The 57,671-nt window shown below is 55.5% G+C and carries 54 protein-coding genes and 1 tRNA gene (1 of these 55 only partly in view); 34 read left to right on the forward strand and 21 right to left on the reverse strand.

Going from position 1 to position 57,671, the window contains the following annotated elements; all coding sequences use genetic code 11:
- The 6 genes from secY to rplQ all read left to right on the forward strand — a co-directional run.
- Nucleotides 1-582: the end of a preprotein translocase subunit SecY gene (secY, locus tag ACR0CZ_RS03945; RefSeq protein ID WP_170392890.1), read on the forward strand. The gene continues 783 nt to the left of window position 1, outside the view; only the last 582 of its 1,365 coding nucleotides appear in the window; its start codon lies beyond the left edge, outside the window; its stop codon occupies nt 580-582.
- Nucleotides 579-1,223 (forward strand): adenylate kinase, encoded by a 645-nt coding sequence (locus ACR0CZ_RS03950; protein ID WP_170392889.1) that lies wholly within the window; start codon nt 579-581, stop codon nt 1,221-1,223. Before secY ends, ACR0CZ_RS03950 begins: the two co-directional genes overlap by 4 nt.
- 200 nt (nt 1,224-1,423) lie before the next feature.
- Nucleotides 1,424-1,792, forward strand: coding sequence for a 30S ribosomal protein S13 (gene rpsM, locus ACR0CZ_RS03955; RefSeq protein ID WP_008757392.1), 369 nt, complete (start codon nt 1,424-1,426; stop codon nt 1,790-1,792).
- Between the two features lie 15 nt (nt 1,793-1,807).
- Nucleotides 1,808-2,197 carry a 30S ribosomal protein S11 gene (gene rpsK, locus ACR0CZ_RS03960; RefSeq protein ID WP_008757289.1) on the forward strand — a complete coding sequence of 130 codons (390 nt, stop codon included), beginning with the start codon at nt 1,808-1,810 and terminating at the stop codon, nt 2,195-2,197.
- A 114-nt stretch (nt 2,198-2,311) separates the two neighbouring features.
- Entirely contained in the window at nt 2,312-3,328 is a 1,017-nt protein-coding gene (locus ACR0CZ_RS03965; RefSeq protein WP_010437127.1) for a DNA-directed RNA polymerase subunit alpha, read from the forward strand.
- Nucleotides 3,329-3,446: 118 nt separating this feature from the next.
- Complete coding sequence (gene rplQ, locus ACR0CZ_RS03970; protein ID WP_170392888.1) at nt 3,447-3,869, forward strand: 50S ribosomal protein L17; 423 nt, start codon at nt 3,447-3,449, stop codon at nt 3,867-3,869.
- 87 nt (nt 3,870-3,956) lie between these two features.
- Here the strand turns inward: rplQ and budA are convergent, their stop codons facing one another.
- Nucleotides 3,957-4,745 carry an acetolactate decarboxylase gene (gene budA / locus ACR0CZ_RS03975; RefSeq protein WP_170392887.1) on the reverse strand — a complete coding sequence of 263 codons (789 nt, stop codon included), beginning with the start codon at nt 4,743-4,745 and terminating at the stop codon, nt 3,957-3,959.
- A 229-nt stretch (nt 4,746-4,974) separates the two neighbouring features.
- Here budA and ACR0CZ_RS03980 point away from each other — a divergent pair, with 229 nt between their 5' ends.
- The 9 genes from ACR0CZ_RS03980 (at nt 4,975) to ACR0CZ_RS04020 (ending at nt 14,985) form a co-directional block, all read left to right on the forward strand.
- Nucleotides 4,975-6,360 carry a trypsin-like peptidase domain-containing protein gene (locus ACR0CZ_RS03980; RefSeq protein ID WP_170392951.1) on the forward strand — a complete coding sequence of 462 codons (1,386 nt, stop codon included), beginning with the start codon at nt 4,975-4,977 and terminating at the stop codon, nt 6,358-6,360.
- A 3-nt stretch (nt 6,361-6,363) separates the two neighbouring features.
- Nucleotides 6,364-7,677 carry a replication-associated recombination protein A gene (locus ACR0CZ_RS03985; RefSeq protein ID WP_170392886.1) on the forward strand — a complete coding sequence of 438 codons (1,314 nt, stop codon included), beginning with the start codon at nt 6,364-6,366 and terminating at the stop codon, nt 7,675-7,677.
- Between the two features lie 104 nt (nt 7,678-7,781).
- Complete coding sequence (locus ACR0CZ_RS03990; RefSeq protein WP_170465255.1) at nt 7,782-8,825, forward strand: RluA family pseudouridine synthase; 1,044 nt, start codon at nt 7,782-7,784, stop codon at nt 8,823-8,825.
- Entirely contained in the window at nt 8,822-9,493 is a 672-nt protein-coding gene (locus ACR0CZ_RS03995) for an HAD-IA family hydrolase (protein WP_170465253.1), read from the forward strand. The genes ACR0CZ_RS03990 and ACR0CZ_RS03995 overlap by 4 nt, the downstream gene beginning before the upstream one ends.
- A 4-nt stretch (nt 9,494-9,497) precedes the next feature.
- A complete protein-coding gene (locus ACR0CZ_RS04000) occupies nt 9,498-10,205 on the forward strand; it encodes an ATP12 family protein (protein ID WP_170567416.1) in 708 nt (235 codons plus the stop codon).
- Nucleotides 10,206-10,411: 206 nt separating this feature from the next.
- Nucleotides 10,412-11,431, forward strand: a complete 1,020-nt coding sequence (locus ACR0CZ_RS04005; RefSeq protein WP_170392882.1) for an amino acid ABC transporter substrate-binding protein — start codon at nt 10,412-10,414, stop codon at nt 11,429-11,431.
- Between the two features lie 124 nt (nt 11,432-11,555).
- Complete coding sequence (locus ACR0CZ_RS04010; RefSeq protein ID WP_170392881.1) at nt 11,556-12,824, forward strand: ABC transporter permease subunit; 1,269 nt, start codon at nt 11,556-11,558, stop codon at nt 12,822-12,824.
- 1 nt (nt 12,825) lies between these two features.
- Entirely contained in the window at nt 12,826-14,181 is a 1,356-nt protein-coding gene (locus tag ACR0CZ_RS04015; protein WP_170392880.1) for an amino acid ABC transporter permease, read from the forward strand.
- A 12-nt stretch (nt 14,182-14,193) separates the two neighbouring features.
- Nucleotides 14,194-14,985, forward strand: a complete 792-nt coding sequence (locus tag ACR0CZ_RS04020; protein ID WP_304621965.1) for an amino acid ABC transporter ATP-binding protein — start codon at nt 14,194-14,196, stop codon at nt 14,983-14,985.
- Between the two features lie 47 nt (nt 14,986-15,032).
- Here ACR0CZ_RS04020 and ACR0CZ_RS04025 read toward each other — a convergent pair whose 3' ends face one another.
- The 12 genes from ACR0CZ_RS04025 to rpmH form a co-directional block, all read right to left on the reverse strand.
- A complete protein-coding gene (locus ACR0CZ_RS04025; RefSeq protein WP_170392879.1) occupies nt 15,033-15,530 on the reverse strand; it encodes a histidine phosphatase family protein in 498 nt (165 codons plus the stop codon).
- Entirely contained in the window at nt 15,527-16,180 is a 654-nt protein-coding gene (locus tag ACR0CZ_RS04030; RefSeq protein ID WP_170392878.1) for a ferredoxin, read from the reverse strand. Before ACR0CZ_RS04030 ends, ACR0CZ_RS04025 begins: the two co-directional genes overlap by 4 nt.
- On the reverse strand, nt 16,180-16,971 hold the full coding sequence (locus ACR0CZ_RS04035; RefSeq protein WP_480537072.1) for a sterol desaturase family protein: 792 nt from the start codon (nt 16,969-16,971) through the stop codon (nt 16,180-16,182). The genes ACR0CZ_RS04030 and ACR0CZ_RS04035 overlap by 1 nt, the downstream gene beginning before the upstream one ends.
- 57 nt (nt 16,972-17,028) lie before the next feature.
- The gene (argB, locus tag ACR0CZ_RS04040; RefSeq protein WP_170392876.1) at nt 17,029-17,892 is read right to left on the reverse strand and encodes an acetylglutamate kinase; all 864 of its coding nucleotides are present in this window, start codon (nt 17,890-17,892) and stop codon (nt 17,029-17,031) included.
- A 147-nt stretch (nt 17,893-18,039) separates the two neighbouring features.
- On the reverse strand, nt 18,040-18,693 hold the full coding sequence (yihA, locus tag ACR0CZ_RS04045; RefSeq protein WP_170392875.1) for a ribosome biogenesis GTP-binding protein YihA/YsxC: 654 nt from the start codon (nt 18,691-18,693) through the stop codon (nt 18,040-18,042).
- Complete coding sequence (locus tag ACR0CZ_RS04050) at nt 18,690-19,427, reverse strand: MOSC domain-containing protein (RefSeq protein ID WP_170392874.1); 738 nt, start codon at nt 19,425-19,427, stop codon at nt 18,690-18,692. Before ACR0CZ_RS04050 ends, yihA begins: the two co-directional genes overlap by 4 nt.
- Nucleotides 19,424-21,247: a membrane protein insertase YidC gene (gene yidC, locus ACR0CZ_RS04055; protein ID WP_170392873.1), complete on the reverse strand. Its 1,824-nt coding sequence runs from the start codon at nt 21,245-21,247 to the stop codon at nt 19,424-19,426. The genes ACR0CZ_RS04050 and yidC overlap by 4 nt, the downstream gene beginning before the upstream one ends.
- A 126-nt stretch (nt 21,248-21,373) precedes the next feature.
- Nucleotides 21,374-22,915: a GGDEF domain-containing phosphodiesterase gene (locus ACR0CZ_RS04060; protein WP_170392872.1), complete on the reverse strand. Its 1,542-nt coding sequence runs from the start codon at nt 22,913-22,915 to the stop codon at nt 21,374-21,376.
- Between the two features lie 70 nt (nt 22,916-22,985).
- On the reverse strand, nt 22,986-23,870 hold the full coding sequence (gene ttcA, locus ACR0CZ_RS04065) for a tRNA 2-thiocytidine(32) synthetase TtcA (RefSeq protein ID WP_170392871.1): 885 nt from the start codon (nt 23,868-23,870) through the stop codon (nt 22,986-22,988).
- 38 nt (nt 23,871-23,908) lie between these two features.
- On the reverse strand, nt 23,909-24,142 hold the full coding sequence (yidD, locus tag ACR0CZ_RS04070; protein ID WP_170392870.1) for a membrane protein insertion efficiency factor YidD: 234 nt from the start codon (nt 24,140-24,142) through the stop codon (nt 23,909-23,911).
- Complete coding sequence (gene rnpA / locus ACR0CZ_RS04075; protein ID WP_170392869.1) at nt 24,139-24,564, reverse strand: ribonuclease P protein component; 426 nt, start codon at nt 24,562-24,564, stop codon at nt 24,139-24,141. Before rnpA ends, yidD begins: the two co-directional genes overlap by 4 nt.
- Nucleotides 24,565-24,590: 26 nt before the next feature.
- Entirely contained in the window at nt 24,591-24,725 is a 135-nt protein-coding gene (gene rpmH, locus ACR0CZ_RS04080; RefSeq protein WP_005980833.1) for a 50S ribosomal protein L34, read from the reverse strand.
- A 268-nt stretch (nt 24,726-24,993) separates the two neighbouring features.
- Here rpmH and ACR0CZ_RS04085 point away from each other — a divergent pair, with 268 nt between their 5' ends.
- From ACR0CZ_RS04085 to ACR0CZ_RS04100, 4 genes are all read left to right on the forward strand, one after another.
- Nucleotides 24,994-25,752 carry a TVP38/TMEM64 family protein gene (locus ACR0CZ_RS04085; RefSeq protein WP_480503723.1) on the forward strand — a complete coding sequence of 253 codons (759 nt, stop codon included), beginning with the start codon at nt 24,994-24,996 and terminating at the stop codon, nt 25,750-25,752.
- Nucleotides 25,753-25,755: 3 nt separating this feature from the next.
- Nucleotides 25,756-27,174 carry an FAD-dependent oxidoreductase gene (locus ACR0CZ_RS04090; RefSeq protein ID WP_170465249.1) on the forward strand — a complete coding sequence of 473 codons (1,419 nt, stop codon included), beginning with the start codon at nt 25,756-25,758 and terminating at the stop codon, nt 27,172-27,174.
- Between the two features lie 18 nt (nt 27,175-27,192).
- Nucleotides 27,193-28,575 carry a sensor histidine kinase gene (locus ACR0CZ_RS04095; protein ID WP_480503721.1) on the forward strand — a complete coding sequence of 461 codons (1,383 nt, stop codon included), beginning with the start codon at nt 27,193-27,195 and terminating at the stop codon, nt 28,573-28,575.
- A 65-nt stretch (nt 28,576-28,640) separates the two neighbouring features.
- Nucleotides 28,641-28,717, forward strand: a tRNA-Arg gene (locus tag ACR0CZ_RS04100).
- Nucleotides 28,718-29,060: 343 nt separating this feature from the next.
- Here the strand turns inward: ACR0CZ_RS04100 and ACR0CZ_RS04105 are convergent.
- The 6 genes from ACR0CZ_RS04105 to ACR0CZ_RS04130 form a co-directional block, all read right to left on the reverse strand.
- Complete coding sequence (locus ACR0CZ_RS04105) at nt 29,061-29,309, reverse strand: hypothetical protein (protein ID WP_480537071.1); 249 nt, start codon at nt 29,307-29,309, stop codon at nt 29,061-29,063.
- Nucleotides 29,310-29,386: 77 nt separating this feature from the next.
- The gene (locus ACR0CZ_RS04110) at nt 29,387-29,932 is read right to left on the reverse strand and encodes a hypothetical protein (protein WP_480537070.1); all 546 of its coding nucleotides are present in this window, start codon (nt 29,930-29,932) and stop codon (nt 29,387-29,389) included.
- A 51-nt stretch (nt 29,933-29,983) separates the two neighbouring features.
- Nucleotides 29,984-31,324: an MmgE/PrpD family protein gene (locus tag ACR0CZ_RS04115; RefSeq protein ID WP_480537069.1), complete on the reverse strand. Its 1,341-nt coding sequence runs from the start codon at nt 31,322-31,324 to the stop codon at nt 29,984-29,986.
- On the reverse strand, nt 31,325-31,675 hold the full coding sequence (locus ACR0CZ_RS04120; protein ID WP_170597086.1) for a cupin domain-containing protein: 351 nt from the start codon (nt 31,673-31,675) through the stop codon (nt 31,325-31,327).
- A 13-nt stretch (nt 31,676-31,688) separates the two neighbouring features.
- A complete protein-coding gene (locus ACR0CZ_RS04125; protein WP_480537068.1) occupies nt 31,689-33,335 on the reverse strand; it encodes a choline dehydrogenase in 1,647 nt (548 codons plus the stop codon).
- Nucleotides 33,332-34,525, reverse strand: coding sequence for a M24 family metallopeptidase (locus ACR0CZ_RS04130; protein WP_480537067.1), 1,194 nt, complete (start codon nt 34,523-34,525; stop codon nt 33,332-33,334). Before ACR0CZ_RS04130 ends, ACR0CZ_RS04125 begins: the two co-directional genes overlap by 4 nt.
- 346 nt (nt 34,526-34,871) lie before the next feature.
- On the opposite strand from ACR0CZ_RS04130, the gene ACR0CZ_RS04135 reads away from it, so the two are divergent.
- Nucleotides 34,872-35,813: a LysR family transcriptional regulator gene (locus ACR0CZ_RS04135; protein WP_480537066.1), complete on the forward strand. Its 942-nt coding sequence runs from the start codon at nt 34,872-34,874 to the stop codon at nt 35,811-35,813.
- Between the two features lie 96 nt (nt 35,814-35,909).
- On the opposite strand, the gene ACR0CZ_RS04140 is transcribed toward ACR0CZ_RS04135, so the two are convergent.
- The gene (locus tag ACR0CZ_RS04140; RefSeq protein ID WP_480537065.1) at nt 35,910-36,425 is read right to left on the reverse strand and encodes a hypothetical protein; all 516 of its coding nucleotides are present in this window, start codon (nt 36,423-36,425) and stop codon (nt 35,910-35,912) included.
- A gap of 211 nt (nt 36,426-36,636) precedes the next feature.
- Here ACR0CZ_RS04140 and ACR0CZ_RS04145 point away from each other — a divergent pair, with 211 nt between their 5' ends.
- From ACR0CZ_RS04145 to ACR0CZ_RS04200, 12 genes are all read left to right on the forward strand, one after another.
- Nucleotides 36,637-36,861, forward strand: a complete 225-nt coding sequence (locus ACR0CZ_RS04145; RefSeq protein WP_171181575.1) for a helix-turn-helix domain-containing protein — start codon at nt 36,637-36,639, stop codon at nt 36,859-36,861.
- 368 nt (nt 36,862-37,229) lie between these two features.
- Complete coding sequence (locus ACR0CZ_RS04150; RefSeq protein WP_480537064.1) at nt 37,230-37,817, forward strand: Tn7 transposase TnsA N-terminal domain-containing protein; 588 nt, start codon at nt 37,230-37,232, stop codon at nt 37,815-37,817.
- Nucleotides 37,814-39,952, forward strand: a complete 2,139-nt coding sequence (locus ACR0CZ_RS04155; RefSeq protein WP_480537063.1) for a transposase — start codon at nt 37,814-37,816, stop codon at nt 39,950-39,952. The genes ACR0CZ_RS04150 and ACR0CZ_RS04155 overlap by 4 nt, the downstream gene beginning before the upstream one ends.
- Nucleotides 39,945-40,937, forward strand: a complete 993-nt coding sequence (locus tag ACR0CZ_RS04160) for an ATP-binding protein (RefSeq protein ID WP_480537062.1) — start codon at nt 39,945-39,947, stop codon at nt 40,935-40,937. The genes ACR0CZ_RS04155 and ACR0CZ_RS04160 overlap by 8 nt, the downstream gene beginning before the upstream one ends.
- 35 nt (nt 40,938-40,972) lie before the next feature.
- Entirely contained in the window at nt 40,973-42,814 is a 1,842-nt protein-coding gene (locus tag ACR0CZ_RS04165) for a TniQ family protein (protein WP_480537082.1), read from the forward strand.
- A gap of 88 nt (nt 42,815-42,902) precedes the next feature.
- The gene (locus ACR0CZ_RS04170) at nt 42,903-43,253 is read left to right on the forward strand and encodes a hypothetical protein (RefSeq protein WP_170465216.1); all 351 of its coding nucleotides are present in this window, start codon (nt 42,903-42,905) and stop codon (nt 43,251-43,253) included.
- Nucleotides 43,254-43,491: 238 nt separating this feature from the next.
- The gene (locus tag ACR0CZ_RS04175; RefSeq protein ID WP_480537061.1) at nt 43,492-44,265 is read left to right on the forward strand and encodes a class I SAM-dependent methyltransferase; all 774 of its coding nucleotides are present in this window, start codon (nt 43,492-43,494) and stop codon (nt 44,263-44,265) included.
- Nucleotides 44,266-44,635: 370 nt separating this feature from the next.
- A complete protein-coding gene (locus tag ACR0CZ_RS04180; protein WP_170392857.1) occupies nt 44,636-46,072 on the forward strand; it encodes an HlyD family secretion protein in 1,437 nt (478 codons plus the stop codon).
- A 94-nt stretch (nt 46,073-46,166) separates the two neighbouring features.
- Nucleotides 46,167-47,642, forward strand: a complete 1,476-nt coding sequence (locus ACR0CZ_RS04185) for a glycosyltransferase (protein ID WP_480544520.1) — start codon at nt 46,167-46,169, stop codon at nt 47,640-47,642.
- Between the two features lie 99 nt (nt 47,643-47,741).
- Nucleotides 47,742-49,160 carry a mannose-1-phosphate guanylyltransferase/mannose-6-phosphate isomerase gene (locus tag ACR0CZ_RS04190; RefSeq protein WP_170392855.1) on the forward strand — a complete coding sequence of 473 codons (1,419 nt, stop codon included), beginning with the start codon at nt 47,742-47,744 and terminating at the stop codon, nt 49,158-49,160.
- A gap of 182 nt (nt 49,161-49,342) precedes the next feature.
- Nucleotides 49,343-50,737: a UDP-glucose dehydrogenase family protein gene (locus ACR0CZ_RS04195; protein ID WP_170392854.1), complete on the forward strand. Its 1,395-nt coding sequence runs from the start codon at nt 49,343-49,345 to the stop codon at nt 50,735-50,737.
- Nucleotides 50,738-50,814: 77 nt separating this feature from the next.
- Nucleotides 50,815-53,394, forward strand: coding sequence for a calcium-binding protein (locus ACR0CZ_RS04200; RefSeq protein WP_480503710.1), 2,580 nt, complete (start codon nt 50,815-50,817; stop codon nt 53,392-53,394).
- Nucleotides 53,395-53,416: 22 nt separating this feature from the next.
- Here ACR0CZ_RS04200 and ACR0CZ_RS04205 read toward each other — a convergent pair whose 3' ends face one another.
- Nucleotides 53,417-54,031 carry a response regulator transcription factor gene (locus tag ACR0CZ_RS04205; RefSeq protein WP_170392852.1) on the reverse strand — a complete coding sequence of 205 codons (615 nt, stop codon included), beginning with the start codon at nt 54,029-54,031 and terminating at the stop codon, nt 53,417-53,419.
- A 346-nt stretch (nt 54,032-54,377) separates the two neighbouring features.
- Here ACR0CZ_RS04205 and ACR0CZ_RS04210 point away from each other — a divergent pair, with 346 nt between their 5' ends.
- Together ACR0CZ_RS04210 and ACR0CZ_RS04215 are read left to right on the forward strand one after the other, a co-directional pair.
- Nucleotides 54,378-54,869, forward strand: coding sequence for a molybdopterin-binding protein (locus ACR0CZ_RS04210; RefSeq protein WP_170392851.1), 492 nt, complete (start codon nt 54,378-54,380; stop codon nt 54,867-54,869).
- Nucleotides 54,833-57,376: a hybrid sensor histidine kinase/response regulator gene (locus ACR0CZ_RS04215; RefSeq protein WP_480503707.1), complete on the forward strand. Its 2,544-nt coding sequence runs from the start codon at nt 54,833-54,835 to the stop codon at nt 57,374-57,376. Before ACR0CZ_RS04210 ends, ACR0CZ_RS04215 begins: the two co-directional genes overlap by 37 nt.
- Nucleotides 57,377-57,671: the final 295 nt, after the last annotated feature.

A 57,671-nucleotide genomic window follows, 5' to 3' on the forward strand; every position in this document is an offset into this window, starting at 1 on the left:
TCCAGCCACCTGCCGGTCAAAGTGAACCCGGCGGGTGTGATCCCTGCGATCTTTGCAAGCTCGCTGCTGTTGCTGCCGGTAACGATCTCGACCTTCTCGTCGGGCGCCACAAATGGCCCGGTGATGTCGTGGCTGCTGGCCAACTTCGGCCCCGGACAGCCGCTTTATCTGCTGTTCTTTGCTTCGATGATCGTGTTCTTCGCCTATTTCTACACGTTCAACGTGTCGTTCAAGCCGGACGATGTGGCGGACAACCTGAAAAAGCAGAACGGTTTTGTACCGGGTATCCGTCCGGGCAAGAAAACCGCCGAGTATCTGGAATACGTCGTCAACCGCGTGCTGGTTCTGGGTTCGGCCTATCTGGCGGCCGTTTGTCTGCTGCCTGAAATCCTGCGGGGCCAGTTTGCTATCCCGTTCTATTTCGGCGGCACCTCGGTTCTGATTATCGTCTCTGTGACCATGGACACGATCCAACAAGTCCAGAGCCACCTGCTGGCGCATCAATACGAAGGGCTGATTGAAAAGTCCCAGCTGCGCGGCAAAGGCAAGAAACGCGGCAGAAAGGGAGCTGCTCGTCGATGAACATCATTCTTCTCGGCCCCCCGGGGGCAGGCAAAGGAACGCAGGCGCGTCACCTGGTTGAAACCCGCGGTATGGTGCAACTCAGCACCGGAGACATGCTGCGCGAGGCCAAAACCTCGGGCACGGAGATGGGCCAGAAGGTTGCTGCGATAATGGACGCGGGTAAGCTGGTCACCGATGAGATCGTGATCGGCCTAATCGAAGAGAAACTGACCACCGAAAAAGGCGCCGGTTTCATCTTTGACGGCTTCCCCCGGACGTTGGCACAGGCCGACGCGCTGTCGGCTCTGCTGACCAAGCTGGGCCAGTCGCTGCATACGGTGATCGAGATGCGTGTGGATGATGACGCGCTGGTGGACCGGATTACGGCGCGGTCAACCTGCGGCGGATGTGGGGAGGTCTATAACGACAACACCAAACCGATTCCCGCGGATCGCAAATGCACCAATTGCGGTAAGGAAAATGACTTCGTCCGTCGTGCCGACGACAACGAAGACAGCCTGCGTACGCGCTTGATGGAATACTACAAGAAGACCTCTCCGCTGATTGGTTACTACTACGCCAAAGGCGATCTGCGTCCGGTGAACGGGCTGGCGGATATCAAGGAAGTCACCGCGTCGATTGAGGCGGTTCTTGGCTGATATCAATATGGGCTTGACGGCACCGCCAAAAGCCCATATCGACCCCCATCCCTAAAGGGAATCAAAACCGCATGCGGGATTCGTCCCAATTGCCCCGACCACCTCGAATAATACTGGACCCTCTGGCGTCACTGCCACGGTCAAGTGTTGTGAAAAAAGGTTCCGGAGTTACGGAACCGCAACAAAAAGGAAAGTGACACGTGGCACGTATTGCCGGCGTAAACATCCCGACTGCAAAGCGGGTACCAATCGCCCTCACATATATCACCGGTATCGGAAACACCTCGGCCAAAGCAATCTGCGAAGCCGTAGGCATCGAAGCGCACCGTCGCGTCAACGAACTGTCCGACGCCGAAGTTCTGGCCATCCGCGAGCACATCGATGCAAACTTCACCGTCGAAGGTGACCTGCGTCGTGAAGTTCAGATGAACGTCAAGCGCCTGATGGACCTGGGCTGCTATCGCGGTCTGCGTCACCGCCGCAACCTGCCGGTTCGCGGTCAGCGTACCCACACCAATGCTCGTACCCGCAAAGGCCCCGCAAAGGCCATTGCCGGTAAGAAGAAATAAGGGAGGGTCTGACTGATGGCACGTGACAAGACTCGCGTTAAGCGCAAAGAGCGTAAGAACATCGCATCGGGCGTTGCCCATGTGAACTCGACCTTCAACAACACCAAGATCCTGATCTCGGACGTACAGGGCAACGCCATCTCGTGGTCGTCTGCCGGTACCATGGGCTTCAAGGGATCGCGGAAATCGACCCCCTACGCCGCTCAGATGGCTGCAGAAGATGCAGGCAAAAAGGCGCAGGAACATGGCGTCAAGACGCTGGAAGTCGAAGTTCAGGGCCCCGGTTCGGGTCGTGAATCGGCTCTGCGTGCGCTGGCTGCAGTGGGCTTCAACATCACGTCGATCCGCGACGTGACCCCGATCGCTCACAACGGCTGCCGTCCGCCGAAGCGTCGTCGCGTCTAAGCGATTTTGAATTAAGCTGGGGCTGTGTTTTTGCACGGCCCCAGCACGTCATTTTGAACCTCGGGCGTCTGCACCTTGTTGGTCATGGGGCGCGGACAGGAATGGAGGGATTACATGATCCATAAGAATTGGGCAGAATTGATCAAGCCGACCCAGCTTGACGGCAAGCCGGGCAATGATCCCGCACGTCAGGCAACCCTGGTTGCAGAACCGCTGGAACGTGGCTTTGGTCTGACCCTGGGCAACGCGCTGCGCCGTGTTCTGATGAGCTCGCTGCAAGGCGCGGCCATCACCAGCGTTCAGATCGACAACGTCCTGCACGAGTTCAGCTCGGTTGCCGGTGTACGTGAAGACGTCACCGACATCATCCTGAACCTCAAAGGCGTGTCGCTGCGCATGGAAGTCGAAGGCCCCAAGCGCCTGTCGATCAATGCCAAAGGCCCCGCAGTAGTTACCGCTGGCGACATCAGCGAAAGCGCTGGCATCGAGGTTCTGAACCGCGATCACGTCATCTGCCACCTGGATGATGGCGCTGACCTGTTCATGGAACTGACCGTCAACACCGGCAAAGGTTACGTTTCGGCTGAGAAGAACAAGCCCGAAGACGCACCCATCGGCCTGATCCCGATCGACGCGATCTATTCGCCGGTCAAAAAGGTTGCCTATGACGTTCAGCCGACCCGTGAAGGTCAGGTTCTGGACTATGACAAGCTGACCCTGAAGATCGACACCGACGGTTCGATCACGCCGGAGGACGCGCTGGCATTTGCCGCACGCATCCTGCAGGATCAGCTGTCAATCTTCGTCAATTTCGACGAGCCGGAATCGGCTGGCCGCCAGGACGAGGACGATGGTCTGGAGTTCAACCCGCTGCTGCTGAAGAAAGTGGACGAGCTAGAACTGTCGGTCCGTTCGGCAAACTGCCTGAAGAACGACAACATCGTTTACATCGGCGATCTGATCCAGAAGACCGAAGCCGAGATGCTGCGCACTCCGAACTTCGGCCGCAAGTCGCTGAACGAGATCAAGGAAGTGCTATCCGGCATGGGTCTGCACCTCGGCATGGATGTCGAGGACTGGCCGCCTGATAACATCGAAGATCTGGCCAAGAAATTCGAAGACGCGTTCTAAGCGCGTCTTCACAAATGCCCGGGCTGCCGGGGACCATATGGGCACTTCCGCCCCAAGGAGAGCCGGTGACACGCATCGCCGGCCAGACAAAGCAAAACGCGAAAGAAGGAACTAGAAAATGCGTCACGCACGTGGTTATCGCCGCCTGAACCGTACTCATGAGCACCGCAAAGCTCTGTTTGCAAACATGGCTGGCTCGCTCATCGAGCATGAGCAAATCAAAACAACTCTGCCCAAGGCAAAAGAACTGCGCCCGATCGTTGAAAAACTGATCACTCTGGGCAAGCGCGGCGACCTGCACGCCCGCCGTCAGGCCGCAGCACAGCTGAAAGAAGACAAAGACGTCGCCAAGCTGTTCGAAGTTCTGGGCCCTCGTTACGCCGAGCGTCAGGGCGGTTATGTCCGTATCCTAAAAGCTGGCTTCCGCTATGGTGACATGGCACCGATGGCGATCATCGAATTCGTTGACCGCGACATCGACGCCAAAGGCGCGGCCGACAAAGCTCGTGTTGCCGCCGAAGAGGCCGCAGACGAAGAATAAGCCTTGGCTATATCTGAGTTTCAGCCCCCGCGTCGCAGACGCGGGGGTTTTCTTTTGCTCTGTGTGAAAATTCAAGTCGGCCAAAATTTAATTGCTTTCGGCTTTCAGAATACCATCCGCTGACGCTCCCGCGGACAAATTGGCGTCAGAGAAATCCTCTGTCTCTGGCAGTTCCAGATGAAGAGACGAGGTGTGATCGATTTCGATCTTTCCCCGGGTCAATGTATAATCAAGTACGTGCCCACCGGTGGTCCGGTCTTCAGAGATGAAATGCAAGTGGTAACCCGGCACGCCAATCCCGACTGCGTAGTCAGGGCAGCGGAACCCGAGAATAGTTCCCTCCACGTTTTCCAATTCAAACTCGGCCTGCGTTTTGACCACTTCCAGCAAAGGTTTGTATGGCCGTTCCTGTTTCAACACGTTTCGATACCTAATGTGTTTGATCAATCCGGTGAAACGAACCGCGTAAAACAGGTTCTTTGCATCGGCGATGTCATCCAAACCCTCCTCGAAATCGGATTTGTTAACCGGAGAATCCAACGCAAGCGAAATCGTCGGTTCAAAGTCAATGACGGCTGCGTATGGTGTCAGCGCGCCGTTATCCGCAATTGTCGCTTTGCCTTCCCCATCCAGGCGATAAGCGACACCATCCAGCACCACCATTTCTCCGTCCAGGGCGTTGAAAGTACCGAGACCGAAATCTCCGTGTTCCAGCAGCTGACTTATGGAAACAGTCCCGTCATAGACGCCCTGCATGACGGCGCTCAGTAGTGAGGCCTGGTAATACTCGTGGGCGTGCTCTTCCCGCACAAAGCTCTTATTTTGATGATGAGAGGCAAGGGCCGTTGCAAAGGTCAATTCCCGGTCTTTGTGCATGGTCGTTCCCTCTGATTGGATTCAGCGCCAAGTCCAACACATAGCACAATTCCCTGTGAAACTTTTTGCAACGCTTTGCGAAGCCATAATGTTGAAGCTGGGTATTCGTGCGAATAGCTCAAAAGAAAGCGGTAGGTCCTCGGCATTGTCGAAGGCAGCGGGTTATGTCGCTTGCAATCTTTGCATCGGCCCCGCATATCCGGTTGGCGATATTGCCGGAGGGCCGATGATGCTAAGACTATTGTGTTCCCTGGTATTGCTGATGGGCGCAATACCGGCAGCCGCAGAGACGCAGGTACCAAAAAACCAGACCGAAATCAGCCTCGGGTTCGCCCCTGTCGTAAAGCAGGCTGCCCCGGCGGTTGTGAACATCTACGCCAAGATTGTGCGCGAAGGGCGGGCAAATCCGCTGTTTTCTGACCCGTTCTTTCAGGACTTCTTTGGCCGTGGATTTGGGACGCCACGCCCCCGTGTGCAGAATTCGCTCGGCTCTGGCGTGATCCTCACTGGTGATGGGTATGTGGTGTCAAACTACCACGTTGTGGGGATGGCATCGGAAATTCAGGTCGTGACTACCGACCGTCGTGAATTCACTGCCGAAGTCGTTCTGGGTGACAAAGAAAGCGACATTGCAATCTTGCGGCTGAATGAGGCAAGCGATCTGCCGTTCCTGCAGATGCGCGATTCCGATCAGGTCGAGGTCGGAGAATTGACGCTGGCGATCGGCAATCCGTTCGGCGTCGGCCAAACTGTTTCGTCAGGTATTATTTCAGGTCTGGCGCGCACCGGAACTGCAACCGGAAACGCAAGAGGGTACTTCATTCAAACCGATGCGGCGATCAACCCGGGCAATTCCGGTGGCGCACTGATCGACGTGAATGGTGATCTGATTGGTATCAATACTTCAATCCTGACCCGCTCGGGCGGGTCGAACGGTATCGGCTTTGCCATTCCGGCCAATTTGGTGGCCGAATTCCTGCGGCAGGCGCAGTCTGGCAACGAAAGCTTCGTAAGTCCTTGGGCAGGAATGGCCGGTCAACACATGAGCGCGGATATAGCCGAGTCTCTGGGTATGGCCATCCCTCTCGGGGTGGTGATTTCTGACTTACATGAACTGAGTCCGCTGGCAGAAGCGGGTCTGCGGGTCGGGGACGTTGTCACTCATGTCGACGGGGACGAGGTGAATTCTCCGGCCGAGATGAAATTTCGCATGGCTGTTGCCGGGGTGGGTGGAAAGTCGGTCCTGACTCGGCTGCGGGGCGAAGACCGCTCGGATATTGAAGTGGCGCTGATCAAACCGCCTGAAACGCCTGCGGCGGATGAGACTACGCTGGACGAGGATACGGTCATGCCAGGTCTGATCGTTTCGGGCGTAAATCCGGCGGTGATCATAAAGCTTGGCTTGTCGCTGTCTCAGACCGGCGTCGTGGTGGTTGATCCGAGCCGCTATGGCGGCCGCGCAGGATTGCGTGTGGGCGATGTCGTAAAAGGTATCAACGGAACCAGAACCGAGACACCGGAGGATATCGTTCAGGCCCTGACCGATCCAGGTCGCCGGGTACAGATGGAGATTGAGCGGGGAAGCCGGTTAATCTCATTGCGGTTTCGGTTGTGATCCGTGAGTGACTTGTTCGATACCGGTTCTGCGGAACCAACCGCTTCGCCGCACAGGCCGCTTGCGGATCGCTTGCGCCCACAATCCCTGTCTGAGGTGATCGGGCAAGAGCAGGTTTTGGGACCAGATGCGCCATTGGGGGTGATGCTCGCGTCAGGTAGCCTGTCCAGCCTGATCTTCTGGGGCCCGCCGGGTGTAGGAAAGACAACCATCGCCCGGTTGCTGGCGCAGGAGACCGATCTGCATTTCGTACAGATCAGCGCGATTTTTACCGGTGTGCCGGATCTGAAGAAGGTATTTGAGGCGGCTAAAATCCGTCGTCAGAACGGGCAAGGCACCTTGTTATTTGTTGACGAAATCCATCGTTTCAACAAAGCGCAACAGGACGGGTTTCTGCCGCATATGGAGGACGGTACGATCCTCCTGGTTGGCGCGACGACCGAAAACCCTTCCTTCGAGTTGAACGCGGCGGTACTCAGCCGGTCTCAGGTGCTGGTTCTGGAACGCCTTAGCCTTGCTGATCTTGAGCGTTTGACACAACGCGCCGAGAAAGAGCTTGACCGCGCCTTGCCGCTAACGTCTGCCGCCCGCGAGGCGCTGCAGGAGATGGCGGATGGCGACGGTCGCGCACTACTGAACCTGATTGAACAGGTTGCTGCTTGGAAAGTGGACGCCGATCTGGACCCGGATGCATTGTCGACGCGCCTGATGCGGCGGGCCGCAAAATACGACAAATCGGGGGATGAGCATTATAATCTGATCTCGGCCCTGCACAAATCGGTGCGCGGATCGGACCCTGACGCGGCGCTGTATTGGTTTGCGCGGATGCTGACCGGCGGCGAAGACCCGCGCTATCTGGCGCGGAGGATCACGCGGATGGCGGTTGAAGATATCGGTTTGGCCGATCCTCAGGCGCAATCGATCTGCCTGCACAGTTGGGAAACCTATGAACGGCTGGGCTCGCCCGAGGGCGAGTTGGCACTGGCGCAGGCGTTGGTGTATTTGGCGCTCGCTCCGAAATCGAACGGGGCCTATGTGGGGTATAAGGCGGCGATGCGGCTGGCCAAGCAATCGGGCAGTGAACCGCCACCCAAACATATCCTGAACGCTCCGACATCGCTGATGAAGGATCAGGGATATGGTGCAGGGTATGCCTATGACCACGATGCCGAAGATGGGTTCTCGGGTCAGAACTATTTCCCGGATGATATGAAGCGCCCGGTTCTCTATCAGCCGGTAGAGCGTGGTTTTGAGCGCGAGCTGAAAAAACGGCTGGAATACTTCGCCAAGCTGAGAACGCAACGCAATCAGGGCTAGACTTGACTCTGCACCCGATGCGCGCGACAGACGCGCATGATTTCTAAGGCACTGAAACAAGCACAATCCGGGCGGATCAGCCGTGCGGAACAAGGGGCAATGGCATGAGCGGCGTACAGGTGATCACCGTAGCAGAGGGCGATGGCGACCAGAGGCTGGATCGTTGGCTGCGCCGCCTGTTTCCTCATGTCAGCCAGGGCCGGATCGAGAAGATGTGCCGCAAGGGTGAATTGCGCGTAGATGGCAGTCGGGTCAAAGCTTCGACGCGGCTAGAGGTCGGGCAGTCCGTGCGCGTGCCGCCGCTGCCAGACGCCGACCACAAGCCCGCTGTCGTAAAGCATCGTGTTTCGGACGCTGACGCAAAGATGATCCAGTCTTGCGTGATTTATGAAGACGATCACGTGCTGGCGCTGAACAAGCCGCATGGCTTGCCAGTTCAGGGTGGCAGCGGTCAAACCCGCCATGTGGACAGCCTGTCCGAAGCGTTGCGCTTTGGGTATGAAGAGAACCCGCGCCTTGTGCATCGTTTGGATAAGGACACATCTGGCGTTCTGCTGATGGCCCGTACGCGCGAGGCCGCCAAAGGGCTGACAGCAGCCTTCCGGCACCGAAACACCCAAAAGATCTATTGGGCGCTGGTAGCTGGTGTACCAACTCCGTACCTGGGCGAAATCAAGACCGGGCTGGTCAAGGCTCCGGGACATGGCAAACAGGGTGAAGGCGAGAAGATGATCGCTGTTCATCCGAGCGAGGTGAACGATACGCCCGGCGCGAAACGTGCGCATACGCTCTATGCAACGCTGTATCGCGTTGCAGGGCGGGCAGCCTGGGTCGCGATGGAGCCGGTGACGGGGCGGACCCATCAGCTGCGCGCACATATGGCGGCGATCGGCCACCCGATCATTGGCGATGGGAAATATGGCGGCTCGGGGCAGGAAAATCTCGGCGATGGCTGGGGCGCGCAGTTGGGAGGTATCATCAGCAAAAAGCTGCATCTCCACGCCCGCAGCCTTTCCTTTGAACACCCGATGACCCGCAAACCCATCTCGCTTACGGCGCCTTTACCGGATCATATGAAACACAGCTGGGATACGCTGGGCTGGACCGAAGACCTCGCTGCAGATGATCCGTTTGAGGAGTTGCGATGAACGCTCCATTGCGGCTGGTCCTGTTTGATGTGGATGGCACTCTGGTCGATAGTCAGGGTGCCATTGTTTCGGCAATGACTGCCTGTTTTCAGGCGCAGTCACTGCCGGTCCCGGATCGTGACGCCATCCTGTCCATCGTCGGTTTATCTCTGCCCCATGCAATGGCGCGTCTGGCAGCAGATCAGTCCGAGCGGATACAAAGCGCATTGGTTGACGGATATAAGCAGGCCTATCACGCGCAAAGGTTGGAGCAGGGCGCCGCAAGCTCGCCGCTTTATCCCGGTGCGCGCCAAGTGATTGAGGCTCTTCACGCTCAGCCCGAGGTTCTTTTGGGAGTGGCCACAGGCAAATCTCAGCGCGGGCTTGATGCGCTGCTTGAAGGGCATGGGTTGCAGCAGCATTTCATTACTCGTCAGGTTGCAGATCACCACCCGTCCAAGCCGCACCCGTCGATGATAGAAACAGCTTTGGCTGAAACGGGCGTGCCGGCTGCGCAAGCCGTCATGGTGGGCGACACCAGCTTTGACATGGATATGGCCGCAGCCGCGCAAGTTGCCGGGATCGGTGTCAGCTGGGGTTATCACGATCGTCGGGCACTGACGACCGCAACACATGTGATCGAAACATTCGAAGAATTGCCAGGCGCACTGGCCAAGATCTGGGGCTAAAGAGATGAGCGACTGGAAACCCAAACGCTTCTGGACGACAAGCACGGTCGTTGAGACCGACGGGGGCTATACGGTTGAACTGGATGGTCGGCGGGTCAAAACGCCCGCCAAGGCTGCGCTGGACCTGCCCACGCGCCCTATGGCCGAGGCCGTTGCCCGGGAATGGGATGCACAGGAAAAGGAAATTGATCCGACCACGATGCCATTCACCCGTTCGGCCAATGCGGCGATCGACAAGGTGCGGCACCAGCATGGTGAGGTTGCCGATATGCTGGCCGATTACGGCGACTCGGATCTGTTGTGTTATCGGGCGACCCATCCCGAAACGTTGCAGCAGCGGCAGTCCGAGGCCTGGGATCCTGCATTGGATTGGGCTGCGGACGTGCTGGGCGCGCGGTTGATCCCGCGTGCAGGGGTGGTGCATCAACCGCAAGCTGCCGAGGTGCTGCACGGCCTGCGTGACCGGGTGCATGGACTGAATGCGTTCCAGCTGGCGGCGTTTCATGACCTCGTCAGCCTGTCGGGATCATTGATTCTTGGTTTCGCGGCAGCCCAGAATTGGCGCAAACCGGACGAGATATGGCGCATTTCTCGACTGGACGAGCTTTGGCAGATCGAACAATGGGGCCACGACGATGAGGCACATGCCGCCGCCGAAGTGAAACGGGCCGCCTTTCTGCACGCAAAGCAGTTCTTTGACCTCTCGTTCTGAGACGGATTCTCGTCAAATCGTGAATTTGTGTCCGATTCTGCCCGAAAAGACCTATCGTTTTCCCTGATCCAGCCCTTGACGTTTGTTGATGAATACGCCCAAACTCGGGCCACTAAAGGGGAGACACCTTTTGGGTAACCTTTCTGGCGCCTATGCGCCGGATCGAACCGTTCCATTCAGGGATGGAAAATCAGGAAGAGGTAAAAATGAAAAAATCCGTAATTTTGGGCGTGGCAACCATTGCCGGCCTGGCTGCTGGCGCGGCTGCAGCGGGTACCGTTGACGACGTGAAAGCCCGCGGCAAGCTGAACTGCGGCGTTGCAACCGGCGTACCCGGCTTTGCCAGCCCCGATGCCAATGGTGAGTGGCAGGGTTTTGACGTGGCCGTATGCCGCGCGGTAGCCGCTGCCGTTCTGGACGACCCAAGCGCCGTTGAGTTCATCCCGACCACCGGTAAAACACGTTTTACCGCGCTGGCTTCGGGCGAGATTGACATGCTGGCCCGTAACACCACGTGGACCTTCAGCCGCGACGTCGACCTGAAGTTCGAATTCGTCGGCATCAACTACTACGATGGTCAGGGCTTCATGGTTCCCAAGGCACTGGGCGTCAGCTCGGCCAAGGAACTGGACGGTGCAACCGTTTGCATCCAGACCGGCACCACAACTGAGCTTAACCTGGCGGATTTCTTCCGCATCAACAACATGAGCTACGAGCCGGTTCCGATCGAAACCAACGCCGAAGCGCAGCAGCAGTATCTGGCTGGTGCCTGTGACGTTTACACCACCGACGCATCGGGTCTGGCTGCTACGCGCGCCACCTTTGAAAACGCAGGCGACCACGTGATCCTGCCCGAAATCATCTCGAAAGAGCCGCTGGGCCCGCTTGTCCGTCATGGCGATCACGAGTGGGGCGATGTGGTCCGCTGGACCCTGAACGCACTGATCGCAGCGGAAGAGCTGGGTGTAACCTCGGCGAACATCGACGAGATGTCCAGCGGTGCCACCGACAACCCAGAGGTAAACCGCCTGTTGGGTACCGAAGGTACGCTGGGTGAGATGCTGGGTCTGGACGCGAACTGGGCACAGCGCGCGATCAAAGTCGGCGGTAACTACGGCGAAGTGTTTGCCAAGAACATCGGCGAGGAAACCCCGATCGGTCTGGCACGCGGCCTGAACGCACAGTGGACCGATGGTGGCCTGCTGTACGCACCGCCCTTCCGCTAAGATCCACGGAAAAGGGCGCGGGGGAACCCGCGCCCTTTTTCCTTCCATAAGAAACACGCCCGGAACGATCTGAGCAGAGGCAAACTCTGCCAACATCCGGGATGCACGGGGATATACATAGGTCATGACGACACTCACTGACCCGCCGAAGGAGCACTTCCGGCTGTCCATGCTCCTTTATGATACGCGGTACCGATCTGCGACCATTCAGGTCATAGCGATGATCGGTTTCATGCTTCTGGCAGCCTGGATTATCAACAACACCATTCAGAACCTTGAAACGCTGGGCAGAACAGTCGGGTTCGACTTTTTTGCCGAACCGGCCAGCTATGACATCAACCAACGCCTGCTGGAATACGACTCGCGCGATACACATCTGCGCGCGGCGTTTATAGGCCTGCTAAACACTCTGGTTGTTGCAGTTCTGGGCTGTATCACAGCAACGATCATCGGTGTCATGGTCGGTGTTTTGCGCCTGTCGAATAACTGGCTGATCGCGCGGATCATGACAGTCTATGTCGAGATGTTCCGTAACGTTCCAGTGCTGCTTTGGATCGTGTTCGCCATGGCGATCCTGATTGAAAGCCTGCCAGCACCGCGCGCCTTCCGAGGTGAAAACCCAGAAGCCACGATGGATCTTTTTGGCACGGTCGCGGTCACAAATCGCGGTGTCTATATCCCCGAGTTTCTGTTCTCGCGCGGATTGGGCGATATCCACCTTTTCGGTACATCAAGCCTGCGCTTTGATGTTTCGCTTGACCTGATCGCCTTCCTGATCGTGTTTGGCGGCAGCATCTTTGCGATGCGCAAGGTTTCGGCCTGGGCCAATTCAACGCAAGAAAAGACTGGCGATCGCCCGACCATCTGGCACATCCAACTGGGCCTTTTGTTCGTGCCATCAGCCATCCTGCTGGGCGTTCTGGGTTTTCACCTGGGCTACCCTGAGCTGAAAGGCTTCAACTTCAGCGGCGGTACCCACCTTCGTAACTCGCTGATTGCCTTGTGGCTGGCCCTGTCGCTGTACACTGCGGCATTCATCGCCGAGATCGTGCGCGCTGGTATTCTGGCTATTTCCAAGGGTCAGACCGAGGCTGCATCCGCACTGGGCCTGCGCCCGGGCCGGACCATGCGTCTGGTGATCTTGCCGCAGGCGTTGCGGGTGATCATCCCGCCAATGATCTCGAACTATCTGAACCTGACCAAGAACTCGTCGCTGGCGATCGCGGTCGGATATATGGACATCACGGGTACGCTGGGTGGCATCACTATGAACCAGACCGGTCGCGAGCTGGAATGCGTTCTGCTGCTGATGCTGGTCTACCTGTCCATCTCGCTGAGCATTTCGGCGGTGATGAACTGGTACAACAACCGTGTCAAACTGGTGGAGCGGTAATATGAGTGATGTTTCATTTGTCCGCACGGAAATGTTGCCGGAACAGGCACCACCCGCCTCCGAGGTCGGTGTACTGGGCTGGATCAAGCATAACCTGTTTTCAAGCTGGCTGAACGCGATCCTGACGATCGTCTCGTTGGTCTTCATCTACTATGTGCTCTCCAACATCCTGTCCTGGACGTTCGAATCCGTTTGGAACGCCAATTCCCTGTCGGAATGTCGTGAGATCATGATGGCTACGTGGGGCGATACGCATGGTCATGCCTGCTGGGGTGTGATCAAGGATCGTTGGCTACAGCTGCTATATGGGTTCTATCCGCCGTATCCGGCGCATCCGGATGCCACATGGTCGAACCCGCCTGAAACAGGGGCATGGCCGGCCTATTTCCGTCCGAACCTGACCTTCATCCTGTTGTTGGTTGCTATTGCGCCAGTGTTGTTCACTAAGGTGCCGCGTAAGCTGTTGATTGTAACGGCGGCTTATCCGTTCCTGCTGCCTTGGCTGATGTGGGGTGGGTCGATCTGGGGGCCGCTCATGGTCGCCGCCGGATTTGCCATCGGGTATTTCGCGTACAAGTTTGCGCTTCCGGTTGCCGGGTCTCTTGCCGCGATTATCCTTGCGATTGCGCTGCCCATACTATGGTGGCTGTTTGCTGCCGGTTCCGTGGCTGACGCAATCAATGCAATCATTCCGATCGGTATCGCGCCGGTGGAAAGCCGCGACTTTGGTGGCTTTATGCTAGCGATCCTGTTGGGTGTTGTGGCCATTGGTGTTTCGCTGCCTATCGGTATCGTGCTGGCGCTGGGTCGTCAGTCCGATCTGATGATCGTCAAATACCTGTGCGTGGGCTTTATCGAGTTCATTCGGGGCGTGCCGCTGATTACCCTGCTGTTTGTGGCATCGCTGTTGCTGAACCTGTTCCTGCCGCCGGGCACTAATTTTGACATCATCCTGCGGGTGATGATCATGATGACCCTGTTCTCGGCCGCCTATATGGCCGAGGTGATCCGGGGTGGTCTGGCCGCCCTGCCGCGTGGTCAGTACGAAGGCGCAGACAGTCTGGGCCTGAACTACTGGCAGGCGCAGCGGCTGATCATCATGCCACAGGCGCTGAAAATCTCGATCCCGGGCATCGTGAGCACGTTCATCGGTATCTTCAAGGATACGACTTTGGTCTCGATCATCGGTCTGTTCGACGTGATTGGCCTGACCAACGGCATCCGCGCCGATACCGCCTGGAACGGCGTCTACTGGGAACTGTTTGCCTTTATCGGCGTTCTGTTCTTCGTGGTTTGCTTCTCCATGTCCCGTTATTCCATGTACCTGGAGCGCAAGCTTCAGACTGGCCACCGTTAAGGAGTTCAACACATGTCTGAACTTGCAATTGAACGCGAAATCGACCGCTCCAAAATGCAGGTGAGCGACGAAATCGCCATCGAAATCACCAATATGAACAAGTGGTACGGGGCCTTCCACGTGCTGCGCGATATCAATCTGACCGTCAATCAAGGCGAGCGGATCGTGATCGCGGGGCCGTCGGGGTCGGGCAAGTCTACCCTGATCCGCTGCCTGAACGCGCTGGAGGAACACCAGCAGGGCACGATCATTGTGGATGGGACCGAGCTGTCGAATGACCTGAAAAACATCGACAAGATCCGGTCCGAGGTTGGCATGGTGTTCCAGCACTTCAACCTGTTCCCGCACCTGACCATTCTGGAAAACTGCACGCTGGCCCCGATCTGGGTGCGCAAGACGCCCAAGAAAGAGGCCGAAGAGCGCGCGATGCATTTCCTGGAAAAGGTGAAGATCCCTGAGCAGGCCGACAAGTATCCCGGTCAGCTTTCGGGTGGCCAGCAGCAGCGTGTTGCGATTGCCCGCTCGCTCTGCATGATGCCGCGGATCATGTTGTTCGATGAGCCAACCTCGGCGCTGGACCCTGAGATGATCAAAGAGGTGCTCGACACCATGATCGAGCTGGCCGAGGAAGGCATGACCATGCTGTGTGTGACCCACGAGATGGGCTTTGCCCGCCAGGTCGCCAACCGCGTGATCTTTATGGATGCCGGTCAGATTGTGGAGCAGAACGAACCGGAAGAGTTCTTCAACAACCCGCAGAGCGAACGGACCAAGTTGTTCCTCAGCCAGATTCTGGGACACTAAATTCGGATCAGAAAACCAAGAAGGCGGGGTGTCGACCTCGCCTTTTTCTATTCCAGCAGCTCGCGTGGGATCGTGAAGCCCAGAACCTCACCCTGATGCCATTCGAGCGCATTCCAGTCGGGGATATCGAACCGGATCACAGTCGTTGCGCAAGTCGGATAGTCGTAGAATCTCGAATGATCGGGCTGGTTGCGTACCAGCCGATTTGCAAATGCAGCGATGCCGGGATTATGCCCCAGCATTAGTACGGTATTGCCGGTGGCTGTGGCCAATTCGGCGAACATCTCATCGGGGACGGTCAGATACAAGGCGGGGGTAAAGCGGATTTCCGGGGTGCTCAGCCCCAGCCTGTCCCACGTTTCCCGGGTGCGCTTGGCGCTTGAGCAGATAACGTCATCCGGCAGCCAGCCATTGCTTTGCAGCCACGCCCCAATTGCGGGGGCCGAGTTGCGTCCTCGATTGTTCAACGGGCGGTCGTGATCTTCGGCAAAGGGATCGCCCCAACTGGACTTGGCATGGCGCATTAGGATCAGTGTGCGGGTCATGATCGGTGAAACGCTTTCATGTGATGCGCAGATTGCTCTGGCTGGCGCTCTGCGCCGGCGCTGAGAGGGCAGGCGAGCCGGGCAAGGCAGCCTTTATTCATGCAGCTGTGTCCCGCCTTGGTATCGAGATGATCATGACAGGCTGCTACGTCATAGAAGCTGTGGGTGTTCAAAGCCCCAACCGGACAGGTTGTTGCACAAGGCGCGGGGCATTCTGTGCAGGGTGACGATTGAGACACGGATGGAATTGAAAACTCATCCGCAAAATGCAACGCACCACGGAATGATATCATCATCCCTACCGTATCGTGCACCAGGGCCCCGACTGGACTGCTGAAGGTGCGACCGGACTTAAGTGCCCAGTCAATGAAGGGTGCGTATGGTGGGCCGCCGAACGGATAGTAGGCGGTGCCCCTCATGTCCCGCGCAAGCTGGCCGATCACCCGTCTAGACCAGCGATCAACCGGGTCGGGTTGGCCATCCTGCCACTCAGCCGAGGCCTTTAGAGCAGGCCAGAATGCCCCCGCAGCCCCCAGAAGGATTAGGGTTCCGTCATCAAGTTGCTTTGCTTCACTGGGCCTTGGATGAAGTGCACCCATAACTATCAGCCCAACCTGAGTGGCTGCTCGTTCGACATTGGCGTAGGTCATCAGCGGCGGAAGGGCAGAGCCAGGCTCCAGCCCAGTTTTGTTGGTCGATCGTCCTGCCATTCCAATCCCACGCTCATTTGTTCGTGCCCGTCCCGAGGTTGTGCGATGTAAGTCCCCAGCATTCGGTCCCAGATAGACAGTGCAAAGCCATAATTGCTGTCATGCTCTGTTCGGAATACCGAATGATGTACGCGATGCATATCGGGTGTCACAAGAATCCTACGTACTACGGCGTCAACGGCAAGGGGGAGCTTCAAGTTTGAATGATTGAACAACGCTGTGCCATTAAGAAGGATCTCGAACAGGAACACAGCCAGGGCGCTGGCGCCGAGCAGATAGATTAGCCCGATTTTCAGGATCATGGACAACGCGATTTCAACCGGGTGAAAGCGGACTGCAGTAGTGACGTCCATGTCTCGGTCGGCGTGATGCACACGATGTAGCCGCCAAAGGATTGGCACCTTGTGGGTAATCAGATGCTGTAGCCAGATTGCAAAGTCCAGAATCAGCACACATAGAATAAGCTCAACCCACCCTGGCCAGGCGAGCCAATTAAAAACGCCCAATCCATTTTTCCCGGCATCAATGGCAGCGCCAACTGCCAATAAGGGCAACCCAATCGCCATAGTCCTGAGCATCAGTGTGTTCAAAACAGTGATTGATAGATTGGTTAGCCACCGATTTTTTCGCGGAAAGGTTCGTAAGCGTTTTGGCGCAATTGTCTCTGCCGCCGCAAACACAACAAACAGGATCAAAAACACGCTTAGGCGAAATAGGGGCTCGTTCTCCATACATTCACAATCGAGCATGTTAATGCCCGGTGCAAGATGTTGAAGATCACTATGGCGTTAATCAGGACGGATCAAGGATCCGGCACCGTGTTCCGTAAACAGTTCGAGCAACACCGCATTTGGCGCGCGCCCGTCCAGAATAACGACCGCCCGAACGCCATTATGCAGCGCGTCCAGCGCAGTTTCGGTTTTTGGAATCATCCCACCCGCAATAGTGCCTTCACGCGTCATCTCACGAATCTGGCCGGCTTTGAGCTCGGTCACGACATCGCCCGCTGCGTTCTTGACGCCCGCTACATCGGTCAGCAGCAGCAGGCGGTCTGCCTTAAGAGCTGAGGCGATCGCCCCGGCTGCAGTGTCGCCATTCACATTGAAGGTTTCGCCATTCCGACCTGCGCCCAGCGGCGCGATCACAGGGATAACATCATGCGCAAACAGGTCATGCAGGATTTTGGGGTTCATCTCGGACGGTGTGCCGACAAACCCGAGCGAGGCGTCGGTCTGTTCGCACATCATCAAATGGGCATCCTTGCCCGACAGACCCACAGCCATGCCACCCTGCGCATTGATCGCCTGCACGATCCGCTTGTTCACAAGGCCCGACAGGACCATTTCGACCACTTCGACTGTGGCTTTGTCCGTCACGCGTTTACCACCCACAAACTCGGACTGGATATCCAGTTTGTCGAGCATCGCATTGATCATTGGGCCACCGCCGTGCACGACGACCGGGTTTACGCCAACCTGACGCATAAGCACCACATCGCGCGCAAAGCTTTCCATGGCTTCGTCGCTGCCCATGGCGTGGCCACCTAGCTTGATGACGACAATCGCACCGTCGTATCGCTGCAGATAGGGCAGGGCGCTGTTCAATGTGGCGGCGGTGGCGATCCAATCCCGGTTCATATCTCGTGTCTTCATGGCTGAGTGTCCCTCTGGGAACCTGTGTTAGGGTGTTTGGAGGATGGTGCCAAGACCGGATCGCGGAAACAGCCAATCTGAACGGGCCGTACCCGATGGGCGCAGCCCGGCTTCCTTAGCTCATAACTTGGATATTGCTGAACAGCGTCACTCCAGATGCGCAATGATCGAACGCAGGGTCGGAATGCCGTCGCCCTTCTCGGATGAGGTCAACACGATCTCGGGGAAGGCCGCAGGATGTTTCGAAAGCGCGGCGCGTACCTGGTCCAGCACTTTTTCCCGGTCTTTTGCTTTGACCTTGTCGGCCTTTGTCAGAACGCACTGAAAGGTCACTGCGCTGGTATCCAGCAGCTTCATGATCTCGGCGTCCACAGGTTTCACCCCGTGGCGCGAGTCGATCAGGACGAAGGCACGGCGCAGGGTCTGACGTCCACTCAGATACTGTTTCAGCAGACGTTGCCATTTTTCCACGACCTTCACCGGCGCGTTCGCATACCCGTACCCAGGCAGGTCGACCAAATAGAGTTCAGGCCCTTGCGTGAAAAAGTTGATCTCTTGTGTACGCCCCGGCGTGTTCGAGGCACGTGCTAACCCCTTGGTGCCCGTTAGCGCGTTGATCAAGCTGGATTTACCGACATTCGAACGCCCGGCGAAACATACCTCCAGCCGATCGGGGGCAGGCAGGCCATCCATGGCAACGACGCCTTTGACGAATTCGGATGGCCCGGCAAACAGCTTTCGACCGGTTTCCGTTGCGAATTCATCTGGAGTTTCAGCTAGTGGAAAGGGAAGTGTGGTCATAGAACCTGAACCTCGTCACCGGTGTGAATGGTGCCGCCTTCCAGAACTTCGGCATAAACGCCAAAATCCTGATGATCCCAGCTGCTCAGCGCACCCAGTGTGTCGGCATCCCGCTCACCCGTTTCAGGGTTGGCGGTTGTCGCCAAACACCGCGTGATGCGTTCGCGCACATGAAAAACGGCCTTGCCGATCCGGATGTCGCGGCCAATCCAGTCGAGCTCATTCCACAGCGGCAGGCCATCGAACCAGATATTTCCACGCCAGCGAGCGATAGAAAGATCCCTGCCTAGCTTCTGCTCGACCGCCCGATGCGACGACATGTTGCACAAACTGATCGAAGGAAAATCGCTGTCCGTCATGCCGCGATTAGCGGCGCGGACAATGCGGGCAGACGCAGCGCGATCTGCAGGCATCAGTGGTTTGACCCAGTCCAGAAAGGTGTCCTGATGCGCGTCGGGCTCAAAGCTTAGATCGGGGCGATCGGGATGGCTCAGCGTGACCGAGTCGCCTTGCAGCTGCGCCGAGATTGCCATCAACTGAGGGGCCTTCGCGCCTCGGCTGAAATTGGCGCAGGGTGCCCATTCCGATCCATCCGCTTTCGACGCCTCATGTGCAACCGCCCAAACACGATCCCCGGGCATGGTATGCCCGGGGATCATGGTAACGTGATCAAGGCGTTCACGCCCGTGACTTTTGATCGGGTGCCGCCAAATGCTGGTGACCGAACCGCTCATTTGTCGTCCGTCTTTGGCGTTCGTTTGAAGCCTGATTTGATGTTGCCGAATACATCGGGCGTATAGCCCTGGCTCCGCATGATCAGGTATTGCTGGGTAAATGTGATCGTGTTGTTCGCGATCCAGTAGACCACCAAACCGCTGGCAAATCCGCCCAGCATGAACATGAAAACCCATGGCATCCAGGCAAAGATCATCGCCTGTGTTGCATCGGTCGGTGCCGGGTTCAGTTTCTGCTGCAGCCACATCGAGATACCCAGCAGCAGTGGCAGGATACCGATAAAGATCAGCGCCATGAAGCTTTCAGGCTGCGGTGCCGCCCAAGGCAGCCAACCAAAGAAGTTGAAGATTGAGGTCGGATCCGGAGCGCTGAGGTCCTGGAACGGGCCAAACCATGGGGCTTGACGCAGTTCGATGGTGACAAAAATCACCTTGTACAGCGAGAAGAAGATGGGGATCTGCATCAGGATCGGCAAACAGCCTGCGGCCGGGTTAACCTTTTCCTTCTTGTACAGCTCCATCATGCCTTGCTGCATCTTCTGGCGGTCATCCCCTGCGGCCTCTTTCAAGGCCTCCATCTGGGGCTGCAATTCCTTCATCTTGGCCATCGAAACGTAGGATTTGAACGCCAGCGGGAACAGGATCGCCTTGATGATCAGGGTCAGGCCGATGATGGACCAGCCCATGTTGCCGATCAGCAGGTTGATGTTGTGCAGCAGCCAGAAGATCGGCTTGGTCAGGAAGAAGAACCAGCCCCAGTCGATGCTGTCGATGAACTTCTGCACACCTTCGGCCTGGTATTCCCGAATGGCTTCCCATTCCTTGGCACCAGCGAACAGGCGTGTGGTCACTTTAGCAGTCTCACCCGGCGCTACGGTCAGCGTCGGCAGCACCGTTTCGGTTTGATAGATTTTGCGGCGCGAGTCATATTTTGCGGCTGCTTTGAAGGTCGAGCCCGGCTCTGGGATCAGCGTGGTCATCCAGTAGTGATCCGTGAAGCCGATCCAGCCATCTTCCTTGACCTGATAGACCTCGGCCTGCGCCCGTTCGTTCGGGTCGATGTCAAAATCGCGGACATCACCATAGTCAACTTCTGACAGCGTGCCGTCCGCCATGCCGATCACACCCTCATGCAGGATGAAGAAGTTTTTCAGGCCCGGAAGGTCGCCATCTTCACCAATACCGTGGCGTGCAAGAATGCCATAGGGGGCCATGCCCACCTCGGATTGGGTCGCGTTTTCAACCGATTGGGTAACTGTGAACATGTAGTCCTGGTCGACCGCGATGGTGCGGCGGAAAGTCAGGCCATTGCCATTGTCCCAGGCCAGCGTGATGGGGTTGTCTACGCCAAGCGTCTCACCCTCTTCCAATGTCCAGAGCGTGTTGGGGCCCGGGACATCCGCACCTGCAACTCCTGTACCCGGTGCCCAGCCGTAAAGGGCATAATAAGCCGATTCCGAACCAACCGGAGACAGCAGCTCAACAATAGGCGCGCCTTCTTCGATCGAGACTTTATAATCTTTCAGAAACAGCTCATCGATCCGCCCGCCGGACAGGGACAGGCTGCCTTTCAGACGGGGGGTGTCGATGTTGACGCGAGGGGCTTGTTCCTCTGGCAGTGTTTCCTCGGCGGTCGCTGTGGCTTCACCCACGGTGCTGGTCGCGCTGGGTGTTTGCACCTCGTCGCCTTCCAGAGCAGCAATTTCTGCAGCGTCCTGCGTCGTGGTTGATTCCGGCGGTGGGAACAGCACGAACCAGACAAGGATCACCAGAAAGCTGAGCGCGGTTGCAAGGATGAGATTTTTGTTCTGATCGTCCATCGGGGACAGCCACCTTGAGCAGTGAAACACACCCGGTGGGTTCAACAGAGTGCAGCCCCAAAGGTCAAGCGGAATCGCCCATCAAATCGCTCCGGCGCTGGATTTGGCGCACCGTAATTGCAGATTTCATCCCATTTTGCGACCGATCTTGGATGCACCCCTGATCTTGGCACGATGCGCCGCGATCCAATCCAGGGTCTGCTCAAATGGCATTGGCTTTGCAATTCCGAACCCCTGAACGTGGTTACTGCCCAATTGCGCCATCAGCGCGTGCTCGCCGGGCGTTTCCACGCCTTCGGCGAGCGTCTCGAGGTTCAGACGTTCAGCCATGGTCAGAATGGCGCTGACCAGTTGCTGCTGGCTGGGATCTTGATCCGATTTGGTGACAAATGTCCGATCAATCTTGATCCTCGAGACGTCAAACCGCTTGATCGAGGCGATCGAGGCATGGCCGGTTCCAAAGTCATCCAGGTCGATACAGCATCCAAGCGCAGCCATGCCGGTTACATTCCGCGTGATCACGTCATCCGGCCTGCGCGAGAACACGGTTTCCAGAATCTCAACCGCCAGCCGATCCGGTGTCAAATCAAACTGATCCAACTCCCATTTCAGGCGGTCGATCAAGCCGGGATTGCGCAACTCATCGGATGAGAAATTGATACCGATCCGGGGCACAACGCATGCTGCACGATCCCAAGCTTGCATCGCTTTAAAAGCATGGTGACGCATGATTTGGCCTAGCCGCTCCATCAGTTCGGCTTGCTCGGCGAAGGGCAGGAATACCTGCGGGCTGAGAACACCTTTTATTGGATGCTCCCACCTTGCCAAAGCCTCGAACCCTGTGATGTTCCCATTATCCGTTGAAACCTGAGGCTGAAACCAGGGCCGAATCTCTCCATTGTCCAATGCCGCCTCGAACTCTTTTCTCAAATTGGCTCGGACCAGGGATCGCCGACGGGTCGCGGTTGAATAGGCGCGTATGGTGGAGGGACCGCTTCTTTGCGCCTCGGACAGTGCAGCGGTGGCAGCGCCAATCCACTCATCAGCCTCGGCCTGTCGCAGGTCTGAATGCAGGCAGAACCCGATCGAGCAGGATTGGTAAACTCCTGTGCCATTCAACAGAAGCGGCTCTTCGACTGCGCTTTGGATGCGGCCAGACATTTGAATGCAGGCTTCCAGATCAAGATGTGGGGAGGGATGCAGGCCAATGAGAAACCGGTTCTGATCGATCTGCGAAAAGATGTCCTGATTTCGGATGATCGACAGGATACGATCACTGAATTGCTGCTTTACATGAGTGGCGGCAGCCTGACCGTGCAGATCTTGAAGCTCGGCATAGCCGTCCAAAGCAATTGCGATACAGGCGGCATTCTCACCTGATTTGCTGACCGATTCACTCAACGCCTCCAACTCTGATTGGAATACGTCATATGGAACCAGGCCGCTGGGGCGCATACCTGAACTGCGGGCTGTATAAGAACGGCTTCCCCAATTTCCGATGACGGCAAAAGCAAGGGGCAAACCCAACGCCGTGGTAACAAGCGCACGTTCACCGCCCAACCAGAAGGCGGCTAAACACGCCGCGGGAATAAATGCCAGAACCTGCGGTCCGGTGAGAAATATCTGCAGCGTTTCGGAACAACGGTCGACAAAGAGGAATTTCCGCATAGGTTTTACGGCCTTCAGCTTGGGCTAGGATCGCGCAAGCCAACCGTAGAAAATCAATCTGAGTCAGGCGTTAACGTAACTGGGGAATATCGTCTGAATTTTCGTCTTTTTGAATCGGATCGATCGAAAGATTTGCGAAATCAAACAGTTTTGGGTCCAGAAGATGCGAAGGCCGCGCATTGGTCAATGCCCGAAACATCACTTGCCGCCGACCGGGGCTGTTCTTTTCCCACTGATCGAGGATCTGCTTGACCTGCTGACGCTGCAGCCCGTCCTGACTGCCACACAGATCGCAGGGTATGATGGGATAGTTCATCGCCTTGGCGAATTTCTCGCAATCCGCCTCGGCCACATGGGCCAGCGGGCGATAGACGAACAGATCACCTTCTTCATTCACCAGTTTTGGTGGCATGGTTGCAAGACGACCGCCATGGAACAGGTTCATGAAAAAGGTTTCAAGGATGTCATCGCGGTGATGGCCAAGCACAACTGCGGAACAACCTTCCTCGCGCGCGATACGATAGAGGTTGCCCCGACGCAGGCGTGAACACAGCGCACAATAGGTGCGGCCCTGCGGAACTTTGTCCATCACAACGGAATAGGTGTCCTGATACTCAATCCGATGTGGCACCCCCATACGGTCTAGGAATTCTGGCAGGACTGTTGCCGGGAACCCCGGTTGCCCCTGATCCAGATTGCAGGCCAGAAGATCCACGGGCAGCAGACCGCGCCATTTCAGTTCGTAGAGCACCGCCAGAAGGGTATAGCTGTCCTTACCGCCCGATAGGCAGACCAACCAGCGGGGTGTTTTACCTTCGGCGGTGCGGTCCACCATGCCGTACTGCTCAATGGCCTCGCGCGTCTGGCGCACGATGCGCTTGCGCAGCTTCTTGAACTCGGTGGTTGAAGGCGCACCGGTAAAAAGCGGATGGATATCGTCGGCTTCATCAAACATGGGCGGGGCCTATCGCAGTTGGGTGAACCGGGCAAGGGTCAGGGTCGTTCGTCGTCGGGCACAGGGTCATAGCCATCGCCACCCCACGGATGGCAGCGCCCGATCCGGCGCGCCGCCAGCCATGCGCCCTTGATGGCGCCGTGTTTTTCAAGCGCTTCCAGTGCATAGGCGGAACAAGTCGGCTGATAGCGGCAGTTAAATCCAACCCAGGGGCTGAAGATCAACCGGTAGGCCCGGACGGGCAGGGCGAGGAGATGGGCAAATATGTTCACTTGCCACCCCCATGAATTTTGCGCAGGGCATAGCGCAGATCGTCTTTCAGCGCATCAAACGGCCGTGCAGCGGTAACCTCGGCGCGGCCGATCAACACGTAGTCCCAGCCCGCATGCCCATGAATAGGTAATACGGCCCGCGCGGCTTCACGCAGGCGGCGTTTGGCGCGGTTGCGGGCGACGGCATTGCCGACCTTCTTTGAGCAGGTGAACCCGATGCGAATGCCCGCAGCCTCATCAGCGCCACGTTTACGCGCCTGCACCATCATCGATGCAGTGCCTTGCCGTTTGGCCCGCGCGGCTTTCAGAAAGTCCGAGCGATTCTGCAGTACGGTCAATGATTCAGATGCGCAAACGGACGCCGCCGGGGGCATCACCCTCGGCTGGTTGTTACCATCCTCAGGGGCCTCCGGCGGCGTCATGTTCATAACCTGAAAGGTCGAGCGGCTTATGCGCTCAGCGACTTGCGGCCGCGTGCGCGACGTGCGTTCAGGATTTTGCGGCCGGCTTTGGTAGCCATGCGCGCGCGGAAACCGTGGCGGCGTTTGCGAACCAGGTTCGAAGGCTGATAGGTGCGTTTCATCGCTCCGTCTCCAATCTATAGCGGTGGGTGCGGCGCGGATTCGCCTAGCCCTAGTGTTCGAAGCCCGTCCTCTACTGGGTAGCGGGGGGTAAGTCAAACCCCTAGGTGGGGGTTTTGGTGCGTTTTGCAACAAATCTGTAATCTGCCCGGGCAAAAGATTTCAAAAACCGGGTTCAGAGCGCGTATCCCTCACATTAAGTGCCATAAACATCAAGGCCCCGTGAGGCCTCTGTTGCAGCGCGCGCGGGCGGCGCATGTTGTGGGTAAGATGAATGAACAAGAACCTGCTACCCAGATGAACGAAACCACCAAGATCCCGCGCAACGGGCTGGCACGTCATATCCCTTTGGCGGTGATTCTCGCCGTTGCCGCCGTGGGGTTCTTTGCGCTGGGCGACTATCTGACCTTTGAAACCCTGCGCGACAATCGCGAGGCTTTGCTGGCCTGGCGCGATTCAAACTACTGGGCGATGGCTGCGGCTTTCGTAGGGATTTACATCATTATTGTTGCTTTCTCGCTGCCTGGCGCTGCGGTCGCTTCGATGACCGGTGGGTTCCTGTTCGGGTTGCTTGCAGGAACGGCTTTCAATGTTTTTGCCGCCACCATAGGCGCTTCGACGATCTTTCTGGCCGCACGCTGGGGTTTGGGTGAATCTCTGACCGCCAAGCTTGAAGCCTCGGAAGGGACGGTCAAGAAACTGAAGGACGGGCTGCGTGAGAATGAAATCTCGGTTTTGTTCCTGCTGCGTCTTGTTCCTGTGGTGCCCTTCTTCGTTGCCAATCTGGTGCCGGCATTGGTTGGGGTAAAGTTCCGAAACTTCCTGATTACGACGGCGCTGGGCATCATCCCTGGTGGGATTGTCTATACCTGGATCGGTGTTGGGCTGGGTGGTGTCTTTGATCGCGGCGAAACTCCGGATGTCTCGCTGTTATGGGAACCCTTCGTGATCGGGCCAATTATTGGCTTGTGCGCGCTGGCAGCGCTGCCGATTGTCATCAAATCCCTCCGTGGTCGAAAGGGCTCCTGATCCATGCAAGAGTTGAAAACCGATATCCTGGTGATCGGGGCCGGGTCAGGCGGGTTGTCTGTAGCCGCAGGGGCCAGCCAGATGGGTGCGGATGTCATCCTGCTGGAAGGCCACAAGATGGGTGGGGATTGCCTGAACTTCGGCTGTGTCCCATCCAAAGCTCTGATCGCCAGCGGCAAGGCTGCATATGCTCAGGCCCACGCGTCGGCTTTTGGCGTCGCGGATGCGATGCCACAAGTGGATTACGCAGCTGCCAAGGATCATGTGCAGAGTGTTATCGCCCAGATCGAACCCATGGACAGTCAGGAGCGTTTTGAAGGCTTTGGCGTCAAGGTAATCCGGGAGTACGGCCGATTCATCTCACCCACGCAGGTACAGGCCGGAGATCATCTGATCACCGCCCGTCGCGTCGTGGTGGCCACAGGTTCATCGCCCTTGGTGCCGCCGCTGCCCGGGCTGGATCAAGTGCCGTATTACACCAACGAGACCATATTCGACCTGCGCGATAAGCCCGAGCACCTGCTGATCATTGGCGGAGGTCCCATCGGCATGGAAATGGCGCAGGCGCATAACCGGCTGGGCTGCAAAGTGGCCGTGATCGAGGGCCTTAGTGCGCTGGGCAAAGACGACCCTGAAGCTGCAGCCGTCGTGCTGGACAGCCTTCGGACTGAAGGTGTCGAAATCCATGAAAACGCCATGGTGTCCCAGATCCGAGAAAATGCAGGCACCATTGAGGTGGTCACTGAGAATGATGAGGTCTACGCGGGCTCTCATCTGTTGCTGGCCGTCGGACGCAAGGCCAATATCGACCGTCTGAACCTCGACACTGCCGGGATCGACAGCACGCGGGCAGGCATCAAGGTGGACGACTCTTTACGCACGAGCAATCGCAAGGTCTATGCCATTGGTGATGTTGCAGGTGGGCTGCAATTCACCCATGTCGCCGGATATCATGCGGGGATCATCATCCGCTCTGCCTTATTTGGGCTTCCGTCGAAAGCGAAGACCGCTCATATCCCATGGGCCACCTATACAGATCCCGAACTGGCACAGGTCGGCCTGACCGAGGCACAAGCCCGTGAACAGCATGGCGACGCGGTGGAGGTTGCCCGGTTCGACTATCACCACAATGACCGCGCAGTTTCCGAGCGCAAGACCAAGGGGTTCATCAAGGTGATGGTCGTAAAGGGCCGACCTGTGGGCGTGACAATCGTCGGATATCAGGCCGGAGAATTGATCAACTTGTGGTCGCTTGCGCTGGCCAATAATCTCAAGATGGGTCAGATCGCAGCGATGGTTTCGCCTTACCCAACGGTCGGAGAGCTTAACAAACGTGTGGCAGGAGCCTATTTCTCTCCAAGGCTGTTTGAGAATCAAATGGTTAAACGAGTGGTCAGGTTCGTCCAGCGCTGGATTCCCTGACCCAAGGAGGAGCGTAAAGTGAACTCGCTGTCGGGCCGATTTCTGATCCTGACGACGGTCTTCGTCATGTTGGCCGAAGTGCTGATCTTTGTGCCCTCGATCGCGCGTTTCCGTGAAGATTTTCTGCTGAACCGGCTGGAACGCGCCCAGATCGCCTCGCTTGCTTTGTTGGCCGACGATATGCTGGCTGAAGAGCTTGAAGCGGAATTGCTGTCAAATGCGGGGGTCTATAACGTCGTATTGCGCCGCGACGAGGTGCGTCAGCTAATGCTGTCTTCACCGATCCCGACCCAGATCACCAAGACCTTTGATTTGCGTAATGCCAGCGCTTGGGTGCTGATCCGTGATGCTGTCTCGAGGCTGTTTACCCCCGAAAACGAGGTCATTCGTGTGATCGGCGCGCCGGTCAAAGACGCAGGACTGTTGATCGAGGTGACAATGGACAGTGAGCCCTTGCGCATGGCCATGACGGATTATGGGCTCCGCATCCTTGGGCTGTCCTTTGTGATCTCAATCATAACGGCCTCGTTCCTGTTTCTGGCTGTGCGCGTGGTACTGGTGCGTCCGATCAAAAGCGTTGTTGGCTACATGCAGCGCTATGCCAGCGCACCTGAGGATGCGCGCGGCATCATCTCCCCCAATTCCAAGGTGACCGAACTGCGCGAGGCCGAAGAGGCCCTGCAGATGCTTCAAACCGATCTGACCCAGGCCCTGAAACAACGTGAACGTCTGGCCCAGTTGGGCGGGGCGGTGGCTAAGGTCAGCCACGATCTGCGCAACATTCTGACCTCTGCTCAGCTGTTTACCGATCGAATTGAGGCCAGCAATGACCCCCTGGTGGCGCGAATGGCACCCAAACTTGTCAATTCGATCACGCGGGCGGTTTCTTTGTGCGAAAGCACCTTGGCGTTCGGACGCGCCGAAGAACCAGCCCCAACCCTGACCATGGTTCGCTTGCGGGACGTTACCGCAGATGTTGTCGCCAGCGAGCAACTCGCCATTGCCGATGCCTGCGTTGAGATTGTGAACGACGTACCCGAAGATCTTGTTATCCGTGCCGACCCGGAACAGATTTTCAGGGTTGTCATGAATCTTGTGCGCAATGCCCGGCAAGCACTTCTGGTCTCGGGTAAGGCGGGGCGCGTAACGGTGTCTGCATCTGAGCTTGAAGCCGACTGGTGCATCGAAATCAGCGATACGGGTCCAGGCCTGCCTCCTAAGGCCCGAGAGAATCTGTTTACACCATTTCAGGGTGGTGTTCGCAAAGGCGGCTCGGGACTTGGGCTCGCGATTTCGCAAGAATTGGTGCGGGGTCACGGCGGAGACCTGTTTCTGAAAGACACAGGGCCTGATGGAACCACCTTTGAAATAAGGCTTCCACGCGGCGATATGACTTTTTGAAGTTTTTTTTGAAGAATCGACTTGCGCGCCCTTGGCCTCGGGTCTACATACCGCCTCACCAACGCGGACCGATAGCTCAGCTGGATAGAGTACTTGACTACGAATCAAGGGGTCGGGGGTTCGAATCCTCCTCGGTCCGCCACTGGTTTTCTTGTCAGGCGACACATAATTCTGCCACCAGCGACAGAACCTTGCCATTTTCGCCTCACTTCCATCATCCAGCACCTAGACCGATTTCAATGATCCTGACTTCCCTTTTGGGAAAATCAGGGCTGATTTGCAGATCAGACGCTGAAGGCGCCTGTTCCTGCTGATCTGCCACGTGGCGAACGCGGATGGGGGCGAGGCAATGCTATTCGACAATAGTGGTGCGGCCCGCAGGCGTAGCCGAGGACACGGTTTTGTCTAATAGGGTTGCCCGAGGGGGAAGGCAGCGCCTTACCCCTGATGGCCAGGGGCGTTTGGCTTGTCCAAATCCCGCTGTCTCATAAAAACAAGTGCGACGGTGCAGGCCGCGCCGGTACTTTTTGCGCCAGAACGCGTTGTTTTTCTAATGAATCAGGCGGAAAGCGGTCATTCGCCGCGCTTCTCACCAACGTCCGCAATGCAGAGCTGCTGTTCGAAGTAATTCGACGGCAGAATGCTCCGAGATTTAACACACGGCGGGTCCCGGCCTCACCATCACCAAAAATGCCTTTATCGTTGTGAATGCGGCGGACAAGCGGATTGGGCATTCAAACGCGGGTCTCTGGCATCAAGGGATGGACGTCGACCGAGGTGATCTTCGTGGTGCCACTTCTGGCTACCAGGGTTATTTGAACTCTGTCATATCGACCTTGCGACGGGCCATGGCATGGAAATTCTCCATAGTGAACTCCACCTCCTCACCCGTGGTCCAGTCAAAAAGAGAGCGTTGGACCTGCGTCAATGGGCCCTCGTAAACATGGATGGCCAGGCTTTGCTCATCCTCTGCCGTGATCGCGTGGATCGCATCGGGACCAAGGCGCACGACATCACCCGCCCTGACCAGGCTGTTGCCGCCATGGCGCAGCTTGCCGGGCTCGCGCTTATACAGTACCTCGACCTCGGCCCCACGATAAACGGCGATGTGCACCCCCATGCAATGTTCGTGAGGGGCGAAGACCACATCCGAATTGTAGCGACACATCCAGATCGAACAGGTTTCATCCTCGAATACCATCACCTCGTCTTCGTCCAATTTGGCGATGGCATCGGCCAGATCTTCCTTGTGCGACTGGCTGTCTTGTAGCACTGCACGAACGGCCGCTGTGCGGTCTGGAGACGCGGCAGCCTCACGGATGGTCCCGGCAAGTTCTTCCAATGTTTGCTTTTCCATATGACTACTCCCCATCAACCATTTGTCTGTTGCTACCATCCAAAACTAACTTCAGTCGCCGGGCTTGCCTGATCGCGACCGCTGCAACAGCTTCATCAGGTTTAATGGTGAAGTGGCTTCGCTGGGATTGGACAGAATGTTTGAAATACTCTCGCGTGCTTCAGCATCAAGAACAGGTCCTGCAAAATGCTCCAGTTTTTCAGTCAGTTCCTGATCGGTGAGAGGTGCGTCATAGTTCCCCCGTGCGGCCTTGAAGTCGGATCTCAATTGGCTGCCATCTTTTAACGTCAGCGTCACGCGTGCATAGCGCTCGGCCGGAAAGGCTGAATTGCATTTGTCGTCCTCTTCTAAGCTCACCTTGTCTACGAGACGCCAGATTTCCGGCTGATCATAGTGGTCGGGCAACAAGTGATCAGGTTGGATCGTGCCAAATCGTATGGCAAGCGCCACCGCAAGCGGCAGGCTGTACTGAGCAGCATCGCTGTCTTCAGGGCGACGTGTCACCAGTTTTGTTGCTTCTTGGAATGTTGACGCCGTGATCTTTGTGATCTCGTCTTGCGGAATGCCATGGTCGCGCAGGACGGATAGGATCGCCTCGACCGGCGGATGTGCCCACCGGCAAACCGGGTAGGCTTTGAAATTGCTTTCAAGGATCCGCCAGCTTGCGCCGAGGTCGCTCCAGATGGCGTCGACTTCGGCGGCCTCAACGGTCACGGCAGGTGCCCCCGTAAACCCGTCTTCAGCCAGATCTGCGGCGGAAAGGCCGGTCAGAGCCCCCCAGGAACTGCTGTCCTTGACCATTGTGGGGTGCTCAATACAACGCATCATTGGGGCACGGGGGGCATAGTATTCGGCAATGCCCAGGGCCTGCCGGGTCTGCTCTTGGGGCAGCCTCCGCAGACGGCCGGCAATGGCGGCGCATCCGAGCGCGTTCCAGGCCCCGGATGAGTGATAGTCAGGCGCGGTTGCGTGCAGGGAAAGCCCGGCACGAATGGCGATTTCCTGACCCACGACGAGATGGCAGAGCAACTCGTCCATGGTGCACGTGGCATTGCTCAATTCGGCAAAAAGCGCGGGGACCAGTGCAACGCTTGCATGCCCTTTGCAAAGCTGGTGGCCGTCATGGGCATCCAGCGCATCCACCGTCGCCGCCCCGGAAAAGGCATAGCCCACAGGGTTCACCGGGCGACCGTCGAAGGGCATCGGCAATGTGCCGGGATAACGTTTGGCTGCGTGGTTCCGTGCGATCCGGCTGGCCTCGGTTATCGTCCCAGCGGCCCAGACCGCCAGCGTGTCGACCAGACAACGGCGGGCCATATGAAGCACCTCCGGGGGGATCTGCGCCGGAGTCAGGCCGTGGATGAAGCCGGTGATTTTGATGGGCGATGTCACTTAGCGATCCTGCCAACGAACCTGCTCGGCCCGCTTCGTGGCGGACATGAAGGTGTCGTGATACAAGTAGCTGTTGCAGATAGGTTCTGAAATCACCCATGAGGCACTTGCCCCGGCCTGAACCGTCAAGGTATCGCCTGCCTGAATATCAACCGCTTCACCATCCGCGAAGGTTAGGACAGCGGCACCTTTGTGCACATACATGGTTACTGTCCGATCATAGTCATAGCTGAAGGCCGGATCGGCGCATTCCCAGATCTCCCAGCCATCAATCTTGCGCTTGGTGTCTTCGGTCGCCTTTCGGCGTTTGAAATGGGTTGAATCCAGCAGACGCTCGGTCAGTCGTGTCATGTTCGGTCTCCAGTCAGACGGCGCGGTGATAGGGCACCGTTTCGGGGGGCAAAGGTTGTCGGCCAAGGATCATGTCAGCCGCTTTTTCAGCGATCATGAACGTGGCAGCGTTGATATTGGCGCTTGGCACGGCCGGGATGACAGAGGCATCAACGATGCGCAGCCCATCGATACCGCGGAACTTGAGCTCAAGGTCAACCACGGCGCGCGGGTCGCCATCGGGTCCCATCCGCGCAGTGCCACAAGGGTGATAGGCGGACGACGCATCCTCCCGGATGAACTCATCCCAGTCTGCATCGGTCTTGACGTGGTTACCCGGCAGATCCTCGCGCAGATGGAATTCTTTGAACGCGTCCTGTGCCAACACTTCGCGGCCCAGTTTCAGACCTTTGCGCATGACGAACCAGTCGTGGCCCGTCGCCAGATAGTTGGGGTCAATCAGCGGAGCGTCATTGGGGTTTTTTGTCGCCAATCGAACAGTGCCCCGGCTTTCTGGCCGCATGGGGCCAGCACCAAGGCGATAACCGTTCTTGGCCGGATCTGGAATCCAGTTCGGCCCGAACAGGATCGGGAAGAAGTGGAACTGGATATCTGGGTGTGTCGTTTCAGGTGTGGAGCGCAAAAAGGCCCCAACATGGCATTGGTTCACCGCTGCCACGCCGCCTTTCCAGCCAAACCATTGGATACCGGCCCAAAGCATAAGATGCGGTTTGAGATATTTGTTCAGCGAAACGGGTTTGTCGGTTTCGACCTGTACATGGGCTTCAAGGTGGTCATGCAGGTTCTCGCCCACCATCGGCGCGTTGAAGACAACGGGCACATTGCGGTCGCGCAGATGCGCCTCGGGGCCTATGCCGGACAGCATCAGGATTTGCGGCGTGCCAAAGGCACCAGCAGAAAGGATGACTTCTCTATTGGCGCGCACGGTCTGGTTCTTTCGCCCCTTTGAGAACTCCACCCCTACCGCGCGGCCTTTTTCTACCACCACCCTCAGCACCTTGGCACCGGTTGTGACCGTCAGGTTTTCGCGCTTAGCCTGAGAATGCAGATAGGCGCGGGCCGAGGTGCTGCGATACCCCCCTTCGACGGACATTTCAAACCGGCTGACGCCTTCCTGGGAATAGCCATTCACATCTTTGGTAAGCGCATGACCAGCCTGCTGCCCAGCCTCGAGAAAGGCGGTGTTCAGCGGATTCAGATCTTCCATGGGCTGCGCTTTGACCCCGACCATGCCAGCATTGTTACGGTATTCGTTGGCCGAACCGTCGCGGCGCTCGGATTTCTTGAAATAGGGCAGGCAATCGGCAAAGGACCAACCGTCGCACCCCTCGACCTCGGCCCAATCGTCATAATCGCGCGGGTTGCCACGCAGGAACGTCATGCCATTTATCGCGGACGACCCGCCAAGCGCTTTGCCACGGGGCTGGTCGATCTCGCGGTTGTTCAGATGCTTTTGCGGCGTGGTCTTGAACCAGTAATTGTATTTGCTGGTCGGCTTGAAGGCTGATCGTAGCCCGGCAGGCATTTGCAGAATCCAATTGCGATCATCGCCCCCATGTTCCAACAGCAGCACCGAATAAGTGCCGCCTTCCGTAAGCCGATGCGCCAGCACACAGCCCGCCGTGCCTGCGCCGACAATGACGTAATCATAGCTGCTCACAGGTAGTCGTCCTCGAACGGGCAATCTGTCAGGGGCACGGGGCCGTTCTTGGTGATCAGTACTGGTTGTTCCAGCTTCACGCCCTCGTCCCCGCCCACCGGGCCGATATAGCTTTCGACACAGACGCACATACCCTCCTGGAAGGTGCCCGAATATTGCCAGGTCTCGTGGTCTTCAGGGTAATAGATTACCGGGTACTCCACGCCGAAGCCAATGCCGTGGATCATTTCGGCATAGCGGTTGGGTACATAGATGTCGTGCATCTTCCAGCTCAGCTCGCCGAACTCTTCAAAGGTCATGCCGGGACGCAGCAACGCCATGTTGTGCTCCATCTGCTCATAGGCATGCGCATAAAGCACCCGCTGTTCGTCAGTCGGTTTGCGGTCTCCAATGACAAAGGCGCGGGTCTGGTCGGCAAAGACGCCATCCGGCCCGATCAGATCGCTGTCGAACACCAACATCTCACCGTTTTCGATCTTTTTGTCGGTGGATTCGGTGAACCACGGGTTGGTGTGGTGGCCCGAGGCTAACAACCGGGTTTCCTGATACTCGCCCCCGTGGCGCATATTGTATTCGTTCATTTTGGCCAGAAGAAAGTTCTCGGTCACGCCGGGTTCGGCAAAGCTGCGCATATAGGCGATCGCATCTGTGCAGACTTGCATTGAGTTCTTGATGATCGCGACCTCGTCCATCGACTTGATGGAACGTGCCATTTCCATCGGGCCTTTTGCATCCTTCATCTTGATGCCGCGATGCTGAAGCGCGAGCATCGGCAACAGGTCAGCCCGGTCGATACCCAGCGTCGCCCTGCGCCCGAAGGCCCGATGCAGCAGGTCGACAATTTCGTCTGCCCATTTGTTCGCGTGTTCCTCGGCACGATGCCCCGACCCGAAATAGTCCCAGCTTTTCGCGGGGCGTGTTTCCTGGATTGTCTCCAGATCGTCGGACAGGTGCTTGGCACCACCATAATCGAACAGAACCACAGGCCCCTCGATCGGCACAAAAACGTATCGGGACATGTGATGCGAGGTCCAGACCTGCATGTTCCGACAGCTGGTGGCATAGCGCAGGTTGAGAGGATCGAACAACACCGCCGCATCCATCTTGAACTGGGCCAGCAACTCGCGTGTTCGGTTCAGGCGATAGGCGCGCACGCGCTTCTCGTCAATGATGTTGGGTAGATCCAGCATAGGGCCCTCGCAGTTTGGGACTATTCCATATTGCGTCAGGATTTGTGGTTAAATCAAACAAAACAATCTTAATAAGTGAGTTAGGAAAATTGTTTCACAAGGCGCCACTTGAACGCTTGATCGCTATGTATTCGAACTTCGTGTATCGCGCGGTAGGAACACGTCTCTGCACCAGGTCAACCAGACCTCCTTCGTATAGTGCCCACGCAGCAGACGCTAACGATCGGTTAAAAAGGCACCAATCACGAGCATAAATCACCTTCTGGCCAGGCTTCCCCAATTCGACCGCACGCTCAAGTGCTGGGCCAGGTTGATCATGAAATGAAACATCTACTACAGGTTCAATTTGTTCCGGCATGCCCTTCCTCCCAGATTTTTCTCGCCAAGCGTGGCTAATTTCAGTAAATCAAGCAAACGAAAGAACTTTAACATCTTATGTCGGATTTACTTAATCATGCCCCCTGCGCTTGATCTTGATCTCATCAAAACATTTCTAACTGTGGTCGACGCAAAGGGTTTCAAACCTGCCGCCATACAATTGAACAAGACCCCAGCGGCCATCAGTCAGCAGATCAAACGCCTCGAAGAAATTCTTGGAAAACGTGTGCTGGAGCGCAGCAATCAAGGCATCTCACTAACTTCAGCCGGAGAGGTGCTCAGGGCAAAGGGGCTGAGACTGATGTCGCTCAACTATGAGCTGCTTGGGGAGTTGCGGCAGGATGACTTGGCTGGGCCTCTCAAGTTCGGTGCGCCGACCGATTATGCGCCAACCTTGCTACAAAAGCTGTTGCCGATCTTTCAGCGCGAATTCCCAAGAGTGTCCCCGAGCATCGTTCTTGAGCCAAGCAGATCACTTCGGCCGAAAGTCGCCTCGGGGGTTCTCGATATGGCCATTGTGGCTCGAGAACCTGATAGTGAAGAAGGCCATGAGCTCTGGACTGAAGAAATCACTTGGTTCGGGTCTGCGAAGAGTGAAAACGGAAAAGCGCGCTGCGGTCTGCTAACCACTGACTGCGTCCTGAGAGATGGTGCGCTGCGCGATCTAAGGGATGGACGCTATGCTCATGAGCTGGTTCTTGAAGCTGCTACTGTTGCGTCCCTACGGGATGCGGTTGAAGTAGAGTTCTGCCGAGCGTTTCTTCCAGCTTCAGTTGCCGAAGGGTTCTCCCGGGCACAATCGACTGAACCCAGTTCCACATTGCAGTTGACTTTCTGCTTAATCGCCGGACCACGGTTTGACGAGGGCACCGCCGCGCAGGTGGCCAGAAAGTTCCGAAAGGTAATGTAAGCGGACATACGGCGTCGTATGAACGAATGTCGGAAATGGGCCGTGCCGTGACTTATCTAGGTTTTCTAGAATGCCCCTGAGGCGCATACGAAAAACCTACGGTGGCCGTGATGATTTTGAGAGTTTTCTCGGTCGACATTTATAATCCATGATCAGCTTTTCGTCTTCAAGCAGATGTAGCGCCGTTTGCCAATGGATTTTGAATTTTTGCGCCACCCTGTTGATTACTTGGGTCTCTGTCCAGATGCGGCGCAGTTTATGTTTTGGCACTTTGGGTCTGCGAACCCCACGCTGTACCTCAAAGCCTCGTTCCCTAAAGAGTTTGGACAGTGTTGCAGGCTTCATCCCGTTTGCGTTGGCAATATCTGAGCAGGTTTTTCCCTTTTTATATTGCCTATAGAGGCGTTGAACATAATCGACGCCAAGCAAGTCCAAGAGCCGTCGCACAACCAACGGGCTAATTCCGAGCCGCGTGGCAAATTCCTTATGGGTTTTACTTTGTCTAAGCAAAGCGAGGATGTTGCGACGCAGGTATGGCTGCCACGCATTTGGCGTCTCTCTCAAGAAAATAGTCGGAACTCTGCCGCACTTTATTTCGACTACTGTGTTCAAGCCTTACCCAGTTCCTTCAACGTCAGATACCTCAATTTGCGTCACTTGACGCAAAGCCGTCGGCGTTTCAGCAGCTTAGCTGATTGTCTTCCGACATAGCATTGATACTTTGAGGCATGAATGTGTAACATATTGCTAATAAACAATAAAAATGACATTCGCAAGGCTGTTTGCTAGGTTTCGTTAACTGGAATCAGTCGGAACGTTTGACATGACTGGAAATTTGATTGTCGATCTCGCTAAACACGAGCAGATCAAATGTGATCTTCGTCTTAAGGGCAGTTCACTGGCGAAGCTAAGCCGAGACATCGGCCGTTCCATCAGCTCAGTGTCTACTGTGTCACAAGGATACAGGCGCTCTGACTATGTTCAGAAAGCCATAGCAGAGAAGCTTGGGACCACTCCCGAGGCTCTTTGGCCAGAACGTTATGAGTAACGGAGGTGCCTGCAGATGAGCTAAGATGATAAAAATTAGGAAGAAAAAAGAAGAAAAGGTTTCGTGAGCGCCAACCCAACGAAACCTTCTATTCTGTATCGATACCTAACCGATACACCTTCTTCCCCCGCCATGATCGCAAAGTCAACTGTTTCGTCGTCGCTATTGGCGATGAGATGGCTTGGCTTTGCCCGAGGAACACCAAAAGAGGGTGGAGAGGCACGATCAGCCCAAGCTGGTCGGCGCTCCAAATCAAAGACATGAAAGATGATGAGTTCACATTAACGGGCGAGATGTCGCCCGAGCCCAGCCGTGCGACACGAGGTATTCCCCGGAGATCGACACATAGCTCCCGAGGCGGAGTTGTTATGCAATTGCCTGAGCAAAACCGCCCGAGGGTCGTTCAATTTGAAAGTAAGCTGGAACAGCGGGTACTGTTTTTGCTGCTGGCTAACCCTGAAGTCGCCAACGTTTGGGAGCAGCCGCAATTCATCAGCTACCGCGATCAATCAGGCAATCGGAAGACCCACTTCATAGATTTCTTGGCGGAGCTTAAAAACGGTCGCCGATTGGCTATAGCAGTGAAGCCGTGGAAGGTGGTGTTGGAGAAGAATTTCTTGCGCGAGCTTCAGCAGATTCGCGCGGCGATGCGCAAGGACTTTGCCGATGACATCGTGTTAGTGACGGAGCGCGATTTCACCCGCGCAGAGGCCCTAAACGCACAACGTTTCGTTGAGTTCTCAAAGACGCGAAATTCGGAGCATCAGGCTCATCTCAAATCCATCACCTGTGACGTCTGTTTTCCAGTCACGGTCAACGAGATGTGCCAGTTGTTGGGGCTCGGTGGCGCAGGGTTCAGGAGCATTGTGATTGGGATCTTTGAAGACATACTCACGGCCGACAGAAAGCACCTGATTGATCTCGACACTTTGCTTTCGAAGGGAGGTGTAAAATGAACCTGCCTTTCAGAGTGAGTGTCTTTGGCCTTCTGACGGTAGATGGCCGGAAGTACAAATTAGACCGGAAAACTGACTTTGGTTACTACTTCGAAGATTTTGATGAGACTGGCCGGAACCTGTCTCTCACATTCGACGAATTTGCCGACCTTCTTCAAAGGCCCGATGTGACCTTTGATCCCGGATATTACCTACCTGAACGCCAGGACTTGCGAATGAGTGCGGGTGTTGAAGCAATAGCAAGCTTGCCAGATGACGTGAGATCCGAAGTGGTATGGCGCTTCTGCTGGGTCGACGGGTTTTACCAGTTCGAGCGTGTCGATGAGGCGAAGCGGACAGATTTCTCACTACAGAGTGTCATTCCTTCCATCGAGGCCCATGTGAACAAACAGGCACGGGCTGCCCAAAGTAATTGGCGGAATCCGAGGGCCGGAAAGAAGAACGTTTATCGGGACCCACCCAGTCCAAGAACCTTAAGAGAATGGGTGAAACGATACGAGAAAGCAGGCGGCTCTCCGCTTGCTTTGATCCCGGGCACACATAGATCGGGCAACCGAACTGCGCGGTTCTGCCTCGAGGCTTCGAGATTGCTGGGCGAATGCCTCGAAGCCTATTTGACCCGGAAAAGACTAACCAAGAAGAACGTCGCGGACGTGTGCCGGGACCGGTTCAAAACTGTGAACAAGCAACGAGTGGTGGAGGGCAAGCTGGAACTCACAATTCCGTCACGGCGGAAAGTTGAGCGAGCAATTTCTGAGCTTGATCCGTATTTCACATGCGTCCAAAGGCACGGCGTCGACTACGCCAATCGCAAGTACGCGCTTTATGAGGAGGGTGTTACTGCGAGCTATCCGATGGAGCGTGTTGAGATCGATGAATGGTGCGTTGATCTGATCACGATCTTGGCTGAACGCGGAGCTCTGGACCATTTGAGTCCCGAAGAGCTCGCAAAGCTGAACCGTGGGCGTCGTTGGCTTTACCTCGCGATCGACTGTGCCACGCGATGTGTGGTGGGCATGAGACTGGCGGAAAAGCCGAATTGCCAAGACGCCATGGCTCTTTTGTCTGACATCACACGCGAAAAAACGGACCTTGCGATAGCGGCTGGCTGCAAGTCGACCTGGCATCACTACGGCGGGTTGAGTTCCCTGGTGACTGATCTTGGCGTTGCTTTTGTGGACGATGCGTTTCGAAGTGCGGTCTTTGATGCGCATGGGGTTGTTGAGACGCCTCGCGGCGGGCTACCGCGTTTGCGGGGGCGCGTGGAGCGGATCTTTCGAACTTTTGGGACGGCCCTGATGCCGCTTCTCGCCGGTCGCACATTTTCTGATCCTAAAGAGAGAGGAGACTATCCTTCGGAAGAGATGGCCTCTCTTTCAGATGATGTGCTGATGGAAATCCTCATCAGGTTCGTTGTGGACGTGTATCACAACATGCCGCACCGCGGACTGAACGGCGAAACCCCTAATAATTGTTGGAAACGTCTCGCCGAGAAAATGGGCGTTGTCACCAAGCTCGCAGAAACCACTAGGCGTCGAGCTTTCGGTTTAAATTACAAGAGGCGTGTTACCGGCAAAGGAGTTGAGTTGTTTGGCATCGACTACACCTGCCAGGCACTGCGTGAGTTTTATGTGCACGGCCGCCGCCGTTACGTTCATATCAAAGTTGACCTGAACGACCTCGGCTGGATCATGGTTCAGATCGGAAAAAAGTGGTTTGCGGCGCGGGCTCTGCAGAAGTGCTTCGATGGAGTGTCTTATGAGCATTGGGAAGCGACCGCGCGTCAGTTGCGGCTGAAGCACAAGGCCGAGGCCGTGCTTCAGGAGAAGATCGTCTCTGACGCATTGCATGCCATCATCCAAAAGAACTCAGAAGAAGAGCGCCGGTTCGGGGCTGTCCTGAAGCGTCAAACACCTGCTGGGCTTAGACGAGCTAGGGAAGATCTGTTCCAGGGTTTGAGCATCGAAACGGATGATCCTGAAGCCTTTGACCTTCCGCCAGAGCCAGATCTGTTCGGCCATGTCATCCCGTCATTGGACGAAGGAGAAAACACCACCGAAGACACAGCTGGCCAGGGGCAAAGCCCCAATGGGGATCGTGCCAGACCTTCGAAATGGAGGATTGAAGATGACTGATCTCCGCAGCGACCCGTCTGATGAGATTGACGTCCAGATTGCGCGTCTTCGAGACATGTTCGTTTCGCATCAGGTGTTCCACGATCTAAAACTGGTTTTTGATCGTCATCTGCGCCAAAGACGAGCGGCTATCCGATTGGGTAGTCGCAGCGAGGCGCGCGGCATTGCTCTGATCGGGGCGTCTGGCAGCGGGAAATCCACCGCCGCAGACCGCTTGTTTGATAATCACACTGACCTGATCCTGCCAACGGCGAGCCAGGATGTGGCGGAGGTGATCCGGCTATTGGTGCCTTCACCAGCCACGCTAAAGAATGTTGGTACGACGATCCTGTCCGGTCTGGGATATCCGCTCGCCAGAGACAAGTCGGTAGGTATCATCTGGACGCAGGTGCGTCAGTTCCTCCGAATGCGAAGGACCCTGTTTGTGCATCTGGACGAGGCTCAGGACCTCTACATCAGCAAAGGCGTCAAAACCCGTAATGACGTGGTGAACACCCTGAAGTCTCTGATGAACGACAAGGATTGGCCGGTTGGTCTCGTTCTGTCCGGCACGCCCGATCTGATCGAGATGATCAATTCGGATGTTCAGCTTAAAAGGCGCATAGATGTTGTGCACCTGGGTGCAGTGAGTTGGATTTCCCACGAACCCGAGATCACAGAGATCTTTACTGAGTTCGTTGGGAAATCTGGTCTGATACCTTCCATCGAACTTCAACAGAGAGAGTTTCTCAAGCGGCTGGTCCATGCAGGCGGCAATGAGTTTGGATTGATCATTGAAATGTGTCTGAGCGGGATAGAAGAGGCGCTTTATGACGGAGATACCCAACTCCGTCTTGGACATTTTGCAGAGGCATTCCGACGCAAGTCGGGGTGTATCCCTGCTTTCAACCCGTTCCTTGCCCAAGACTACCAGAGCATAGATGTCCGTACCATCATGGGCTGGTTGGATCCCGACGACCCTTCGCCGAATGGAGGGTTGTCGTGACAGCACTACTCGCTCTGACTCTGCCTCATCATCACATGGAAACCCCTGCCTCTTATGTCGCCCGCCTGTCACGTCGCAATCTTAGTGTTGCGAGGGAGTTCTGTTCAGATCTGGGTCTGAGATGGCCCCATATCTGCTCGGCCCATCCGGATCAGCTGGAGCGGCTGTCACAACTGGCTGGGGTGCCACTTGAAGCGTTGGAGTTGGCGGCGGCCAGATTGGTTGGCCCCTGTCGGTACCGCGTCGGGCATTCCTTTGCCACCTCCGGTTCGTTCCGCCGGGCTACCACCCGGGTTTGTCCGAGATGTATTGTGGAGGCCATGGAGGCTTCTGGCCCCGAGAACGCGTTTCAACTTCTTGAGTGGTTGGTGCTGCCGATCAAGACCTGTGCCAAACATAGCGTACCGTTGCTCCAGCTTCCCGACGCGTCGCATGCGCATCTCACTTACGACGTGGTTGAGCAAGTGACGCGTCACCAGGATCTGATCTTTGAAGCCGCCCAAGACGTAACATCGCTCGGGCGATCCTCGTTTGAAACCTACCTGAGCCGTCGTATTGAGTTTGGGGTCGCCGGTGACTGGTTGGACTCGCTGGAGCTGACGCATCTTCATCAGGCCGCTCTGACATTAGGTATGTCGATTGCCATGGATCGCGGTGTCGGCCGCTCGAATTTGGACTTCGAACAAGAGCGTACGGCCATGTCGGCCGGATTCGAGATTCTGAAGAGTGGGCCGGAAGCCTTGAAATCTGAGTTGGAGCATGCCAGGTGCCGGTCTTCCTCCAAGCGGTCATATTTTACGACCGATATGGGCGAATTCTACACCTGGCTTAAAGAAACTGAAGAGGACCCGGCGACAGCAGTTCTCAGGGCTTGCGTGCAGGATTTTGTGCGTGAAAACTATCCGCTGCAGACAGGTGCGAAAGTTCTGGGTGCGGAAATCTCAGCACCCAAACTTATCACGCTTGAACGTGCGCGGGAGCTACATGGGGTCGGCGAGGTTCGGGTGCGAGGCATTCTCGCCCATCTTCGCGGTCAAAACGCGAGCGACCTTTCAAATATGAAAGATGTCAGCCATGAAGATCTGGCCGCCGTGCTCGACTTTTGGTCTGGATTGCAGAATATCAAAGCCACCGCGACCCAGCTGAATATCCATCCGGTCCAAGTGAAGGCGCTGATCCGGTATAATGTTCTGGAATCCTATCGTTTTGGAACGTCTCTGCGCTATGTGCCATCGTCCTCGGTACAGACCCTGCTGACTAGGCTTGAAGGTCTACGCATTGCCTCTCGGGCACGTCATAGGTTGCGTCTCTCGGAGTACAGCCGACAGAGCAAGGTGGCCCTGGCTCGCGTTGTCGCTGATTGGGTAGCAGGCCGACTGACCGGCGTTTGGAGAGATCCGGACGTGGAAGGGTTGGCTGGAATTCTTATCGACTGCGCTGAGATCTTGGAGAAATCGGAGCGCGTGTTTTCCGGCGATCTGTCTCTGATGGATGCGGCGGCGCGCTTAAGAATTAGCGTTGGGTCAATCCGGCTATTGCGAGATGGTGGATACCTGAAGCAGATAAAAATGCGAAACCCGGACACGCAGCACTACCGTTGTTACATCACTGAAGAGAGTATTCAGGCTTTTGAAAAATATTACGTAACGCTGGGCCAATTGGCGCGTCAGTTTGAGATAGCAGCGGTCCATTTGGGTCCGGCATTGGATCGCAGAGAAGTTGAGACTATCCCCTGCGAGGCTGGGTTTGTTCGTGCCTACCCGAACGAGACACGAGATGTGGTTCGGGAAATGACGATGGGGGGTAAAACTTCGATCCAAACAGATTGTCTCCACGAAAGTTGGAACCAAGATAAGCAGGCGGCGGAGCAAGGTTGATGCTCCGCCACACATTCTCATGAGAAATAGTGGCGGTCTATAGATTGGGGCAACTACGTTGAATTGCTGTACCGCGAGGTGAAGAAAAATGACTAGCAGTCGAAGAAATCTTACTGAACGGCTTCAACCAATATGGGAGGCCGTAGGCAAGCTGGGCGCGAATACTCCCGCGCTTAATCTAAAGGCCTATCTCGATGAGATGTGGAGCGAAGACAAAACAACTACTGCTTCTTTGGGGACTGGAAAGGGTCTCGCTCGACGAGACGAAAAAATTGCGGAAGATCTTGAGGCCCAATTCAAGATGATTGCGGTCGCCTATGCCACCGGAAAATTGGATGAGATCGACCGCGTAGTTAACTACCTATCGTTCATACGTCGCATGAAAAAGCAGGGCGTTTATGAGATTGGACACTGGAGTGATGAGGACAAAGATGGGTGACGATGCAACTAGGAGGTGGTTCACGTAACACCCGTTCAGCAATGTCCATTGGCTTCTATCTAAGGCCTTCCCTCCGAGAACTCAAAACCAGACATTTAGGCGGAACGCGGCGAATGACTCGAAGGAGCCCATAGCGACGAATGCTGCAACGCGCGCAGATGTCCGCTATTGTGACTTTGAGATTGCAACAAGGCTAGGAGAATGGGTGATGGATTGGGATGAAATGGCGCGCCCGTGGTTGGAAGCCGCACCAGACTTGGAAACCTCTTTTAGTGAAGTGTTCGAAGCCCTTTTTCAGGCTGCGAGTCTGAAATCTGGAGAAGCCGTGTTGGATGTGGGCTGCGGCACTGGGCCCACGCTTGTTTATTCGGCCAAGGCAGTGGGCCCAGAAGGCCGTGTTGTAGGAATTGATGTTGCTCCACCGTTGGTCGCTGTCGCTAAGCAGCGTGCGCCCAGAAACGTTGAGTTGATAATTGGGGACGCCGGATCTCACGCGTATGAGGCAGGCACCTTTGATGCTATCGTCGCGAACTTTGGCATCATGTTTTTCAATGACAATACGGCGGCGTTTGAAAACCTTCGTTCCGCTATGAAACCAAGCGGGCGCATGGCGGCAACCTTCTGGGCAACACCCCCGGAGAATCCATGGTTTTCTATGCCGCGCCGTATCGTCGATAGCCTGGTCGATGACGTTCCAAGACCTGATCCTTCCGGTCCCGGACCAATGCGCTTTGGCGACCCAGCCACACTTGAAGCGATAATGGAAAATTCTGGTTGGAAAACCAAATTTCAAACGCTTGATCTGATGCTGCGCCCGCCGGGTCCGGCTGATCGCGTTGCAGACCTCCACATGAAGGTAACCGTTGGCATGATGCTCAAGGGCGTAGAGGTATCTGAACAGAAGCTTAGTGAAATCCGAATGGCTGTCGCTGACGCCTGTAAGCAGTACCAGTGCGAAGAAGGCATTGCTGTACCTGCCAAAATTCACGTTGTTGAAGCAGTCGCATTATAGCTTTCTCAGCGGACTTTCGATCTGGGGATGTCAAAGGCAACTAAGTCCGCGAGGCAGCCTTTCGTACTTGTTCCACTGAACGGCCGTTACTCAACCAGAGATCGCTTCACATAAAACCGCCTCAAGGGTGATTGCGGTTTGTTGCTGTGAAGCGTTTCAACTCAAGGCTGTATTCTCGCGCCTCTGAACTAAAGCGCAAATGCAGAAGTTCGAGAGCACAATAAGAGGCTCTGGCGCGGTCCAGGAAGATTTTCCTGATATACTTTCGTATCGGAAGCGATCTTATTTGCGTACAAATATGCGTCCGTGTGTCCGTCAGAAGCTGTGATTTGTTGCTACCTCAGTCCTGTCAACAGTTTCTGAGGCGACATTGCGTATATTGCACGAAACACCGGGGTCGGACCTGGATTGGAAGGTCAAAGCACCGCTGGTCGTGGAAACCCCCTCTGGCGCGGTGGTCGCGATTGAACGCTGGTCGCTTGCGGGGCTGGAATGGCCGGACGACGCGCCTGAATGCCCCAAAACCGCGACACTTAGCGTTCCGTTTCAAGGCGTAGATATCCGCTTCCCGGTACGTTTGTCGAAGCCAGGTCCCAATTCCACAGTGCAGCTGGAAGGTCTAAGCGGTCGGCAACGCGAGACGTTGGCTCTGTTTTATCGCTCTCTGTTGTCTGGGCGAATGGCAAGCAGCGCAGATGTGATAACCAGTCTCGACACTCCGGTTGACTTGGTGCCGATGGAGGAAACGGAAGGCGAACAATCCCGGAAACCTGCGAGATTTCTTCCACGATCTTTGCGTGTTGTACTCAATGTGGCGACCTATCTGCTGATCGCAGCAGCGGTGATTGGCGTTATTGGAAACAACATTTTCACCAATTTGGACCGAATTGACATCCAACACGGGCGCGTGTTGGCCCCAATGATCTCTTCTTTCCCTTCAGCCAACGGCTATATCGAACACATTGAAGTCACGGCTGGGCAGGAGGTGCGCGAGGGTGATCTTCTATTCTTGATGGACGATGCGGAAGCTGTGGCGGCGCTCAAACGCACCGAGGCGGAACTGGCGCTTGCCCGCACCGAGGATGTCAAAATCTCCGAGGCTTTGAAAGAACTTCGGTCCCTATCAAACTCGGAGGTATTATCCGAACGCGTCGCGGCAGCCATGCGCTTCTATGTAGAGTTTGTGCAGGACGGCGGGTTTGACGATCTACGGCGCCAATGGCTTAGCCTTCGTGAACGCAACCCTGAGCTGGCGCAGTCGGTCGATCCAGTATTGATCGTAACAAACTTGCTGGAAGCCGAAGAACGCAATCGCGCCTCCGCGGTAAAGGCGTTGGAAGCAACAAAAGAAGCTCAGCAACAGAAAATTGAAAACAATCACGTTCGCGCAGCAACAGACGGGATTGTTCAGGACTTCATCGTTCGGAAGGGGCAGCCGTTCGGTGGTACGGCAAACGAGTTGGTCTTTGAAACGGCTGAGCCTCGTATGACGATCGGGTGGGTGTCGGAACGGTTTGCTGAAACGATTTACATCGGCATGCCCGCAACGATCGGCTTCAATGAGAAGGGAAAGAAGATCACCATTCCCGGTGAGGTCTGGGACGTGCGCGCAGGGGACAATCCTGAACGACCCGGAGAATTCGGAATCATTGTTACGGTTCGCGCAATTGGCCTGTCCTCGAAACAAACAAAGAGCCAATTACGGTTGGGAGCCCCGGTAAATCTGGAAGCAAAGCGACAGTTGGGGACACACTTCCGTACCTGGATAAAGTCCATGGACCCACGTGTGGGCCGATCCGATGACTGAATATGAGTTCGACAAGGATCCGGCTTGGCGGTTAAGGGAGCTGCAAACAAATGTTCCCAACTATTTTTGCAAGTGGTCACTACCGCAGTTCACCTTGTTTTTGCTCTTGTTTATGGGGCTGCTCTGGCTGTTGGCGAATGTACCGAACCGGTTCTTCAACCCGAGTGTTTTGCACGTCACGATGGTCCTTGGAACACTTGGGTTCTGGCGATTTGGTTGGTGGTTTACCCATGCGTTAAGGGCTCAGATTTATGCGAAAGGCAAATGGCCGGGCATGCGGCGCCGGGCGGATGCAATTTGGGATGCGGGTTGGCGCCCCAAACGCCTTCATATTCAGATGACGACCTATTTTGAGGAACCCTCCATCACCAAACGTGTTGTGGGGTCCATCCTTGGACAAATCCGCCGCGAACGGATTCCGACGACGATTTATATCGGTACAGGCAGTGCATATGATGAGCAGGTCATTCGCGACTTTGTCGAAACCTATGCGCAGGATATCCCGGATGATCTGGCGACGCTTGTATTCATCCGTCAGAACCAGCCGGGCAAGCGAATGGCGATTGGTCTGATCCTGCGGGCGATCTGTCGATCCGGTGCTTCGCCTGATGATTTGGTGATCTTTATGGACGGCGACGCCCTGTTTGGCGGGGATGTTCTACGTAAAACCCTGCCAATGTTTGCAAGCGATCCAGAATTACAGGCGCTGACCACAGATGAAGAGGTCATATGCTATGGCCCGGCCTGGATCGCAAAATGGCTGGACATGCGGTTCGCCCAGCGTCGCCTTGCGATGCAAAGCCATGCTTTGTCGGGTCGTGTGTTGACGTTGACGGGGAGAATGAGCGTGTTTCGCGCGCGCCATATTCTGGACGAAAAATTCATTCGCACGATCGAGGCGGATCACCTGCATCACTGGCTTTGGGGTAATTTCCGGTTTCTGTCCGGGGATGACAAATCAACCTGGTATCGCCTGCTGAGCGTGGGTGCGAAAATGACCTATGTGCCGGATGCGACGGTCTACACAATTGAGGTCATCAAGGAAAATGGCCTCATGCGGATGGTCCAGAATTTCCGCCGTTGGTCGGGCAACATGCTGCGGAACGGAAGTCGCGCAATCGCACTTGGGCCGACTGCAATGCCGTTTTTCATCTGGTGGTGTGTCGTTGATCAACGGATCGCCATGTGGACTATGATGGTCAGTCCGGTCATGGCCGTTGTCGGCAGCCTGATTGCGCCGGGTTACTTCTGGAACTGCATCATCTGGGTGTTGTTTTCTCGGATCGTGCTGTGTCTGTTCCTGTTCGGATACAGCAGGCGCGCGGACATGAGTTGGCCGTTCATCCTGTATCTCAACCAAGTGATCAACGCGACGGTCAAAATCTACATGATCTTTCATTTGTCCAAACAGAAATGGTCGAACAGAGGCAATCAAAGCTCGGGCGGTGGGTCGGGCTTTGTCGAAACGCTCAAAAGCGGCTTTGCCAAGTTCCAGATGGCCACTGCAATCCTGACGTTTCTAACCGCGATCCTGATCTATGTTGGTCTGATCGAGATGCCGTTTGGCTAGCAGACCTATCCTTTCGATAGGTGAATTAAGCCTATGAAACACAATGTTAAACACGAGGGTCGGTAACCTGAGATCAGACTTGTAATGAAGAGGTTTCACATGATTCAGCCAATTATCCTTGCTGGTGGTTCCGGCACCCGTCTCTGGCCCGTCTCTCGTAAGAGTTACCCAAAGCAGTTCGTCGAACTAGTTGGCGACAACAGCCTGTTTCAGAAAACAGTTGAACGTGTGGCCGAGCCTGGATTTTCGGCACCACTGATCGTGACGGGCGAAGACTACAGGTTCATTGCCCAACAACAATTGGCAGATGTTGATGCCGAAAAGTCTGAACTGATCGTGGAACCTGTTGGCCGCAATACCGCCGCTGCGGTTCTGGCAGCCGCGTTGCGGTACAAAGAAGAGCCGGAAACGATCCTGCTTGTCCTGCCCAGCGATCACGCGATCGTGGACGTGTCGGCATTCCGCCGGACTATGGTGCGCGCTGAAAAAACAGCCAAACGCGGTAAGATCGTCACCTTTGGGATCAAACCCGATCATGCCGCGACTGGTTTCGGCTACCTGAGGGTTGCGGGCGGGTACCAAGGGGCGTTGCTGATTTCTACGTTTGCCGAGAAGCCCGATGCTCAAACCGCAAAGGTCATGCTGGAAAGCGGTGACTGGCTGTGGAATGCCGGGATGTTCATGTTCAGGGTCGATACTGTGCTAAAGGCGTTTGAAGCGCACGCCCCTGAGATGTCTGCGCCGGTCGAAGCCGCGGTGGCTCTCGGTCAAAAGGATCTGGGTTTCTACCGACTCGATCAAAACGCCTTTTCCCGTTGTCCGAGCCTCTCGTTTGACCATGCGGTAATGGAGCATGTCGAAAAAGGTGTCGTAGCGTTTGAATTGGACTGCGGGTGGTCCGATCTGGGCAGTTGGAAATCGGTGAAGGATCAGGGGCAGCTGGATGAGGGGGCGAATGTCACTTCTGGAAATTCGACGGCCATTGATTGCCGCGACAGTCTGCTGAGGTCGGAAAACCCGGATATCAAGTTGGTCGGACTGGGTTTGAAGGACATCGTTGCAGTCGCGACCGACGATGGAATTCTGGTCGCGGACATGTCGCACAGTACTGAAGTCGGCAAGGTAGTGGACGCGTTGCGCAACGAAGGCTCCGACCAGGCCGAGATGTTCCGCCGGTGCCATCGTCCCTGGGGTTACTACGAAACGCTGTCGCTGGGTCCTCGGTTTCAGGTCAAACGGATCATGGTTCTGCCTGGTGCCAAGCTGTCCCTGCAAAGCCATATGCACCGAGCCGAACACTGGGTTGTCGTCAGTGGTTCAGCAACCGTGACGGTTGGTGACAGAGTCAGCCTGCTTTCCGAGAATGAATCGACCTACATCCCGCTGGGTGCTGTCCATCGGTTGGAGAACCCGGGGAAACTGCCTTTGCATCTGATCGAAGTTCAATCCGGTTGTTACTTAGGCGAAGACGACATCGTGAGATACGAGGATATCTATGACCGTGTCGCTGTAGCTTAGATTCACTTGCACCACCCTCCTGAAATCTGGCCCGTGTGGATTTTCACGCGGGTTTTTTCTGTCGTATGGGTTTCATGACCATTCGTATATATTCGGCGTCATTTGCGCATTCCAGATAGTCTGTCGATACATTTCTCAAAATTATCAAAGCGTTACCTTGGATTTAAATCGGAGGTAAATCTATGGAACTCAGAAAAATTACTCAGAAAGACGCCGAAATTGTCATACCGACGTCTTCGCAAAAATCACGGATCAGTGTTGTAGGGCTGGGGTATGTTGGGGCCGTATCAACTGCATGTTTGGCGTCGCTTGGACACGAGGTCATAGGCGTTGATATCGACCCCGATAAGGTGGGTCAGATTGCGCGCGGTGAGAGCCCGATTCACGAAGAAAATCTCGGCTCAACGCTCAAACAGGGCGTTCAAAAGGGGCTGATCTCTGCAACGGACGATCTGAGCGCAGCTGTACGCGAAACCGACGTTACCTTTGTGTCGGTAGGAACACCAACCGCTCCGGATGGGGGCTGCGACTATAGCTATATAGAACAGGCAGCCCGCTCGATGGCAGTTGGCCTTCGCCAAAAGGATGAATTCCACATCTTTGCCATGCGATGTTCGATCCCGCCCGGAACCACGATGAACGTATTGGTTCCGATCCTTGAGCGGCTTTCAGAAAAGAAGATGGGCCAGGACTTTGGAGTGTGCTTCAATCCTGAGTTTCTGCGGGAAGGCGTCGCCATAGATGACTTCCATAACCCTCCGAAAACAGTGCTTGGCACCAACGATTTTCGCACGGCGGAAGTCATGAAGCGCATCTTCACGCCGGTTGACCCAAATCCCATTTTGACAACGGTCGAAGTGGCTGAGACGATCAAATATGTCGACAATGTATGGCACGCGACCAAGGTTTGCTTTGCCAACGAAGTCGGACGCTTGTGCAAGCCGCTGGGCGTGGACAGCCACGCGGTCATGGACGTCTTTACCCAAGATACAAAGCTGAACCTGTCACCTTACTATCTGAAGCCGGGCTTTGCCTATGGCGGCTCATGCCTGCCGAAAGAGGTACGGGCTGTAACACATATAGCCGAAGAACTGGGTGTCGAACTGCCCATGATCGGCAACCTTGACCGCTCAAATCGAAAGCAGATTGATCAAGCGACCGAGATGCTGCGAAAGACGGGGGCCAGGCGCGTTGGGGTTCTGGGACTGGCTTTCAAACCCGGCACCGATGATCTGCGCGAAAGCCCTATCCTGGAAGTCATGGCCGAGCTCCATGCCGAGGGGGTGGAGTTGGTCCTGCATGATCCAGCGGTGACAAAAGAAACCCCTCTGAGTGGGTTGCAAGCCTACATGCACCACGCGGGCTTTGGCATTCGAAGTCTCGCGGGATCCATCAAATCGATGCTCTGCGACAGCATAGAAGACGTAATGGAACAGGCCGAGGCCGTCATCGTCTGCCACCGCAACCCCGCTTATCAGAACGCCGTATCCAGTAAACCAGAGATGCCGGTCGTGGATGTGGTGCGCTTGTTCCCCGAGAACCCGGTGAACCGTCGGATCGACGGCATCGGTTGGTAAATTATTGCTCCAAATAGCTGAAAGTAAGAGGTGAAATGATGCCTGCGGTATCTTCAAATGTAATTTCAGGAACGGGTTTGTCCGATCAACTTGTTGGCGGAAGTGAGCAGGAGACCCTGATAGGGCTTGCCGGAAACGATGAGATCCAAGGGCAAGCTGGCGATGATGTGTTGCACGGCGACTATGCCGAGGCAAACTTGTTGGAAGGCACAGAAGGTGCTGTCAGTTTTTCCGACTACGCCGAGAACGGCGAATGGGGATTGGTTGATCTTCCAAACGGCCACCAGCAGATGGAGCAGCAGATTACGACCGAAGCGGGCGGGGTCTATGAACTGAACCTGGATCTCGCGACAAATTTTGCTGCAGGTCGTTCCGGGGCTGCCGTCGAAGTGCTGGTCGATGGTGAGGTAGTCGCAGAGTTTTCTTCTCAGAGCGGTGCCTTCGGATCTCATTCCGTTCAATTCACAGCTGACGATGACAGCTCGACCATTACGATCAGATCGATTGATGTGCCAGGCAACGGTCCAACAATTGATACGTCCGGTCCTGCGTTTCACTATGACAAGAATGTCGAGATTGGCGGACAAACCGTGACGGTTTCCGCATTCGCCGATGGGCAATCAAATCTCTATCAGGTTCTAAATGGAACACTGCATGTGTTTGATGTCGAAACCCAAGCCTATGAAATGGCGGGCGTCGAGGGCACGGTCAATGTGAACTCGATGGGTTACAATACGGAAGACGACCTTCTGTATGCCATCGCAGTAGGCGACGGCGTGGATTCACTGGGACAGGTGGTTAGCCGCTCTGATTTGGTGATGCTGGACGCCGAGGGAAACAGCTACCGTGTTGGCAGCACGCCATATCGGTCTTGGACCGGGGATTTTGATGATCAGGGCAACCTTTGGTCGTTTCAATCCAGTATGGATCGTATCGCAGTCATCGATGTTGATCAGTTTGATGCGGATGGAAATCCGGTAACCACAGTATACAAGTTGCCATCCGATCTTGTGGATTTCAAAGTCTACGATGTTGCGTTCGACGCGGCCTCACAGTCGTTCTACGGTGTCTCTCGCCCAAGTTCCGAAGGTGCAGCTACGGTTATGCTGATCGTTGATATCTCTTCGGGCGAACCAGAGTTTCGAACGGTTTCAGTCACATCGACAGTGATTAACGGCGAAGTCCTGAATGGGGTCCCGCTAATGACGTTTGGTGCGGCAATCATCGACGCAGACGGAAACCTGTTTGTTGGTGGCAACTCAGGCGACCACGACATGGATGACTCGACACCTGCAACAGGCGCGATTTTCCAGGTCATCGTAGATGATGTGACCGGCGAGGCCAGTTTGCACCTTATCGAAGAGGCGCCGAAATCGTATTCGAATGATGGTGCCGCCGACCCGACAGCAACCAGTCCGTTTGCGCCCGTCGATTTGGATGCAAGCGTTTTGGTCAAGGATCTGACACTTGTTGCGACTACCGAAGGCGCGTTGAGCTACGATGATGACCTTTCGGGCAATGCTGGTAGCGATGCCCTATACGGTGGGATTGGCACAGACACACTGACGGGTGGTAGTTCAGGCGACGTGCTCGAAGGGGATGACGGCAACGATCTGCTGCACGGTGGAGCCGGCGTCGGTGCCGCCAGCGGCATTGTCTCGCAATATGACGAAGACGGTGTGCGGTACGACCAGTTTGGCAATGTTCTTACAGAAGACGATGACTCGTTGTTCGGCGGTCAGGGCGACGATCACCTGATGGGCTCGGCTGGGCACGACATGCTGGATGGTGGGATCGGCAACGACATTTTGGATGGTGGCTCAGGCTTTGACATCCTTATCGGCGGTCAGGGCGATGACACACTCCGCGGAGGATCTGAAGCTGACACTTTACGAGGTGAAGACGGCCAAGACGTTATGGACGGTGGCTCGGGCAATGATGAGATGTTCGGTGGCACAGGCGATGACCAACTCGATGGCGGGTCTGGCGCGGATGTTCTGAACGGTGGCGATGGCAGTGATAATTTGTCAGGTGGATCCGGTGATGATTTTCTGTCCGGGGACGACGGAAAAGACACGCTGTTCGGAGGATCTGGCAACGATGACCTAGATGGCGGTGCTGGCGACGACAGCCTCTCTGGGGGCTCCGGTGATGATACCGCGATAGGCGGTCTCGGTGCGGATACTCTGGATGGCGGATCCGGAAACGACACATTAGCTGGCGGTGAGGGCTCCGACACGTTGAAGGGTGGTTCTGACGATGACGAGTTGAATGGGGGTGCTGGCAACGATTATCTGAATGGCTCCAGCGGTGACGACGTTCTGGACGGAGGTTCAGGGAAAGATCGGCTTTACCTTGGCGCAGGAGATGATCAAGCCACCGGTGGCGCAGATGCGGACAGGTTCATTTTCCGCGATGAGGATCTGGACGGGTCGACCGATACGATCACAGACTTTTCGCTCAGCGATGGCGATTTACTCGATCTGCGTGCGCTCAACATCGATAGTGGCGGAGCTGATACATCTGACTGGTTTAATGCCAACGCTGAAATCGTGGGCGGGACCGATGTCTACGTAACTTTGTCACCGGATACGACATTGATCCTTGAAGGCGTAGCGTCGGATTTCGACCAACTCTACGATCACTTTCTATTCTGAAGTCCCCCCCTGCGGACCCGGGTCACTCGAATCCTGCATCCCGAGCGATCAGAGCGGCCTGGGTCCGGTTTTTTGCATTGAGTTTCTTGCAAAGGGTCCGAACATGCAGCTTGATCGTGACTTCCTGAAGATCCAGCTCTCGCGCGATCTCCTTGTTGGACTGCCCACGGCACAATCCGCGTAGAACCTGTTTTTCCCGCTGGCTGAGCTGACGGGAAAAGTCGCTTTCTTTGACATCGCCATCCATACTTAGAACACTGGCCGGGACGAAGGTTTCGCCGGCGATCATAAATCGCACCGCGTTGACCAGGGATTTGGCGCCCATGGTTTTGGGCAAGAAACCAACGGCGCCCATTTCGACCGCTTCCTGTGCGATCTTGTTTGGTGCCGTCCCGCTCAATATCGCAAAAGCCTGTTCAGGGAATTTGCGAATTGCGTCTGAAAGCCCTTCGATCCCATTCATGCCCGGCATTTCAAAGTCTAACAGGACAAGGTCGAATGGATCTTCGGATGACAGCAATTTCATCGCAGCCATGTAATCGGGTACGGCAACAACTGCCGCGCGCCCCTCGGTTTCGAGGTAGGATGAGATCGTGTCACGGACCAAACCGTGATCATCAGCCAATAGAATTCGCATTGATATCGGTGACCTTGAACAAATGCTTTGATCCGATTTTATCCCACCCGGAATAGTTGAACCACCAAAAGGGTTACTATTTGACGAACTTTGCAAATTCATGTTGCTTTCCTAAACTATTACTCTTTGACGCTGGCTGCCAAAGCCTCATTATCGCATTCCGCGAAAACTTTAATTGCATGGTTTGGGACGTCGAAAGTTCGCAAATTAGGCTGATGGTGTGACCTTTGGTGCGCTGAACTATCCTAAAGTATAGCGAGCTATTCTATTGCGTCTGAGAACGTTTCGCGGGGCTGTGTCAAAAGCGTTTTGACAAAGGTTCACCTACTCACGGACACAACCTCGCATGCATAAAACTTTAAAATCACTTAGCGCCGCACTCGCCATTTCATTTGCGAGTGCGGCATATGCGGATGAAGTACTTCTTACGGTCTCGGGCGATGTCGGTCTCAATGGAAACAAGAACACTTGGACATTCGACAGGAAAGCCTTTGAGGCATTGCCCAGTAAGTCAATCGCTACAACAACGATCTGGACAGAGGGTACGCAGAGCTTTGAAGGAGTTTCCCTTGATGTGCTCCTGGACCATGTCCAGGCAGAGCAGGGGATCATACGAGCGGTGGCTTTGAATGACTACGCCGTCACCATTCCCACCAGTGATGCAACAGATGGTGGCCCGATCGTTGCCTACTTGCGCGATGGCAAGGCGATGTCTGTTCGCGACAAAGGACCTTTGTGGATAATTTACCCTTACGATGCTAACGAGGCCTATCAGTCCGAAGAAATTTATGCCCGCAGCATTTGGCAACTCAATCGATTGGAAGTCGTAGCACAGTAAGTACCGAGGAGAAGGCCATCGACACTAAAGCGCCTTTAATGAGCATGAAGAGATGGCCCATTTTTGCCTTTGTAGGATTGCTGGTTGTGAGTCTGGCTATCGTGCTTTCCCTTGGGCGCGAGGTGAAATCAGATCTCGACGCACTCTCGACCGCAAAAACAGACAACGTCAGCTGGCTGATGTCTCAGCTCGAAGTCGAGCTGCTTAGGTTCGAAGTCTCGGTCATTGACGCTTCATCACGTTCCAATGGTGACTTGTCCACTGTACGCAACCGTTTCGATATCTTTTATAGCCGAGCGGATACGCTGTTTAGTAGCGAGCTGTTTTCATTTCTGCGAGGGGGTGCCGCCGCGCAACCAGCCCTGCAAGCCACTGAAGATTTTCTATCCCGGCTGACACCATTGATCGATGGGCCGGATGACCAGCTGCGCGCAGCACTCCCTGATCTGCGGGCGCAGATTCAAACACTGCGACCTGAAGTGCGCGAGATTGCGCTGGGCGGTATTCAGGGATTTGCCCAGGAAAACGCAACCCGACGTGCTGAGTTGGCCAGCACACTAACCCGAATGGCATCATTACTTGTTGTACTTTTCGTTGCACTGCTTTTAGCTTTTGCAGTTCTCATCAAATTATTCCGGCAAGGGCAGTTGTTTGCCCGGCAAAGCCAGTCGGCTCGCAACCGATTTGAAGCGGCCATTACCTCGTCACTGGATGCGGTGTTGGTGGTCGATACTTCTGGAAGAATTCTTGAATTCAACGGTGCCGCCGAAGATGTCTTCGGGTACCGTCAGGCCGAGGCAATCGGTGCTGATATGGCTGAACTTATCGTTCCAGAACACCTGCGCGCCCTGCACCGAAAAGGCATGACACGATTTCTCGAGACCGGCGAGCAAAAGGTAATCGGCGCTGGGCGCGTCAGGTTAGAGGGTTTGCGCAAATCGCAGGAAACTTTTCCCGTGGAGCTGTCCATATCGCTAGCTGAAACGGATGGAGAGCAAGTCTTTGTCTCATTCCTTCGGGATATAACTGAGGAACTCAAAGCCGAGGAAGACTTGCGCACTGCAAGAGACAAGGCGCGGGAAAGTGAACAGGCCAAATCCGATCTGTTGACAGTGATGAGCCATGAAATGCGTACTCCGTTGAACGGAATACTCGGCTCTGCGGCATTGATTGATCAGAGCAATCTGACGGACAGACAAAAGCGGTATCTTCGTTCTATTGAGGTGTCGGGTAAGTTGCTGCTGTCTCATGTGACTGATGTTTTGGATTTTTCCAGACTGGGTTCAGGCAATGCCTTGCGTGACAGATCAAGTTTTGACGTTATGGAGGTTGTCCACGAAGTTGCCGACAGTCTGTCGGCGAATGCAGATGCGCGTGGCAACGACTTGAAGGTCGATGTTCTCTCTGAAGAGCTTATCGACGTTCTTGGATACAGGACTGCGCTGCAGCAATGCTTGGTGAACCTGTTAGGTAACGCAATCGAATTTACGCGGGATGGATCAGTCACGATCGAAGTCGAACGACTTCATCATGATGATCTGATTGAGTTTCGGATTGCAGATACCGGGGTCGGGATATCATCTGACTATCTGGACGTTATCTTCGACGAATTTGTCACGATCGATACCGCCTTTGCACGTGAGACGAGCGGAACGGGATTAGGGCTGGCTATTACCAAAAGATTGGTCGAGGCGATGGGTGGCGACATCACGGCGTATAGTGTGCTTGGAGAAGGCAGCCTGTTTACAATGCGACTGCCGCTGCCAACCTCAAGATCTGATGTCATGAGCGAACCGGATTCCACAGACGCGCCACAGGCAGAGCTTTATCAGGGTTTGAAAGCGCTGGTGGTAGACGACAATGAAATCAATCGAATGATCTTGACCGATATGCTTGAAGATCTTGGCTTTTCGGTTGCTGAGGCTGAAAGTGGTTACGCCGCCTTAGAACGTCTTGGGTCCGAGCGATTTGATGTACTTTTGTTGGATATCAGCATGCCGGGTATCGATGGTATCGAAACACTCGGAAAAGTTCGCGAACTGAATATCGAGTGGGGCAATTTGCCAGCGATAGCAGTTACGGCTCACGCAGCCCCAAAAGATCACGAAGTCATACGAGCAGCAGAATTTCAGGGGTTGCTGGTGAAACCCGTTCCATTGGCGGCTTTACAGTCAGAACTGTCTAAAGTTGTGAAGGTGCAAAGGGTTGAGGTTATGGAGCCAGACAATGACTTCAGGATTCGATTTGGAGCGGACAAATTCCGTGAAGCCTGCAGGGAATTGAACAACGAAGTTGTTGGTCTTATTGACAGTCTCAATAATTCCAATGAGTTAAATGACACACACAGGCAAGCGGCGCATAAACTATGTGGCTCTGCTGCGATACTCGGGCAAACCGACCTTTGGTCCAAGTTGAATGACCTTCAAAACTGCACTTCGAAGCAATGGGACGACGAGAAGGCTACTTTCTTGAGGGATTTGCAGTACGAAGCCAAACGTTGTCGTTGAAGTTCAATTCGCTGGCTACGGCCCACAATTCTCACAGTTGCACTCGAATTGGCGGGATGTATCGAAGCGATATCGGCAGGACGGCTGAGGCTTAACAGACAAGAACTTGCCGAGATTTTGATAGATTTACCTACGATCTGCGCCGAAGAAGGCGATAAAGATTCAGTCTAGCTTTTGCTCGGCTGCTCCAACGTGATGGAAAGCCTTTGAGTCGCAAATGGTAAAACCCGTGCGCCCATCGAAAATCGAATGACCCAAAATCAATGGCTTAAGCCTCTCGGAATGGCAAAACTAT

It is taken from the genome of Ruegeria sp. H9 (assembly GCF_056532915.1).

Coding starts and splice junctions, on each gene's coding strand:
- ACR0CZ_RS03950 (WP_170392889.1), top strand. CDS start 579: ATGAACATCATTCTTCTCGGCCCCCCGGGGGCAGGCAAAGGAACGCAG.
- rpsK (WP_008757289.1), top strand. CDS start 1,808: ATGGCACGTGACAAGACTCGCGTTAAGCGCAAAGAGCGTAAGAACATC.
- ACR0CZ_RS03965 (WP_010437127.1), top strand. CDS start 2,312: ATGATCCATAAGAATTGGGCAGAATTGATCAAGCCGACCCAGCTTGAC.
- rplQ (WP_170392888.1), top strand. CDS start 3,447: ATGCGTCACGCACGTGGTTATCGCCGCCTGAACCGTACTCATGAGCAC.
- budA (WP_170392887.1), bottom strand. CDS start 4,745: ATGCACAAAGACCGGGAATTGACCTTTGCAACGGCCCTTGCCTCTCAT.
- ACR0CZ_RS03980 (WP_170392951.1), top strand. CDS start 4,975: ATGCTAAGACTATTGTGTTCCCTGGTATTGCTGATGGGCGCAATACCG.
- ACR0CZ_RS03990 (WP_170465255.1), top strand. CDS start 7,782: ATGAGCGGCGTACAGGTGATCACCGTAGCAGAGGGCGATGGCGACCAG.
- ACR0CZ_RS03995 (WP_170465253.1), top strand. CDS start 8,822: ATGAACGCTCCATTGCGGCTGGTCCTGTTTGATGTGGATGGCACTCTG.
- ACR0CZ_RS04000 (WP_170567416.1), top strand. CDS start 9,498: ATGAGCGACTGGAAACCCAAACGCTTCTGGACGACAAGCACGGTCGTT.
- ACR0CZ_RS04005 (WP_170392882.1), top strand. CDS start 10,412: ATGAAAAAATCCGTAATTTTGGGCGTGGCAACCATTGCCGGCCTGGCT.
- ACR0CZ_RS04010 (WP_170392881.1), top strand. CDS start 11,556: ATGACGACACTCACTGACCCGCCGAAGGAGCACTTCCGGCTGTCCATG.
- ACR0CZ_RS04015 (WP_170392880.1), top strand. CDS start 12,826: ATGAGTGATGTTTCATTTGTCCGCACGGAAATGTTGCCGGAACAGGCA.
- ACR0CZ_RS04020 (WP_304621965.1), top strand. CDS start 14,194: ATGTCTGAACTTGCAATTGAACGCGAAATCGACCGCTCCAAAATGCAG.
- ACR0CZ_RS04025 (WP_170392879.1), bottom strand. CDS start 15,530: ATGACCCGCACACTGATCCTAATGCGCCATGCCAAGTCCAGTTGGGGC.
- ACR0CZ_RS04030 (WP_170392878.1), bottom strand. CDS start 16,180: ATGACCTACGCCAATGTCGAACGAGCAGCCACTCAGGTTGGGCTGATA.
- ACR0CZ_RS04035 (WP_480537072.1), bottom strand. CDS start 16,971: ATGGAGAACGAGCCCCTATTTCGCCTAAGCGTGTTTTTGATCCTGTTT.
- argB (WP_170392876.1), bottom strand. CDS start 17,892: ATGAAGACACGAGATATGAACCGGGATTGGATCGCCACCGCCGCCACA.
- yihA (WP_170392875.1), bottom strand. CDS start 18,693: ATGACCACACTTCCCTTTCCACTAGCTGAAACTCCAGATGAATTCGCA.
- ACR0CZ_RS04050 (WP_170392874.1), bottom strand. CDS start 19,427: ATGAGCGGTTCGGTCACCAGCATTTGGCGGCACCCGATCAAAAGTCAC.
- yidC (WP_170392873.1), bottom strand. CDS start 21,247: ATGGACGATCAGAACAAAAATCTCATCCTTGCAACCGCGCTCAGCTTT.
- ACR0CZ_RS04060 (WP_170392872.1), bottom strand. CDS start 22,915: ATGCGGAAATTCCTCTTTGTCGACCGTTGTTCCGAAACGCTGCAGATA.
- ttcA (WP_170392871.1), bottom strand. CDS start 23,870: ATGTTTGATGAAGCCGACGATATCCATCCGCTTTTTACCGGTGCGCCT.
- rnpA (WP_170392869.1), bottom strand. CDS start 24,564: ATGACGCCGCCGGAGGCCCCTGAGGATGGTAACAACCAGCCGAGGGTG.
- rpmH (WP_005980833.1), bottom strand. CDS start 24,725: ATGAAACGCACCTATCAGCCTTCGAACCTGGTTCGCAAACGCCGCCAC.
- ACR0CZ_RS04085 (WP_480503723.1), top strand. CDS start 24,994: ATGAATGAACAAGAACCTGCTACCCAGATGAACGAAACCACCAAGATC.
- ACR0CZ_RS04090 (WP_170465249.1), top strand. CDS start 25,756: ATGCAAGAGTTGAAAACCGATATCCTGGTGATCGGGGCCGGGTCAGGC.
- ACR0CZ_RS04105 (WP_480537071.1), bottom strand. CDS start 29,309: ATGCCCAATCCGCTTGTCCGCCGCATTCACAACGATAAAGGCATTTTT.
- ACR0CZ_RS04110 (WP_480537070.1), bottom strand. CDS start 29,932: ATGGAAAAGCAAACATTGGAAGAACTTGCCGGGACCATCCGTGAGGCT.
- ACR0CZ_RS04120 (WP_170597086.1), bottom strand. CDS start 31,675: ATGACACGACTGACCGAGCGTCTGCTGGATTCAACCCATTTCAAACGC.
- ACR0CZ_RS04130 (WP_480537067.1), bottom strand. CDS start 34,525: ATGCTGGATCTACCCAACATCATTGACGAGAAGCGCGTGCGCGCCTAT.
- ACR0CZ_RS04145 (WP_171181575.1), top strand. CDS start 36,637: ATGACTGGAAATTTGATTGTCGATCTCGCTAAACACGAGCAGATCAAA.
- ACR0CZ_RS04150 (WP_480537064.1), top strand. CDS start 37,230: ATGCAATTGCCTGAGCAAAACCGCCCGAGGGTCGTTCAATTTGAAAGT.
- ACR0CZ_RS04155 (WP_480537063.1), top strand. CDS start 37,814: ATGAACCTGCCTTTCAGAGTGAGTGTCTTTGGCCTTCTGACGGTAGAT.
- ACR0CZ_RS04160 (WP_480537062.1), top strand. CDS start 39,945: ATGACTGATCTCCGCAGCGACCCGTCTGATGAGATTGACGTCCAGATT.
- ACR0CZ_RS04165 (WP_480537082.1), top strand. CDS start 40,973: ATGGAAACCCCTGCCTCTTATGTCGCCCGCCTGTCACGTCGCAATCTT.
- ACR0CZ_RS04170 (WP_170465216.1), top strand. CDS start 42,903: ATGACTAGCAGTCGAAGAAATCTTACTGAACGGCTTCAACCAATATGG.
- ACR0CZ_RS04190 (WP_170392855.1), top strand. CDS start 47,742: ATGATTCAGCCAATTATCCTTGCTGGTGGTTCCGGCACCCGTCTCTGG.
- ACR0CZ_RS04195 (WP_170392854.1), top strand. CDS start 49,343: ATGGAACTCAGAAAAATTACTCAGAAAGACGCCGAAATTGTCATACCG.
- ACR0CZ_RS04205 (WP_170392852.1), bottom strand. CDS start 54,031: ATGCGAATTCTATTGGCTGATGATCACGGTTTGGTCCGTGACACGATC.
- ACR0CZ_RS04210 (WP_170392851.1), top strand. CDS start 54,378: ATGCATAAAACTTTAAAATCACTTAGCGCCGCACTCGCCATTTCATTT.